We start from the raw sequence: 54,645 nt of genomic DNA on the forward strand, positions 1-54,645 counted from the left end.
GAATAATATTGGTTTGGGAGGTGAGGCAATGGACGATTACAAAATTACTTGGAGAGCCGCCAGAGTAAATGCAGGTTACACTTTAAAAGAAGTCTCCGAAATGACCAAAAAAAATATGGATCTCATTCGGAGGTATGAGAAAGATTCGACTGATATACCCTGGGCCTTAACAAATGAGTTACTAAAACTCTACAAAGTGCCAGCGGAAATAATTTTTTTTGGCAGGGAATCCGATTTAATCGGAAATATCAAAGTTTATGCGATTATATCGTAATTAGGAGGAGGTTAAATGAAAGAAGAACATGTTGCATCTGATTTTTTGGATGCTGTTGCTGAAAAAGTCGCATCCAAGATTTTACCAACTGTTTTAAAGAAAATTGAAGAGAGCATTCCCATAAGTGGGGATAAAATGGTTGAAGCTGAAAAAGCTGCTGAAATATTAGGCGTCTCTAAAGATTTGATTTATCGTCTCTGTAGTCAAAAACAAATCCCACATGTGAAATCAGGAGCGCCTGGTTCACGTAGACCAAAAATGATGTTCAGTATACGTTCTTTGGAAGAATGGATACGGCAACAAGAACGTTTAAATTGCCCAACATGGAATAGTCGAGCTTAAAAATCCTTAAAGATTGACTCAAAAAGGAGATATAAAACAATGAAAGAAGAAGAAAAACAAGACAAAGAAGTCACCGCGCAATCAGCGACTTCAAAGCCTTGTTCAAAATGTAATCACATACCAAATAAAGAGACCTATAAATTCTGCACAAGATGCGGGAATGAACTTGGTTCTTAATGATTCCGGGTTGTAGGTACTTCATGAACTGACGGCTTAGCTTGTTTCATCTTTACTCCACATTTAGTGCAAAATGAACCGGCGCAGTTGATCTTCTGTCCGCAATCCGGACATTCACCTATCAATTCGGTTCAACAATCACCGCAAAATCGGTCATAGCATCCGCAGTACTGAAATTGCAGTCTTGAACTGGACATATGCTTACATTTTCTTTTGACAAAACAATTCCTCCTCTATTGTTATAAATAGACTTGAGTAGATTTCCATTTTATCACAAAGGAAGAATTTTGTTGCGAAGGAGTATCCCTTTTGAATCAAGATTTACAAATTGCTTATGAAGCTAATTAAGAAAGGATGGCAAACTCAATGAAAGAAGAAGACAAACAGGAAGTACGAGGAATGATTGCAGAAGCGTTTCAGTTTACCCCTAAAGGCGATGTATTTATCAATGGAGCAACAGTAACAATTGCTACTCCAGTAGATGCAGAAGAATATTGGATTGAAAAAGCTGATTTAATTAAAAGGTTCGGGAGAGGAACAATCACCAAAACACCAATCGAAGATGAACTATACGAATTGAAGAAGAAGTTAACCTCGCTTGGAAATGAATTAGTTAAAGTGGTATCCAGCCTTGATTGCAAAGCAGTTGAACTTGGAGTTATTAATGACTCTGGAATAGGCCTTGAGTTAGACGAACTGGCGAGACTGACCAGCAAACTTTTTAATGTTCTAAATCAAAAAGAAACCACCGCAGGCACGGTGGTCACGAAGAGCAATCATGATAAAGATGTAACAAATGCAAAAATTTTAGCTAGATCGGAACAGATTATATCTGATCAGGATTTTGGTAGAAAAGCTTAACGAAACCACAATTCTGACAAATATGTGCTCTTACGGGGATGAAATCATGAACATCCAGAACCGGCTCTTCATTAATCTTCTCCCAATAAATTAGCGCAGTAGGCTTTTCTCTCATTTTAAAATCACTTGCGTTACATTCAGGACAGTTGCCAATAGACATTTTTACACCTCCGTTCTTAATATATTTGCTTTCAAAAATAACTTAGCATGGAAGGTTATGTGAGAAAGGAGAACACCGTCACATATGAATACTGATTTACAAATTGCTTATGAGGCTCTATCAAGAGTAACAGCAACTGCATTAGCTACTGGAGACAAAATCGCTTTGAGAGAAGCCGGACTTGCTCGGGCCAAAACACTGGAGTTAAAGACAATGCTTCAGCAGCGTGAGACTAAGCCCCAAAGAGTAACGCTTAACCGTGTTGAGAATTACTGCTTACCAAGTTTGTAAGGGAGGGATAACAGTGAAAGCAGAAGATGAAAAAGGCGTTCCGGAAGAGAATGAAACTCGTACCCCATGGAAAAGCCGCGTTTCAGTTAACGGAGCTCTTGAAAAAATACATCCAACTTATGCTGAAATAGTTGCTGATGTTTTGGGTTTTATCGGGAAAAAGGGCGTGACTTATGAAGCCGCGTTATACATTCTTGATCAATCAAAAGAAGCTCTGAGAAAATGCACCTTGTTACAAGACGAGTACACGCCTTAAATATCCTTTACCGGAAGGAGATTCGGATATGTCAAAACAAAATAAAGAAGCCACCACACAGGCGGCGACTTCAAAAACTTGTTCAAAATGCAAGCACAAATCCAAAGTAGATACTTATAAGTTTTGCACACGATGTGGGAATAAGCTTCATTCTTAAAGGTTGGGAATTGACTGTGATTCATAAACAGATGGTTTAGGCTGTTTCATTTTCACACCGCACTTCGTGCAGAAAGTACCAGAATAGTTAATGGCTTGTCCGCATTCAGGACATGAAGAGATTAATTCTGATCCGCAATCTCCACAGAATCGATCATACACATCTTCGGTTCCGAAATCGCAGTCAATGGATGGGCAAATACTAATGGTTTCTCTTGCCAAGTGTAGCACCTCCTTTCTTAGATGTTTTGGTGGATCTGGACAATCCCCATCTTATCACAGAGAGGAAATGATTTTAGGAAGGAGAATCACATTGAGCGGCATACCAATTGATAAACTTAGGCCGCACCCAAGTAATAATCTTTATTTCGATGATTTGAGCGGCGAGGACTGGACGGCGTTTCTAAACGATGTGAAAGAAAACGGAATCCGAGATCCACTACGGATCACGATTGATTTTCAAGTCATTTGTGGTCACCAGCGGTTGAGAGCTGCTAAAGAATTGGGATTACAGTCGGTGCCGGTTATCATTGAGGACATTCAGGAAGTTGCGGATATTGAACGACTGCTTGTGGAAGATAACTTGCATCGGAGGCATTTAACCTCTATTCAGAAAGCTAAGTTGGCAGCAACACTAAAAGAAAGATGGGGAATTAAGCAGGGGAAGCGAACAGACTTAGCTCAAAATGGACTAAGTTCTATCGCTGAGACGATCGGAGAGAGCATCAGCACAACTAAACGACTCATTAAACTAAATGATCTTATCCCAGAACTCAAAGGGCTGGTAGAGTCAAAAAAACTCGGAACGGTATTTGCCGAAAAACTTGCGGCGTTAACTCCTGAGGAACAGAAGATACTCCATCAAACTTTTGGAGAAGAGATTGGCAAGTCAGCAAAAGCAGAAGCCGAAAAAAACATACAGGAAATCATCGAATACGAAAAGGAAAAGATAGAAAAACGCTATAAAGATTCCATCCCTAAAGATGTAATTCCTGAAATGGAAGCTGCAATTGCTGAAAGGATCCAAGAGGAAGCAGATATTTTGCTCCTGCAAAAAGAACAAGAAAAGCTAATGTTACTAAAGAGGAAGGAGGATGAATGGAAACTGAAATTTAAGGAGGATAGAGAGAACGACAAGTTCACCATAACCAATCTCCGTCAAGGTATCCAAAAGAAAAACGAAGAGTTAGAAGCTTTAAAAATAAGCAATCCGGTTGATTTCGATGAACAACAAGCAGAATTGCAGAAGAAGAAACTCCAAAAGGAAGCAGACTATAACGCTTTGGATATTCGGATTCATACGAACAACTTCCTTGAGAAGGTAGCAATCGGAACGCTCATGCAATGGTCTCTAGCGGCTGCGGATCCGTCAGTAAAGAAAAAGTTATTTGAGACCATATCTTCACTCGAATCTTTTACAACTCAAATTAAAGCGGCCTTAAATGGTCGAATCATAGGAGGGATTAATGATGAGTGTTAATTTACCACAAGAAACTAATAACATGTTTTCTTTTCTCCAGCATTCATTGGAAAAGTCGAAAGAGCATGACAATGTTCTTCAGGTCTTGATTGATGAGTTTCGGGAAATGCATACAGAAGTTAAAGAAACGGCTTCCGAGGTTAAAATCCTCGCAAAAGAAATTCGGGATGAAAATCGTCTTCTTCCTGCCGAAATTGATGATTTATACAACGCTGTTGTTCATAAATCTATTCTTCTAGCCAAGGTAAACAATTCAGAGGATGACGATAATTTCACCAAGATTGTCGGGAAATACCGCCGTTTGATCTGGAGCAAGCTTAAAAAGAAGTTCGGTGTAAGTAAATACATCCATGTTAAACGGATTGATTTTAAACCGACTATGGAATTTATTCAAACATTTAACCCGGAGGATTACTTATGAGAACTGATCTTGAGCCTGTAGTATCATCGAACATTGCTGCTGTTGGTTACGACACAGAAAGTCAGATGCTTTTCGTTCGATTCAAAGGACGCGATACAGTATATGAGCATCCTGGTGTACCGCGTTTGACCTATGAAATCATGATGGCCGCTGAATCTATCGGAAGTTATTATGCACGAAACATCAAGAAGACTTATCTAGGAACTGCTGCTATAGGTGATCAACTATGACTATACAAGAGTTGGCTGAACGTTGGAAAAATAACAAACTTCAGTACGAAATCATTTTGAGGAATTTTCCTTCGGTGGTGAAAGATTATGATTAATGGCATACCAGCAATGACTATCAAGTTAGAATCTGAAGATGTCGTATTCGTAGAAAATGAGCTTCACGCTCTATTAGTCTACAAATTAGATGGAGAAGATCCTTCTCTAAAGGTAACTGGATTGAAGAATATACTAGCGATCCGTGATTTGTTAAATGATGCTTATCCAGTATCTACTTGCAAAGGGGGCTGCGCATGTGGAACATCATCTCAAGCACGCCATTCGCAAGCTTAAGAAAATGCAGGAAGAGACAACGAATGTCTCAATCGGGGCAGCGCTGGAACGGGCTGGCTGGTTTTTCGGACATGAATTCCAATCAGTTTTGGATGATCTGGATACCGCCTTAACGTTGGCGGAACAGAAAAATGACCCTGCTGGGGAGCAGAGCCATTTGGGGGGTTAAACCGTTAGGCGAAAACATCGTCATCGTAAACATGTTTTCGCCTCCATATTAACATGAATTGGAGGATTTGCAAATGCAAGAAATATCAATTAACTATCCCGAGCAATGGAAATCTGTGAATTCCCGCGCTGGAAACCTCTTTACCAGTGCGGAAAACACTGTAGGCGTTGTTCGCCTGACAAATGCCGATGGACACCTGATTCAATTCGATGATGGTGAATGGGGCATTAGTGCCGAGGGGTACCGTGCATGTAATTTGGTTGCAGGGATCTCCACAATTACACCTGATACAATCCACCTTGCCGATGGGCGCGAGGTGAGTAATCCATATATTGAATTTGATCCAGAGACCGGTACGGCAGATAAGTTCTGGTCACAAAAAATCACAGTAGGCATGTCTCCTTCTGGTAAGCCAATTGTTAGTTCCGCCACTGTCCTCTTTGATATCCGTGTTCGTTTTGTCAAGGAACTTATGCAGAAGATCGAAGAGAACCGGGATGCCGGCAAGCTTTGCATGGAAGGGACGTTAACTGAAGAAGAACTCAGATCCGGCATCTTCATGGCATTCCAAGGGAAGCTTGGCGTGTATGGGCGACATGACAACATTGATGTTATTCGAGTCATTCAAAACCTTATAAACAACAAGGAACACGGTGACAAGATCGTCCAGACGCTTGCGTGGAAGGCTTCTATTAAGCAGCAACCAAGTATGCCGCCAACAAAGTTAAAGGCTTATAACGGAGTGGCAGACGTTCTGGTGATCGGATACAAAGACACCTTTGACGAATCGAAACTTCATGAGATCGCAACTGAGTTTCAGCAGACCGGTTCAGTTGCTGGTGCTGATGTAATAGAAGAAACGATCAATGCTTCGGAAGGAGCTATCGAAACAGAGGATAACTTTCTTTCAACCAAAGGGGGTCCACGTTTCTAATGATTAAAACCATCCGAACAAGAAATATAAAAGGCAATACCTTCGATCAGGAGTTGACTGGTAAGGATGTCTTTGTCGGGCCTAATGGATCCGGCAAGTCAACACGACTCCAGGCGGTACAACTGGCGATGTTGGGGTACATTCCTGGAAAGAAGACCAATCCCGAGACCTTCAAGCTGAGTTCTGGGGATGAAATGACGGCGGGGCTACAGTTGGATACATTCTCGTTCGATCGTTCAATAGTTCGAACCGAGAAGTTGAAGGGTACTGGTGCCAAAGAGGTCAAGTACAGCGAATCAATCACCGTGTCACCTAGCAAAGGTGAGAAGAACACCACCCAAATGAATGCGCGGATCTCAGCTGAGACAGGAAACTTTCCGATGGTCTTTGACTTCCAGCAGTTCCTAGATATGTCTGATGCCAAACGGCGTGAATTTATTTATAGCTTGTCTCCCATATCGAGCGAGGAATGGGATAAGGAAAAGATTTCGGCTCATTTAGTGCAAAAGCTGCTGACCCAAGGGCTCAAGGAGACAAATCCTGATCTGTACGAAGCATCACAAGAATTGATTAATGATTGTTTGGATGAATGGCCTGCTAACTACGATCTTTCTTCCGGTCTTCAGGCAATGACATCTTGGATAGAATCTCAACAGAAGCACTGGAACAAAAAACAGAATGATGCTACCGGCGCGGTGCGCGAGCTGGCTGATATGAAGAATAAGCTTGAAGAGACTGACCGAGATATTACAACCAAGAAAGAAGAAATGAAAGACTTCCGACAGCAGCATACCGATGTTCATGGGCAGATTAAAGCGGGTCATGAAATTAAACGGCAATGGGAGCAGAAGCGCGGACGTTTAGAGGCCCTAAAAGGCGAGATTGAACAGCTGACATCAATTCTAGATGTTAAGTCTGATCGTGACTATGCGGCGGAAATTGCGGTGCTCCAGCAGTCAATTAAGCAAACAGATGTTAGTGGTGAAGCACAAACTATCCAAGATCAGATCGACGCGCTGGTTGTTTTGAGAGAATCCAAGACCGCAGAGGGCGTGGATGCTAGACAGAAGTCCGACAAACTTAGCCTTGAACTCAATACCATGAACGAGGTTCTGAAAAATATTGAGGAAAAGGGCGCTGGTGTCTGCGTAATCCACCATCAAATTGGATGTGATAAGGATTTTTCAAAATTCACTTCATTTGTTGGGCAGAAAGGCCCGTCCTTGAAAGAACAACTAAATTCTCTGGAACAACAACAAATAGACTTACGAAACGAAATTAAGGAGTTACGTGCTGAAGAAAGTTCTCTGGAACAATCGAAGCAGGCACTTTATAAATCTGCGAACGATGAAAACACTGCTAATGACCGCATCCGTTCACGGATTGAAATAATCCGTAAGGACGAACAAGATGAAATTCGCCGTCACCAGGATATACAGAACAAAATCATCAACTTGCAGCAGGAGCAAGAGCGCCTCCTGAACGATAAGCAGCCAACCTTTGCTCCACTCGAAATACTGGAGCCGCAGTTGTCGGCCCTGGCGCAGCAGATTGAAGAGCTTGAGCGCGTGATTGAGGAAAAGGAGAAAGCTAAAATAACGCTCTCTAACGCCCAGACAGCCATGATCTCAGCAAGCAAGGCACAGTATTACTTCACGGCTTGCAAGAGCTTAGCGGAGGCGCTGGGGGCTAAAGGGATTCAAGGGGAGTTAGTGAAAGGTGTACTTGGTCCTATCGAAGATTCTATTAATGAAAATCTGCAGCTGATGGGCATCCAACATCCAATGTTCTTCAGTACAGAATCTGAGACAGGTAAGGAAGTCTTTCAGTTTGGTTGGATTAAGAATGAGCGTAAGACGAACTTTGATGTTCTATCAACCGGAGAAAAGCTGATGTTCCTGTCTGCATTCCTAGTCACGCTGCTTGAAAGAGCGAATCCGCCTCTTAAAGTGTTGGCCTTGGACGATATCAACAACCTGGATAAGAAGAACCTGAACGGCGTCTTGAAAGGACTGAATGCACTGTCTCACAAGTTGGACAACATCTTGATTGCCGGCGTCGTAGAAATCTCTGAGGTCGAGGGCTGGACGATTTGGGATCTGACCCCAGAGGGGGCGGCTGCTCGTGGTTAATTTCACTGCTGGGCTGAATGAGGAACAGGCATCAGCTGTTTTATCTGAGTCGGACGAAATCCTAATGAGAGCTGGAGCAGGGACGGGTAAAACCCGTACCCTGACTCATCGGATCGCACATCTTAATCTAAATCATCGAGTGGGTGCATCAAGCATTGTGGCCATAACCTTCACCAGAGCTGCGGCAAAAGAAATGAAAGATCGACTGGTTCCATTGATTGGAGAACATGAATCCAAACGAATCACATGTTGCACGTTCCATGCACTTGCAGTTCGTATCCTCCAAGAATGGGGGCACCGTTTGAATCTTGATAGACAATTCACGATTTACTCCCAAGAGGATCGGGAAGAGGTCATGAAGGTAATTATCAAAACAATGGGTTACAGAACCAGCGTGAGTAAAGTCCTCAAGGCAGTAGATTTGAGAATCAATGGTCTTGAGGAACAGGCGGTTTGGGACGAATATGACTATCAATTGCGCCGATACAATGCCGTCGATCTGGATGCGCTGATTTCAAAGGTAAACACTCTGTTCAGTAATCATCCTGATGTCGCGGATTACTACCGCAAGCAGTGGAAATATTTGTTTGTCGATGAATTTCAGGACACGGACCAGCAACAAATGGAGTTCATCCGGCTTCTGAATCCAGACCACCTGTTTTGCATAGGTGATTGGAGACAATCTATCTATGGATGGCGCGGAGCGCGGGTTAGAAACATTCTTGAATTTACAGGTACTTATCCAAATACAGAAGTAATTGAGCTTAACCGCAATTACCGTTCAACAGTTTCGATAGTCGAAGCTGCCAATAACTTAATCTCTCATAGTGGAGTTGGAATTGGTGGAGGGCTAGTAGCTTACAAGGAAGGTACCAGCGTTGATGTAGTCTCTTTGGTTGACGATGATACTGAAATGGATTATGTAATCAGCCAGATCAAAGAGAGAGTGCAGAGCGCCGAGTATTCAGATTTTGCGATATTGGCACGGACGAATGCGCAAATTGATAACTTTTATCAAGCGTTGCGGCGGGAGAACATTCCATGTACTGTATTGAGCGCTTCGGATGACCCTCTTAAAAAGCCTGACGTAAAGTCGCTATTGAACTACCTTGCATGGATATTTAACCCGCAGGACGAAACGAATTTTAAAAGAGTCATTAAGTTTCCAGAACGGTCACTGACTGATATGCAACTTCAGATTGCAGAGCAGATAGCCATAGATAAGTCAATTCCATTGTGGGAGGCATTAGTAGATTCGAACGAAGAAAGGGTTGTCCAATATGCTGCCATCCTACAGGGCGTTGCTGAATCAGTCAGAGAGTGCGTATCTGCTTATGATGCATTAGATGTATTGTCACGTAGATTAAAACTGAGAGAACGCTATATAGAGCGGTATCTTAATAATCGTCTTGAGGATCTGGATCAAGCTCAGACCTACATCATGTATTGGGTTGAGCGGCAGTTGAAGGCTGCTGAAGACCATAGTCCTACTGCGTTCCTCAAATGGGTCAAAATCAGAGATATTCAAGAAAAACTAATGGAAGACCGAGACGCGGTGAAACTTATGACCATTCACGGTAGCAAGGGGCTTGAGTTTCCGACAGTTTTCCTTGTGGGCATGAACGAAGGGCTGTTTCCAAGCCAAAACACCAGAGATATTGAAGAAGAACGTAGATTGGCCTATGTAGCGGTAACCCGGGCAGAGAATGAACTTATTATTACTACTACTAAATCACATAGCAGTTGGGGCAATGTCATTCCATCTGAACCAAGCAGATTTATTGATGAGATGAAATTTCTAAATGGATGAGGTGCTATAAATGCTCAATAGAATTATTTTGATTGGTAGACTGACCCGTGATCCTGAACTTCGTTATACTCCCGCTGGGGTTGCCGTGACGCAGTTCACGCTTGCCGTAGACCGCAACTTTACCGGTCAGAACGGAGAGAAGGAAACGGACTTCATTCCAGTAGTTACCTGGCGGCAGTTGGCTGAGACATGCGCGAACTATTTGCGCAAAGGCCGGCTGACAGCGGTAGAGGGACGTATTCAGGTCCGCAACTACGAGAATAACGAAGGGAAGCGTATTTACATCACTGAGGTCATTGCGGATAATGTGCGATTCCTGGAGTCCAACAGAAGCAATGACCAGGGTGGTAGTCATTCATCAAGTAGCAATGGAACTGGTAGTAGCAGTCAAAATAGAAGCTCTAGCGAACAAAACGGAGGTTATGGTGATCCGTTCTCTGGAGATGGCAAACCCATAGACATAAGTGATGACGATCTTCCATTCTGAGAACGGAGTTGTAAGCATGGAGGAAGAAAACGAGTTTGAACTTGAGGCTTATATAGAACAAGTAGATTTAATGAAGAGACAGGCTAACACATTGCCTGAGAACAATCCAGCATCATTACAAGAAAAGATTGAGCTGCTAACACGGTGTCATGAACTGTCTGGAGAAATTTCGAGTGAATGCGACAGGCTGTATAAACGCATTCACGTCCAGCGTGACATGGACTATGCGGAAGCATATATTTCTGCTAAAGCACCTAAGAAGGAGCGTGCAGAGTTGGCTACAAGAGAAATTAGAGTGCTTGAAGCAGAATCCTATGGTCGCTCAATGAAATGGCGTAACGAGTTTAAAAGTCTTCAGGAGAACATTCACACCCTCAAGCTGAAAATGAAAGTTAATTTTGCTGATGGGACGATGTACAGCAATAGTTATCAGAGGTGAGGTGATTGGCGAATCCACAACCAGAGAATGGCTTTGTAAAGCTTGCCAACGAGATATGGAATGAAATCATACGTCGTGATTTTTCCAAGCGTCAGAAAGACATCATTCTCTTCATATGGCGGTTGTCGTATGGGTGTCAGAAGAAAACAGCATCGATACCTTTGCTCAAATACTTCGAGTTATGTGGCGTTGGATACCAAAATATTCGAAAGGAACTTGATCATCTATCCAATTGTCGAGTGATAGTTTGGAATAAAAATAACAATATTTTTGCGGTGAACAAAGATTATGAGCAGTGGCAGATTAGTCCGGTAAAGGGATGGAATGAAGAAATATTCAAGGATTTAGTTAGTAAAAACATCAACTTTAAAAGTGGCGGAACTTCTCAAAACAAGAAACCCGAGAAATCGAAGGTACATGGAATTATCATCATGGCTTCTCAAAACAAGAAGTTGTTACTTCTCAAAACAAGAAGCTCGGGCTTCTCAAAACGAGAAGTTGAAGGTGCCTCAAACCCTTGCGGCTGTAAGGCGAAACGCGTCTCTAAAAACATTATTAAAAACATTATTAAAAACAATAGTAGTTGTTGTTTAGAGGAGGACACTGAAATGGACAAAGGACTTTCAAACAAAATCAATACAGATAGCCAGGATGCCGTTCCTGCCGGGGATGCCGACTCCAACCGGAAAGCTGATGAATTTGATTATCGTAAACAAGTCACAGACCTTTATCTCAAACGCAGAGCAAAGGGACTTGATCTTACGGTTAATGACGAGTTGTTTTTAGATCAACTCATTGCAGACGGAGTTCCGATCTCCGTTGCCATTGACGGCATCAATCAATCTTTTGACAAATTTAAACCTAAACATAAACGAGACGAGATCAAAAGCATCAAGTACTGCGAAGGACGCATTTATAATTTATTATCCGAGCAAGACGGAAAAATAGACGAACAGAAGATTAGTACTGTCATAGATTCTGAAACTAAGGATGAACCGGATTATGATCAAGAAGAATATCAAAAAAAGCTTGAGCGGTTGAAAGCCAAGCGTGAGGCTGTGGTGTGATTGGGAAACTTAGGTGATGAACTGAAAAAACTGATCCCAAAGGGATTTGCCGAGCGAAAAGCAGCAGTAATAACACGGCTAGAAGAACACCCTGAAACGAAAAGAATCAAGGAAACTTTTCCTGATCGAGTGGACAATTTGACGCATCCGACAAATTACGGTTCGTTATCACGACACCTTGTTAGTTTTGATAACTGTAGAGGCTGCAAAGAATTAGTTGGTTGTCAGAACGACCACAAAGGTCACTGTAGCGTTGTAGAGGAAAATCCGGATGACGATAAGGGATTGATTTATAGGCTCCAAAAATGCCCTTTGCTCCTTTCTCACGAGAAACAGCAAAGGGTAATGGGAAAGATTAAAAGTCATTTTATTCCTGATCACATTGTGAATGCGACTTTTGAGAGCATTGATCTTGACCCCCATAGATCTGCTGCAATCATAAAGGCTATGGACCTATGTGAGAACTTCGAAGTTGGAAAGAGCAAAAAAGGGCTTTATTTATACGGTCAAATGGGTGTAGGCAAAAGCTTGATCTCCGGTGCGATTGCTCAGGAGTTAGCTTCTCAAGGAGTAGACGTTGCAATGGTCTATGTCCCAGACTTTATGTCTGAGGCGAAGGATGCTATTGGATCTAAGACAGAAACGGTTTTGTCTAAACTAGAGGCCTTACAGAACGTTACAGTGCTCATCTTAGATGATATCGGAGCTGAGTACCTGACTACATGGACGCGGGATGAAATACTGGGACCCATTCTACAACGCCGAATGGAGCGATTAGTCACAATTTACACGTCGAACCTAACGATCAAGGAATTGCGGCAACACTTGATAAACGTCAAAGATGCCGCCAAAACTATGGATCAGCGCCAGCATGAAAAGAAGGCTGAGAGAATCTTAGAAAGGATAGAGCCATTTGCTGAAGTACTACATGTAGGTGGGCGGAATCGACGTAGGGATAATTCTCGTAACACAGGAGGAAAGCTATGAAAATATCAATTGATAAACACATTCTTATCAAGCCGTTAGAACAAGCGGCTAAGTTCCTACCATCAAAAAATGTTATTCCGATATTGGCTGAACTGCTTTTCGAAGCGAAACATGATGGATTGTATATCACCGGTGGAAACGGAACTCAATTCCTACAATCAAAGATTGAACCTGACGATTATCAGTTGATCAAGCCAGGTTCAGCAACTATTCCAGGTAAACGGATCGCTGAGATTGTGAAAGTTATGAAGGGTGTTATCGACATTGAGACAGTCGGATTCGAGACTGAAATTAAGAGTGGAAGAAAGAAATATGACCTTCCTGGCTTAGATCCAGAAGAATATCCTCAATTCATCGAAGATCCCGAAGGTGCTTCTGTAGAACTAGAGGGACGAGCGTTAAAAGTTTTAGTCAAAGAGACGGCCTATGCAGCATCAGAGAGCGAGGCGACACCGATTTTAACTGGACTTCGCGTTAGGTTTCAAGACAACATGATTAATGTCACCAGTACAGACCGGCATAGATTGTCATCTTCGGTACAAGTGGCAGATAACTTGATCGAAATGCAGATCATCGTGGGAGCCAAGACAATGTCCGATCTTATGAATCTGATCGGACCGGAGGAGAAGTTAGTCATTAAATTGGTTCAATCGAAACTTGTAGTCGCGACAAAGAATTTCATATTTTGTTCTCGGGTCTTAGAGGGGACATATCCAGACGTAGACCGAATGGTACCAATAAACTATCAATCGACACTTCGGGTAAATCGGGAATTATTGATCGATGCCCTCCAGAGTGTGAAGATTATCATCAAAGACCAAAAGTCCAAAATTACCCGTATGCACGTAGGAGAGGTAATTGAACTCAAAGCTGCTGCTGAAGGCGTAGGAAAAGTAAATGAATTTGTAGATATCATCTCACTTCAAGGAGAAGGATTTAAAGTTGCATTTAACGGAGAGTACTTCCTTGAGGCTGCTGATTCCATTAATTCCAAGGAACTTATCATAGGGTACTCGGGGATGACGAATCCCATTTTGATCAAAGACGCTGATGACGAGCGAAATTATAGGATTGTTCTTCCATTTCGAACAACGGAGGTATAAATAATGACTCTTACTCTTGAAGAAATGTACAACATGCAAAAAGAACTAGACGCAAAAATCGTTGCAGAAAAAGGACTTGAAGGTCAGGATCTGCTTTACAAGCGAACACTGGCTCTCCAAGTCGAGTTGGCAGAGTGTGCAAATGAGTACAGGGGATTTAAGTTTTGGAGTGATCGCAGCGAACCAAAGCATGGATACGATGCCCTGATTGAATGTCCGAAATGCAGCGGAAAGGGATTTTGGTTTAGTGGAGAACGCGTTATCTGTGGTCGTTGTGATGAAAAAGGGAAGATTACCAATCCCCTTCTGGAAGAATTCGTTGATTGCGTTCATTTCTTCCTGAGTATCGCAGGTCAATACGGCTGGCTGGACGCTCTTTATATTTCAGAAGATGCAATTGAAGAAACAAGGGACGAAGGTTTAGATGGAGAAGTAACAGGTGCATTCTTGGAATCGATGTACTGGCTCATGAAATTTCATATGGAAAGAGACCGCGATGAGAAGATTGAGGAAAAACTCGGAAGGACAAAGCGTGAGATATGTTTCAGGAATGCTTGGTATGTATTTTTAGCTATCGGTCTTGTTGGATTCAATTTTACATTCGAGCAGATATCCGATGCTTACGCAGCCAAGAACAAAGTCAATCATGAGCGTCAGGTGAATGGATATTGAACAAATACAATGCCAAGAAGGTCATAGTTACCTCAGACGGAACAATGTTCGAGGAAGCACAACTGAAGAAATACAATATCAAAATCACCGGGAACAGATTCGACAGCATGATGGAAGGCGAGTATTATCGGCATCTACTGCAGTTGAAGAAGATTGGACTCATAAAGGAATTCACTCTTCAGCCCAAATATATACTTCAAGAGAATCCTAAGATCACGTATATCGCTGATTTCCTAATCACCAATATAGACGGATCAGAACGGGTAGTGGACATAAAAGGTGCTGAAACGGCAGTATTCCGTACGAAGTTGAAGCTCTTCCAAACAAAATATCCAACTATACGCATTGAAATACTGACTAAAAAGCGTGGTGAGTTTGTTCCATTGGATCAAGTAAAGAAAGAGAAAGCAGCCCAGAAACGGGCTGCTAACAAATTAATTAAGAAGGCAGAAGGGAAGATGAAATATGAGCGCATCGGCTACCCAAAAGGACGTAGTACTCGAAAGCCAAGATATTGATAGATACCTAGATGAAAATGATAAAAGTGAACTGTCTCGGATCATTTGGAAAATAGAAAAGCTAAAGTCTGCTGAGAACGATCCGAATCAATTAACGGCTACTCTCTCGGAAAACTCACTTTTCATAGTTGCCGAGTAAATCTATGGATAAGGTCATTGAGAAAATAAAACTGAGAGGTGGGCAACAAAAATGACAGCTGAAGAAATTATTAGGATGAATCCAGGTAAGGAACTGGATGATCTGGTTATAACGGAAGGCTTAAAGGACGGTTTCTCTCCTTCAACAAATATGAATGATGCTTGGATATTAAGAGGTCATTTCATAGACCAATTTGGCGGAGGATTTGAACTCGTTAGATATTGTGACGAATTTCCTGAGCATTGTTCTTGGGATAATGATGGAAAGAAAGTACTTGTATGGGCTAAAACTGGGGCTGAGGCGATCACGAAAGTAGTAGCATTGGCTGTACGTGACCTTTACGGAGACTTTCATCCTTGGGTATTGTTCCCGGAAATGCAAGGTAAGTTCATAGAGGATCTGAAGAGAAACACAACACTGTTCAATTAAAACAAAGGAGCATAGAGGATTTATTCCTCTTGCTCCACCTTCAACTCTATCAATTCTTTTATGTCCTTCAATTCAAGAACCTCAGCTATTTTCTCAAGATGTTCACGGTTAATTGAGGTTCGCATGTTATTGCATATTTCACTTATAGCGGCTCTACGAATACCTGTCTTCTCAGCCAGTTGCTTTTGAGTCCAACCTCGATCATCAATGAGCGTTTGAACATTAAGAATTATTGAAACCATGCGTTCTTCCACCTCCAATGAGTAGATTCTATCATAAGAAACAAAATTCCGCAATTTCGTAATTATTATGTTGACGATACGAAATAACGGAATTATAATAAATATATAAATACGACATAACGAAATTTAGTAACTAATTATAGCCGAAGGGCTTTAACTTTGGAGGATATGATGGAACAATGGAATACATTTATGATCTACCGCGGAATTGAAATCCAGATTAAAGGATCTCAATACCGCATAAACGACCCTAGATTTAATCCTGGGACAAGAAGATTTGAACCAATCATGGCGTTAGATGCTATTGATGCGGTGATTAAACAATCATGAAGTGAAGTCGTGCCAGCGACAATAAACAGGCCATTAGGCTGGTAGCGTTCCGGTGACTCTGCCGGAGGTTGGTAACACAACATCAATGCATCAGGAAAAATTTCCTGATGAAGAGAAAGGAGAATCTTATGAATAAAAAAACAATTAACCTTGCCGAACTGGACGATGCGCCACAGGAGATTAAGGAAGCAATCGCTTTTTATGCAGCGCATACCATTCTACCACTTCATTTCACGGCATCTGAGCGTGAGCGTCATTATAGAACACTTGAACAAGCTGGTTATTTAGAGCAAATCACATAATATCCGTAGCGTTAACGCATTAACCAAGAACTAAAATCGAGACATAGGAGGTGAGAATGAGCAATGAGTGAACACAAAACATTCTGGAAACCTGAAAAGCAAGTAAAGGAGAAAAAGGCATACAACAGCTTGAGTCAACGAAAATCTAAAGCTAAGAAGGAAGTACCTGAATGGAAGAAAGGACTCCTTGCTCACCACCAACCAGGACAAAGCTCAAAAGATCGCTGTGACTTTGATAAAGATGTACTAGCTGAAATAATTGCTGAGCAAGACGAAGCATGCCCATGCTGTAAGGTTGCACCAGCAAACACGACACATCATGTCTGGCCTAGAGGTCGTAAGGGTCGAGGTGTCAAGACCAACGCCTTGCGGGTATGCTGGCCTTGCCACGACAAAATCCAAACTAATGACGAGCTTCTTCAATACTGGATTTCTGTATACCGTGAAAAATACGGAGATTACTTCTGGTTTGACGAACAAGATTGGGAAGAACACAATCGAAAAGTGGCTATTCAGCAGGAAAAAGAACGTCAAAGAGAAGAAAAACAGAATCAAATAAAACCAGTCGTTGACCTACTTAGTTCAGCAGCTGGACGGAGTCTTAAGGCAAAGGAACTTCATTTGCTGCAATCGCTTGAGGTCAAGGACATGGCAGTATTCGCCACGCTTATGGCTGACGTGTTCGGTAGACCTTTGGAGGAACCAAGAGTTTACAGCTATGGTGAACGCTTTGAAGATTAGGAGGATAAAGATGGGTAGAAAATCCATGGATATATCTCGCATAAGAGACAGTCACCCGTCTCTAGGAACTAAAGAACAATGTGTAAAGGAACACCGAAAATTAGTTTTGAAGATAGCGAATCATTACGAATCTAGAACGTTCGGCGCAGTGGATATTGAAGACCTAATTAGCGAAGGAAATTATGCATTGTTATTGGCTTACGATAGGTTTGATGAGAACTCAAGCAATAAATTCTCAACATTTGCTTATCCGTACATTCAAGGATTCATCGTTAGGTATCTGGAAAGCAAGGTTAACACTATAAAAACACCATTTCACAGTAAAGTCCCACCAAAGTTAGTGATGTCACTGGATAGTAAAATAAATCATTCAGACAATGAGGATTTGGAATTTTCGAATATCATACCTGTAAATCAAGATCTAAGTCTCATAGAAATTGAGGAATTTATCAACACCTTGAAAGAATCAGAAAGAGCTATAGTTAATATGACTATGGAAGGATACAGCAATGGCGAAACAGCCGCAGCACTAAAAATTTGCAGAAATACTGTCACAAACATAAAGTGTAGGATTCGGAAAAAGTATCTCATGTATGTATCGTGATAATTCTTATAACAACGTGAGGTAATTAGTTAAATGACTGAAACAGAACAGCGCAGACACTTCCAACGGATTAAATCCCTGAGTAACGATAAGTTTTGGAGATACATGAATGTACTGCATACCCGAGCTTATACCAAGGCAGAAAACCATTATCAAGAGGCTATGGATATCGTATTAACACCAAAGCAGAAAGCAGCAGTAATTGCTAAGGCTAATGAGATTCGAGAGTTATGGGATGGCATGCCATCAATCACGTTAGATGCTACAGAGGATGCAGAAATGCGAGAGTTGGGAGTTTAAAAGATAGCAAAAAAAATATATGCAGAAGATGCAACTGCACAACAAATAATTCAATTAAAGGGAGCGAAATATATGTCATTGGAAAAAAGCATTAAGGACGTTATTTCTAAAAAGCTAGAGGATGGCACGATCGAGAAATTGATTGCAGAACAATTAGAAAACGGAATTAAAAATGCTCTTAAAGATCTACTTGGCTCTTATGGAGACGTAACAAAGGTTATAGAAAAGCAAGTTAAATCTGTAATGGTTCCTTATTTGGAAAATTACGATTATAGCGAATACATCACTAAGCTGGATTCTGTTTTAGTGGATGTGCTGAAAAGTTCGGCGCTAGAGAACAAAAAGATGTTGGAAAACTTTAAGAATTTAATGATTCCAGATGAAATGAAAACCATTAAGGTAACTGAATTGTTTGAACGCTGGAAGAAATATGTAGAAGAAAACGTTGAAACAGATGGTCTTGAGGTTTGCTACGATGATGAGCCCAGCTACGAATATGTGGATGTACGTTTTGAAGTTGAATACAACGAAGAGCGGTCTTGGAGCAGCATGAAGCATGCAGTTTTGGTATTTGAATGTGAGCATGACGAGAAAATGAATTACGAAATCCGAATTCACACATGGCCTAAATACGATAAAGGCGAATGGACGATTGAACGCAATTCTATTCAAGATATAAATTCACTAAGACACTTGGACGAGTTTTCTATATTCCTAATGAAACTCAATCAAAATGGGACAAAGCTTATTCTTGATACTGATTCTGATGGAGATGAAGTTAAACCAGATAAAGAACCAGAAGCGACTTTCTCTTAATAATTGATTCTGTTGATATAAGGTGGGGCGTAAATCGCCCCCTATAAAGGAGACGATTGGCAATGGAAAATACGTTAACTCTTGAACAAATGTTTGAAATGCAAAAAGTACTGGATGCTCGAATCATCAAAGAAAAGGGGCTTGAAGGCGTTGATCTGCTGCCTAATACAATATTAGCTCTTCAGGTAGAAATCGGAGAACTGGCGAATGAATGGCGCGGATTCAAGCATTGGAGCAAGAATCAGAAACCACGTACTCGTGCCGTGCGGAGCTTGGGCGTAGATGATATTGGTGTCGAGCGCGGAGAAGCTTACAATCCTCTACTAGAAGAATACGTAGACTGTCTACACTTCTTCCTGAGCATCGCGCGGCAGCTTAACCTTCCTGCGGATGACCTATACATCCCGGACGATGTAGCGGAATTGAAGACGGTTGTTCTTTTTACGGAGATTTTGCACAATGTCGGAATGATCATCGGGGGCGAATTTTTGGTAGGAGGATACGAAAGATTCAAAGATGAGCAACGACACTTTTTCCGGGGAGCACTGGCTTGCTTTTACTCGCTTGGTGAGCAACGCCTTGGCTTCTCATTTGAACAGATCACTGAAGCCTATGCAGCCAAGAACAAAGTAAACCATGATCGTCAATCCAATGGATATTAAGAGAGGGTGACATTATGACTGAACTTAAGAAATGCCCCGAATGTGGTCGGACACTTTGTCAACTCTGTGAGGAAAAACATTCTGAATTGGTCATGAAAAATAAGTTCAATGGCAACGAACTCGAAGTGTGCAAATCCTGCCATAAGGAGGTATGGGGCGAATGAAAGATTCAGGAAAAGTTTCCTTACCGACACCAGAACGGATAGAAGAGATCAAACAAACTGCTGATGATAGTTGGTTTGCTGCTGACAATTCTAGAGGAGCAGAAGCGCACTTGAGAGGTGAAGTGTTTGCCTTATGTGAAGGCACGAACGAGTTGCTGGCTGCTCTAGAAGAGGCAGAACATAAGCTTGGCGATACAGGTAATGCACTTGAAATAAAACGCATGCTTTTGGAAAAGGCAAATTACGAAGCTGGACGTCAACGAGTATTCAAGGAATCGGCAGAGAGGAAGCTGGCAGAGGCACAGCAGACCATAGCCCGGCACGAGACAGCTTTAAACGAAATAATTGCTTATAGCACAGATGAAAATGCTGTAGATGTTGCAAGTGTTTCGATGGGATATGTGGAAGGGGAGAAGACAGATGAACAGATATAAACACGAACTTGGATCAAAGGTAACGGCGAAGCAAGATATCCCCTATACCTCAAAGACATTTGAGGGCGAAGAAACAGAAGGTGTAATTACGTCTGGTAGCGTTGGTGAAATCAATTCCAGTGGTTGGGACTCGCGTTATGGATACGTGGATATGTACGATGTCTTGTTCATTTTTGATGAAGGTGAAGAAGAAGTTACTTTTTTCTTAGCGGACTTGGAGAGAACTTGTGACATACATCCACCTGAGGAAGGGAGCGACAAGGCATGAATGATTTAGGACAGGGACCTATAAAACTCGTTGATGGTCAATTGCGTGACGACCTCTCTCGTCTCTGGTGTGCATGCGGACAGCCGGCAGTACACCAAGCGCTGCACGAACTACCTCAGTATCAATTTCAGTGTGTGAAATGTAGTGCAGGTTGGGAGGGCGAATCATGACACAGATAAAGGATAAGACCGATCAGCAGCTTAACCGGGCGCTGGCGGAGTTGATGGGGTACACAATCTACCACTATGACAAGGATGTTGCAGAGAGATGCTATTTTGAATTAACAGATCCTGATGGATATCCGGAGATTGTATTCGGTGGAGAACGTAATACGGAGCTTGAAGCATGGGCTGACGTTCCTAACTACTGCAATGACCCTGCTGCCAGCCTAGAGGTACAGACAGCAGCGTGCAAAGAGCGCTTCTACTGGTACATTCAGGCGCTATCTAAGGTTGTAGGCGCTGACGGATATTGGGATAGTGGGGCATTAGATTATGAAGGGATAACTCTATTGCTCACCGCCAGCCCCCGAGAGTGGGCAGAGGCGGCATATATCACGCTAAGTAGTGCGAAGTAGACGCATACAGCGAAAGAAGGTGAACCAGTATTGATTAAATTACTATCACTTTTCGGCGGCATAGGGGCTGACATTAAGGCTCTGAAGAATTTAGGTGAAAAGGTTAAAACCATTGACTACGTGGAATGGAAAGAAAACCGTGTGAAAGCCTACAACGCCATGAATCCTTTTCGTTATCACGCGCAAGACGTAAGGGTGTGGGATCTAAAGCCTGACATCCTGGTGCATGGCAGCCCTTGTCAAGATAACTCAGTGGCCAACTTAAACGATGACAAAGGACGCTCAAAATTAATGCTTGAAACACTTCGTATCATTCGTGAAATGGGTGAGTGGCGTCCTGCAGTTGTAATTTGGGAAAACGTCAAGGGAGCAACATACCAGAGTAAAATGCCTATTTTAAATGAGTATTTGCTTGAAATGGAGAGGATGGGCTACAGGAATTCATCAGAAGTGCTGCAAGCAATGGATTTTGGTATACCACAAAGCCGTGAACGACTATTCTGTATTTCTATTTTGGGGGGCAAAGCTTTCGATTTCTCGAAATTAACAAAACGCCCCCTGCTACCTATAGAAGATTTTCTACAGGATGAGAGTGAAATTGATCTTGAAAAATATATCGTTAGCATCCCGTCTATGTTAAACAGGCTGGCCGACTTGGCAACACCGGAAGAGATCGAGGCTAATAAATCTAAGTTTAGATACGTAGAAACCGTAGAATCCCACTTCTGGACATTAACTGAGCGACCAGACAGATGTCCAAGCCCAGGAGTAATCAAGTTGAGTGATGGACGATACCGGTATCCGACAGAGCGTGAGTACTGGCGTTTGATGGGATTTGATGATATGGACTTCGATCTCATGCTAAAAGAGTTTCCGGTCAAACCAAACTACCGAAGTCGAACATTGTACGCTTTAGCTGGTAACAGCATTGTTGTACAAATGCTGGAAGCAATATTCGAAGTGATAATAAGTAAGGACTACGGAATGGATTTAACGGCAACTGCAGATGGGCAATTACAATTTATTTGCTGATGCGCTAGGCCGTTAGGCCATCGTCCGACAGCATAAACCCAGCAACGCGGGGGCCGAACCAGATCATTAAGGGAGTAGGAGTATCCCTCCTCTCCCACAAGGAGGATATAAGAGATGCCAATATTAACGAACAGTGAAGGAATGAAGACGGTAGAGTTTGGGGCAGGAGATATTTTGCTTCACCATGTATGTACTGGAACAAATAGTTCAAACGGCTTGTCTTTCAAACAGCATGAGCCGCGAGTGATCGGAGAACGCACGGAAGAGTACGCTGGATTGGAAATGGAAGAGCATAACCCAGAAGTTCATTTTACTTTCAAGAGCATTGATTCAGTTGACGTGTTAATCGAAATGCTTCATGAAGTTCGGGATTGCATGGTGGCTGAGGAGGTAAATTCCCAATGACACAAAGGGACTGGCAAAAGGATATGGAGATGGCACATACAGCCAGATACGAGCATACCATCATCCACCTTAACAATGTGCTTGATTCACTGTTCTACTGGCTGGGTGCATATGGCGGCTTAGAATCAGCATATGAAAAACAAATAGCTGAGTCTGGAAAATATTCGGAGCGTGCAGACGCAGCAGAGGCTCGAGTAAAAGAATTAGAGAATAGCGCACGTTTCGAATTAATACGTCATATCCGCACTGAAGCAGATAGAAAAGAATATCTTCTTGCTGAGGAAATAATTCGGCTGGAGGAACGGGAAAAGCAACTAAAAGAGGAATCGTCCGAGGCTATAGAGGGGTTATACCAAATCATTCAGCGCGGTGACTTAACAAGTCTCGACTTGGACCAAGCAGAGGAAGTTTATAAGCGATTCAGGTCCACCCTTTACCCAGATACCCCAGCACCCACAAACGAGGAGGACCTGAAATGAACGAATGGGACGTAATCACACACATGGGCAGGCTGCCAGATAAAATCATTCTCAACGGCGGCGGAATGAAATCGAAATCGTGGAAGTGTTCAAAGTGCGAGACTGTACACGAATCTGAGGTTAAAATTAGACCTCCGTCACCTTGCAAATGCGGAAGTATATTTTTTGAGAAACTGTCTACCCCAGCACCAAAGGAGGACAACGATGAAGCTAGTGAAATTAAAAGACGTGATTGAGACCTTGGATGATCTCAAGGATAGCTATAATGATTTGCGCTTGTTGATTGCCGACCAAGTAAGAGACAAGCAAATTGCTGAAGCAAAAGATAACTTCGAGAAGTTGGAGAGCTTAGGAAAAGCAATAGAGCAAATGGAAAACCTGAATGTCCAAGTTTAGAAAAATTTGAGGTTGAGGAAGGAGATAACCAATGAGTACATGGAACGAACTAACGAGAGTCAATAAGACGCGCAAGGATCACAAATGTGCTGCGACAGGACGTACAATCCCATCTGGTTCAAGTTGCTGGAATTACAGGGGTGAGTATGAAGGAGAGTTTCAAAATTGGTACATGTGCGATGAAGCTAAAGAATTTATGGATGCCAACCCCACACTTTTCAACGATCCAGACGGATATGAATGTTCCTATATCGGTGAAATGTTGGATGAAGCAAAACGGAAATCAAAGGAGGCTAACCAATGACACTCACAAGGGAAGAGATACTGGCGATGGACCCGATTGAACTTGGTCCAGTGGTTGCAGAGCATGTATTCAAAGCCAAAGTTATCGGTAAGGAAAACTTTCCTGAGCTTAGCCTGCTGATCGGTTGGTTTGGATATGAAGCATGGAAGCCAATGAAGGGCACATGGCACAATGCAGAATGGAGAAATTCAGAGGAAAAGGCGTGGCTTGACTGCCCGCGGTTCGGTGAAGACATATCCGAGGCATGGGAAGTGGAAGAGCGTATAAAGGTACTTAGATTACACACTGGATATGTCTCATGTATAAAACAGGTTTTAGTTGGTACTGGTGAGTATGTAGGGATGTTTGATTACATTCATGCAACGGCTGAACAAAGGTGTAAGGCTGCATTACTGGCTGTACTGAACTTATAAGGGGGCTGAGACAATGTGGCAAATAAGAATTTACGACAGGGAGCATTTTTGGGACGATAATTTTCAACTCATGGAACTTGTGAAAGAAGTGGAAGCCGAACCCGAATTCGGAGAAACATTTGAGATCAATGGCAAGACATATCGTAGCTGTGCTAAAAGCCCTAAGAAAAAGGTTCTCGGTGTGGAAGAGATCACTCTTGATCACGAGCATGATGAAGAGTATGGAGATGAATTGAAGTGTCCTTACTGTGGTCATGAATATGGTGATGCGTGGGAAATGAAAGAAGATAGTGACACGATTGATTGCAGTACCTGCGGGTCACAAATTGAATATGAACGAGAGTATTCAGTCTCGTATACTGTCAAACCAGTAAAAATTGTTGAAGTAGTGAAATTGTAATTTAGGGGGCTGATACCCCAATCAAAGGAGACGATACACGATGGGCAGCGGACTGAAATATAAGTTCTGGGATAAAGAAGAGAAGGTCATGATCGATCCGAGGCATATTGGCGATAGATATTCCCTTAATTACTATCAAGGTCTTTGGATGTCAGATACTAAGAGAATAGATGAGGATGGTTATGATTATGAAATGGACGTTGAATTCCTGAGATTCGCTGATATTGAAGATAAGAACGGAGTGGAAGTCCACCAAAGTCACATTCTTAAAATTCCTGATCTATACGAAACGCCGGAAAATACAGAAACCACATATCACAATGAAGTGGTCACCTATGAGGAAGGTACTTTCAAGGTCGGCGGACAACCTTTGCTAGATGATGATCGGGATTACTTAAGTCGAGAAGCAGAAGTGGTCGGAAATATATATGAAAATCCTGAATTACTAGAGAAGGCAGAGGTATAAGGGGGAGAAGAGGATATGCCGTTACTTGTTTTAATATTCGCTCACTTGTTGGCTGACTACCCATTACAAGGTGATTTCTTAGCAAAGACGAAAGGTAGCAACGTAATATCATTGATCTCGCATGCAGGGATATGGACAGGAACAATTTTAGTTGCAGTTCATCTGCTGGGTTACCAAGTTAATTTTTATGACGTTGTATTTCTTTTCGTGGTCCATGCGATTGCAGACTATTGCAAGGCGAAGCCAATAGGAATCTACACACGACTGGACAATTTAAAGGGTGGATTGCTCTTAGATCAGGGCGTTCACTTGATGCAGATACTTGTGCTCATGGCGGCGAAAGGAATGTTTTAGGCCGAAGGGCAACGATTCGACCGAAATACTCAGGCGGAGCCGGTAGCCGTATAAGGTTATCTGCTCCCCATAAAGAGAGGAACAAGACACTATGAGTGAAGAAAGATTTGAGGTTAAGCCCTACGGAGTTCGTTACAGATGTGAATGCGGCGGAGAAATGAAACCATCAAGTCATATACTTATGAGCATTCCTCCACAGTATCCACACGAATGCAATAAATGCAAAGCTGTAGTCAATTTGACAAAGCGTTACCCTACAGTCGAATGGGAGGAAACAGACAATGCCTAAACTGATAGACGCAGAAAAGTTGTTGGAAGGTATGAAACAACATCTCAAAAAGCTAGATGCTCAACTGCCTATCAACGATGAAATTCGCTTTCAGCGCAATGATGCACAGCAGGACATTTTAGAACTATACATCAGGAAGTTGGAGAAAGGCGAATTCGATCTTACAACTGAACCAAGACCAAATTACAAGGTTACTTATAATAGATGCCGAAACCATATCGTTCCAATTTATGTTGAAGAGTACATTGTACGTCCGTCAGAAAATGAAATGGAACATACAAAGCAATTACTTATGGCAGAAGAATATGTACTTGAGGAGTTGAACTAACTTGAAGACAGCACTTGAGATACATGATTACAATCTAATGGATGAAGATTATGAAGAATTTCTACGACGAGGATTCGAATCCTACGGCATACCAGAAGGACGAGAATCCGTAGTAAACATGGATGAAATTCACTCTATACTAATCGTAAATATGTAAGACAACCGCAAGGAGGTTATGTCCATGATTGAGATAATTCCAGTACCGCATAAAGATTTTACTCCTAAGAATGATCTCGCAGATATAACAAGAGCTTATCAGGTCCAGTTCTTCACCAACGCTGACCAGGAGGATATCAGGAAAGCCCTGTGGTTGCTAAACAATTATCGGACCATCAAGGGGCTGGTGGACAGTTATGAATTCGTCCTCAAGCAGCCGCAGGAACACGGACTTAATGATTTCGATATGGCGGGAGCAGAAGGAGCAGTCAAACGCCTCAGCACAAGCGACCACGTCTCCAATTTGCCAGCCAACGTACTCATTGCTAAAGAGACACGCCATCTTAATTACATGCTGTATAAACGAGTTACAGAGGCTGTGATGCACGCGGCAAATAACATCATTGATCCACATGAGTACAAGATCGTAGAATTACTGTTCACTGGTGAAAGGAAGTTCAGATACAAAGACGCAGTAGAGTACATGAGACATGAAAGGAAAAAAGGAATCTACAGCATAGAGGCTACTACGTTTGCCGAGAAGCGCCGGAGGGTCATCGCATCCCTTGCTAACACGTTATTGTTTAATGGGACGCTGGATCATGTGACGATAGATTATGGGCGTGGACGAAACAAAGAAGGCGAAATCGGATTAAGACAACTCAACCGCGAAGGGTAGATACCTGGAGCGGTATTTTTTTGCCCATTCACATAATAAGGCGTAATTTCCGTAGCGTAGCAGCACAATACCCCAAATATAATAAAGATACCGAGGCGAGAGCTTCCGTACTACTCTATATCTGGTTGCGGCAATCTGTGACGGGACATCACACCGCAGCTCATACCCGAACACCTCCTGGGCAACCGTGATCTCAGCGGCTAAAGATATGGATCGAGAATGTGAACCGGATACGTAAATAAATAACCGGGTCGAACTACTAATTGGAGACAGTGCACAGAGGGGAATACCCCGAAGCATTAAAGGTGCACATTGTTGCCCAAGCCGGGGCATGGCGGATTAGCGGTATCCGCATATTATAAATTACCGCCCAACAATAAACCGTTTGTGCTCACGGATAAATGGGCGCACCATAAAAACAGTCGATGACCCGCCTAGGGGGTATGTGTGAAGGGGATGGCCTGAGAAGCCGGAGGTCTGAACACCATCGGCTGTTTTTATGTTTTGAATATGGTATATTATGTATGAGGTCGAATCGTTAGCGGTTCAGCTTTTCAGCGTAACTGCTGGGCTCAGTAAAGAGCGCAAATCACCGTATACGTCTCACGGTTTGTATGAGCGTTATTTAGTGGCAATTGATGGCCTTTTTAAGGGTAAACGCTAAGGGAAGCTCTGGAACATGGGCTTGTAGATATGCGCCATCGGTTGCTTTTTCATATTACCAAGCGTTTGGCAATTTGGAGGTAATATCTATGAAGTTCGCAGAGGCGATTAGGCTTTCAAAGAAGTATGCTGAGTGCCCAAAGTGTGGGAATGGAAATATTGGAGCAGGTGAAGGAACAATCAACATTGATGAAAACTCATTTGAACGCACCTGTAAGTGTGGCTGGAGCAAAACGGTGAAGGATGAACAGAATTCATAGTGCTTTACATTTTGCGTGTAAAGCACTTTGCCTAAAACGTGCTGATCTTAAAGTGATATTCCTGTATATGGGATATTGGTTGTTAAATACCTGGTAATTCGGGGAAATGGTTGTACTGCTCGCAAAGCAGGAAAAGTTTCCTTGCCAAAAAAGGGAAATGCTTTCTCACGCCGAACTTTCATATTAGAACGGGGGTGAGAAAGTGAATGAAAGACAGGCGGAAGAGATGCTTCAGTATTTATCCGAAATAAACAGCAGACTGAAAAACATTGAAAATAACTCTGATAATCTTCACGCTTTTAAAAAATCGCTAGAAAACATTGAGTATGACGTTGAAAAGATTAAAAAAAATATATTGGATAGATAAATGCATCTTAGGGTGCTTTTTTTATTGATGTGGTGACGGAATAGGTAGACGCAATGTAGCGGTGTAGCTAATAGCTCTCGGTAAAAGAGCGCTGAAGCTCCAGCAATATCGGGCATACACGAGATACCGCGAAATTTACCATGCAAGGTGCAAACCCTTGCCTACATCAAAACAAACGAGCGGTATACTGACAATGTACTGGAGGCATTGGATGGGATACCGCTCTTTAATGTACCTAGGAATAAATTACCAAGAGGATTAATCCTACTTTGCATAGAAAACCTCTGAAACATCAGTGGAGGATACATTATGAAATCAGATCCAGTATTAAAGGTTTTGAAAGGATGGATTAAAAAGCAAGAACAGATATTTGCTATTCCCACTGGGAGTGATCAAATCATAACCATCAACGGAAAAGATATTAATAAGGTGATGCGAGGAGCAAGTGACACGATTTTAGCTGTTACAGCTAATGGAAATTACCGCATACTAAACGAAGATTGTGTAGCTGCAATGCTAATGCCTAAAGAATTGGAGAAGGCAGATATGCAACGCATATCCAATAAACTACATATCAATCTACGACGAGTGCAAGAAGTTGATCGTAAGAAACGAAATATTATGGTTGAGGGCCGAATACACAGGGTTGAACGGGAATATTGGAAAAGATTCATTCAGGCTTACGATAATCAATAGGACAAGAGATAAGTTTCATTTCGTAGACTTTTAACGTAGTAAATCCGAATTAAATCCATGTTACATTGTACATACAACCAATATATCTTTATCTAGGGGCGCCTCATAGGGCGCTTTTTTCATTTCTATGAAACAAAATTATACTTAAGGGGGAGATAACAATGATACTAAATGGATTGCGATTAGAGCTAACTATTCATGCACACGAGCAATTCACTGAAAGGGTAGGACCGGCGACATTTGAAGAGATTCGGAATGCCGGACGTGAACAATTGGCAGCAGGGGACTACAGAAGAGATGGAGATTTCATCAATATCTATGATGTCTGGTGGATATTCACCGTCCGCGAAGGAAAGGTTGTGCTGATCACATGCTATGGTAACAGTCACTTTGATGTACCGAGGGCATTAGCTTGGGCAAGGAAACATGATGATCGGATTACACTGGATAACTTCCAGATTAACAAAGGTCAGCAAATCATATAGGTAACAACCGATAGCGCCGATGAAGGGCGTTTTTTATTTGCTCAGGAAAATTTTCCTTAACCGATTGTTTGCTTGTAAGCCTTCTGTAACGTTACAAGAATTACAAGTTAAACCCTTATAGAATAAGGCTCTTCATTATATGCATTCAAACCTTGTAACGCTTCAAACGTTACAAAATGCCATTACAAGCGTTACAAGACGTTACAAACGTTACAAGAATAGAAAGGGGTATGAGAAGTGGCAAAACCATCAAAGATTGAAACATTAGGGTGTCAGGAAATTGTGTGGGCTGGTGTGAGGAACGGAAAGACTGTACGAGCAATCGCTGAAGAATGTTCTGAATGGGCAAATGAGCAAGTCTCACATACGGCAGTAGCGAAGTATGTCAAAGAGAAGGGGACGGCAGAACAAGCCAAGAAGAAAGATGCAATTGTGGCTGACCGCAGGCGTGTGATTAAGACAGTTCATCAGGAGATAGATATTATTCAAACCAACCTTGATGCAACCAAACGCCTCATTGATCGATTTGAACTGGTGGACGATCTACCGAAGTTGTTCAGAGAAGAGATGGATGAACTCATAAATAAACTCATGGAAGACGGTGAGGAGTTCAACTACGTTAGCTTTATTGAAGGGTGGCAGAATTCATTTGAAGTGGAGTTGCGTCGTAAGGTAGTTGAAATTGTATCGCTTAACCGTGAGGTACGCGAGAACATGAAGTTCCTTGTTGCATTAAGAGAGAAGGCGTTCCAATTTGAGTTGGTTCAAGAGTACATCAACATTTTCATGGAGATATTTCAGGAGGAGTCCACAGACGGAGCGTATGACCGTTCGATCATCCGTATATCCGCCAACCCACGTATGAAGCAACTGATTGATCAGCAGAAGCTCTATACAGGCGGCGGTGAATAAATGTGCTGGCTAAACTGCATGAACAGATACGTAAAGCAGCTGAATCAATTGGAGGGGCAAAAGGTCCGAAGCTAAAGTTCGTTGATCTGGCTGGAGAAATAAACAGAAAGATCGAAAGTGAATATAGAGATAATCCAATAGGCCTTAAAGAACTCAAGGGAAACCTTGACGACTTTGAGGCCTTTTGTTTTGAATTCCTGCGGATCAAGACAAAAACCGGGGATATTGTACCACTCACGCTGAATAAGGCTCAGAAGAAACTTGCCAAGACGGTGTTCGAGCAAATCAAGTCAGGCAAGCCGGTGCGAATAATCATCCTGAAGGCACGGCAGATGGGATTCTCCACGACAACAGAGGCCATCATTTACTATCTGTCCTCGCTACAGGAAGCCAAGAATGCATTCATCGTAGCTCAGGACTCCAGTGCATCAGAAAACCTTTACGACATGTTCCGTCTTTACTACGACTACATCCCCGAGCATATCAAGCCTATGCGCAAGCGGAACAATAGCCGCCGTCTGACGTTTGAAAGCCCAGCGATGAAGGATGTTGATCGCAAGAAGGAGCCGGGGCTTAAATCCAAGATCACAGTCCAATCCGCAGAGAACCGTGTCCTTGCACGTTCAGAGACCATTCATTACCTCCACATATCAGAGTTGGCGTTCTGGCCAGAGAACCGTAAGAAGAAACATTTAGCTTCCCTGTTCGCCGCACTATCCAAGGAACCGCGTACAGTCGGTATTATTGAATCAACTGCAAACGGAATTGAGATATACAAAGAAATGTGGGATAACGCTGTAGCTGGTAAGAATGACTATATACCGTTGTTCTTCCCGTGGTTCGATATGCCTGATTACCGCATGAAGGTTCCGGCTGACTTTGAACTCACAAAAGATGAGATCGAGTTAAAAGAAAAGTTCAATTTATCTGATGAGCAATTAGAATGGCGACGCTATACAATCAGGAATGACTTTGAAGGTGATGAAAAGCTATTCCGGCAGGAGTATCCTTCAACACCAGAAGAGGCGTTCTTGGTTACAGGTCGCACAGTATTTAACCAAGACAAACTGGATACGATGACCAAGCATACCAGAAAAGGAATCAAATACTCTGTTGTTATTCCTCCAGCAATTGAAGGCACAGGTTACGATTGGACAGCAGTCAAATTCATTGAGGATGAGCGTGGGGAGTTTGAAATCTTCGGTGAATACGATCCAGATAAGGAATACTGCATCGGAGCTGACGTCGCCGAAGGACTTGAAGGTGGAGATGCTTCAGCAGCTTATATCATTGATGCAGATACCGGCGAGGACGTTGCAGCAGTTTACGGACAAATGGATCTGGATATCTACGCCAAGCAACTGGACTATGTAGGGCGTTTGTATGGCGATGCGCTGTTAGGCGTAGAAACGAACAATGTGGGGCACAGTGTCATTAACACGCTGTTGAACGTGACATTCTATCCGAACCTTTATCATCATGATTCCTATAACGCTGAAGCTGGAACGAATGAGAATAGACCCGGATGGCCTACAACAACTGTCACGCGTCCGATACTCGTAGACGCGCTTATAGAAGGCATTCGAGAGGGAGTATGGCGTATCAATGATGCTAACCTAATCAGCGAAATGAAGACATTTGTCCGCAATAGAGCGGGTAAGCCGCAAGCTATGGGCAAGGGAACACTAGGCGGATGCAAGGATGATAGAGTCTTAGGTTACGGCATAGCCCACCAAATGAGATTACGCCGTCCACCAAGCAATAAACATGTGATGATCCCGAGCATAGGAGCCATAACTTTAAAAAGGACATAACACATAGTGGGAAAACTTACTATTTGGTATAATCCTAAAATCACTAATAAAGGAGAATTATATGCAAACTTACGAGGACTTCTTTAAAGAACAAGCAGTTGACATTGAAACAGGCAACAGCAAGGTATTATATGATGCTGACGCAGAACAATTAATGGTTGTTGTAAAACAAAAACGTACTTTTTTCGAGGAATTTAGAAGTAGCATACGAGAAAGTGATTCTTTAGGTTCAATGGCGTTTCATGTCGAAGGGAAACATAATATTATTGGTGTCGAATTGCGAGGTTTAACTCAAGACAAGATACTTAATATACTAATTCCTTTAGGGGAAGTCACTATTCCAGCATTTAAAGCCATAGCCAGTACTTCTAAGTTCTTGCATGTAGCTATTGTTACTGATGATTTACAGGAAGTCTATGGACTTGGAGTTTTTAAAGATCAAATGGCAAAAATGGCTCTTAGTAAAAAGTTAGATGATATCCTCAGCATATAGGGCTCGTGAGGAGACGCGAAGAAGACTAAAAAACAAAAAGGACAGAAGGTGATTTTTATATTCACTTTCTGTTTTTGTATCCAAAAACTAAATCCGGAATCTGATGCTTCCTAGTATTGGAGGTGTTACAATAAAGAGGTAACTGCTGATTGCATCCCTCATCAGCAGTTACCTCTTGTTGATTTACTTAATTCCTTTTTCTTTGAGAGCCTTGGAAATACGTTCTATTGCGTTTTTAAACATTTCTTCACCATATTTTTCATGTGTTCCGTTATACCCTTTCAAAGGGTCCGCTAAGTTGTATATTGAGGCTTTGGAGAAAATAACGAAACTTCCTTTGAAATACCGAAGAACTACACGAGCATCTTCTGGTAACGGTTTACCATTATATTCACCTGCATCGTAATAACCTCTACTTATATATTCATTCGGGTATAATTCTGTTAGCTCTTCATAATAGTCGTCATCATTTTCATATACTCCACTAGGGGGGAGTTTATCAACAATTAAATTGAAATAAGACCATTCTAAAGGTACGTCAGGGAAAGACTGGAATATGAGTTTTTTTGGTTTTACGATATGGGTAATTCCATCAAAATCTAATTCTAAACAACCAGATTCCTCTGATTTAGTACAACCAGTAAGGTCCATGCCTCCACTATCAGGCATAAAAGTATGGTTACTAGCATCACTTTTTGCGATTTTCTTAAGAGTCTTTTTGATCTCTTTGATATCTGTGATAACTTCGTTTTCAGGTGTTGGTGATCCGAAAAGGTAGTTTATTAACTTTTCCCATTCAGGTAATTGTGAATCTCTAAATTCTTTGTTTTGTTCAAAAAAAGTAGCCATTGATTAACCTCCCTTTTTATGTAAACACGTAGATCGTATCATGAGGACTTCAAATGGTCAAAGGAAGAAGCTGTGTCTATGACGCAGGAAATCCGTAGTAACACCGAATAAAACCAATGATATTATTAATCCATAGAAGTATGAACGAATACAGAAGGTCAGGAAACTTTTCCTGCCTTCTATTTTTATGTCTGGAGGAGGTGAAAACTTGAAATGGTATCATAAACTCATTTATTCGGCTGCTAATGCAATCCTACCGGCATCCGTAAAGCGCCAGATGATGGGCGTAGGTAGATCAACAGTAACTAGTAACTCAAATAATTGGGGCATATTTAACTGGTTACCGAAGAAATATCAGAGCGCTCACAATATTGATTTGACTAAACTCCAAAGTTACACAGCAGAAGAACTACTGGAATTGCTCATATCCGTTCATCCGGACATTTCTCATGCATTATACACATACCTCAGAATGGGAGATACCGAGTTAACCTTCACAGCTAAGAAAAAGACAGGTAGTGATGACAAGTCCGGACAACGAGAACTGGACGTAATTAAGGAAATGCTTGAATCACCCTTGCCTTCACCAGGTTATCAACATGGACGGTCATTGGATAAGCTGGATACGATCCAACGTATGATGATCATGGTTCGCGGGGCTTGTGCTGGTGAAGTGGTCTTAAATGAGCGTTGTGATGATGTGATTGATATAGTGCCGGTTGATCCCTCATTGATCTGGTTCCGCAGGGAGCCGAATACCAATCGTCTTGTTCCGTGGCAGTACGTCAAGAATCCACGGCCTAAAGCTGGTGAAGACTGGTTCGGTCAATATAAAAAGATCGACACGCCGACTTTTATTTATGAAGAGTTTGACCCGATGGTCGATGATCCATATGGCCGAACTCCATTCCTGCCAGTACTCCAAGTTGTATTTTTCCACCTTCAGGTGCTTCAGGACTTGAAAGCAGTTGTTCATAACCAAGGTTATCCACGCTTGGACATTTCAATGCTTGAGGAAATCATGTTGAAGAATATTCCTTCAAGTATCAAGAACGACCCAAAAGCGCAACAGGCGTGGCTTAAGGAACGAATGGACGAGATGCTTACCCATTTCAACTCACTCAATCCAGATGACGCCCTAGTCCACTGGGATAGTGTAAAGGTTGAATACCTCAAGGGTGGTAACTCAGGTCCAATGATCGACATCAAGAAATTGATCGATATCATTGATACTCAAATGGCTACGGGTCTGAAGACGTTGCTTACCTTGTTATCCCGGCATCAAGGTTCCACGGAGACATACAGCTCAGTGGATACCCAAATATATATCAAGTCTGTAGAGTCCGCCCGGAGCGTAACCAAACGTTTTTGGAAGCGGGCTTTTTCTATGGCTGTGAGAGTGCGTGGAGTACAAACACAGGTTGAAGCTGATTATGCGCCGATTGATTTGCGTTCTGATATGGAGCGTGAGCGTGATCTGAGAGCGAAGCTTAATAACTACGTGCTGGCTGAAAAAGAGCGTTACATTACCACCATAGAGGCTGCAACAGAAGCACGTTGGATAATGGGGCTTAATCCTAAAATTCCACCAGAACTTCTGGCAGAGCTTGAAAAAAAGTATAAAACCGATCCAAACGAAAAGATTCCACCGAATGGAGGTGAGTAGTCAATATGCTACCAACAGTAGGTCGTATGGTTCATTACTATAGTTATGGTACTCCTGGCGGTGAATACAAAAGCGAACCGAGAGCTGCAATCATCACTCAGGTTCACAATGCTACATGCGTTGATTTATGTGTGCTTAATCCAACTGGCATGTTCTTCAATCAAAACGTTGTTCAAGGTCAAGACGGAGGTAAATGGGACTGGCCACAAAGATTGTAATTCTGATGCGCTAATGAGCGCGGAGGTGATCGAATATCTAATTGTTCATTACGAGAGGGAGGTGAGAATTAGTAAATGGCTAAACCAACAACTGAGCAATTAGCATTAATCAATCAACTTGCCCGTGTTCCACTCACGGAAGATGAAACTTACGTGTTTCCTGCAAAGCTAGTGGGTGATCAAATGATCCCTAATCGTTTTTATCGCCTTACTCCTAATTTTTTGCGGAAAATGGCAGTCCAAGCTAAAGCAGGCGTATCACTATTGTTGGATCACTCATGGGCTAACCTTGGTATTCTAACAGTTCCAATAGGAAGAACCTTTGAAAGTCGATTGCAGATGGATGGGGATGAACTGGCGCTGTACGCAGATCATTACATGAAACTCGGCCAAGAAGTCGGAGATATCAAGATTGACCAAATAGCAGATGGTATTGATGCCGGAACTATCTTTGATACTTCAATTGGATTCACGGTAAGCAGCCAGACGTGTTCGATCTGTGGTCAGGAGTATTTCGGTGGGAATTGTCCTCACATTCGTGGTAGAGAGTATGATACTAAACTTTGTACCGTTGATATCAATGACGGAGATCTCATGGAGAATTCACTCGTCTTTGACGGAGCTTATCCTGGTGCTGGGGTAGTAGGGATGAGTAATACCTCAGAAACTCAATCAAGTGTCAAATGGGAATCTTTATCTGAAGATGCGAAGTCACTACCAAGTGGCGGACGCGTCTTTTATTCTTTTAGCGGAAAATCTGGGCTTGATGGATTTGTAATCAAGCAAGAAAAAAACAATGAGCCTGAAACACAGGCCAAAGGAGATGACACTGTGACAGAGGAACAAAAAGCTGCTTTAGCAGCATCACAAACACAAGCAACTGCACTAGCGGCTGCAAATGGTGTACTTGGACAAGTCCGAGCAGCATTGGGTGTAGAAAATGACACTGATATCCCGGCGAAACTGACGGCTTTGAGTGCTCAAGCTGCTGATGGCGCGGCGTACAAAGTTAAAGTAACAGAACAAGCCTGTGGAGCTGGTGTCCGGGCGCTGGGTGAAGCATTTAACGTTGAAGCGATGAAGACGGTGCTTTCTAACCTACCGGTAACAGAAATTGAAAAGATTGGTGCTAGCTATGAAGCGCAAGCTCAAGCGGCTCTTGGCGGCGGTGGTCGCCACACAGAAGGTGATAACCCTGATCTTCCTGCCGGTGCAGCCAATGGAACATCACCTGCCAATGTGCAAGCAGCGGCTCAAAAGACACCGGAGCAACTTCAGGCGGCCGAAAAAGAAGCGGCTAAAACAGCTGCGATTGCGGCCCTCAAAAACACTGGCAGAGGCAATCTGCTGAAGGAGGACAAGTAATATGAATCCAGCACAATATAATGGTGCTCCGGGTCCAGGTGCTATCTACACTCAGGAGTTCACAGAAGTTCTTGCTATCAGCGAATGGCAATTGAAACTTCCTGGAGGTGTATTGCTAGCTCAGGGTAACGGGATTGTTAAAAAAGGGACAGTTCTTGGTAAAGTAACTGCTTCAAGTAAGTTCATCCCTTACGATTCAGACGCTACTGATGGATCTCAAGTGGCTGTATGTATCCTTGATAATGATCAAGATACAACACTCACTGATATTGGCGCCTCTGCTTGGATTGGGGCAGTATTCACAGAATCAAAATTGACAGGCTTAGATGCAGCGGCTAAAACAGCGCTGAAACTTTGCTACTTTGTATAAGGGGGAACAACACTAATGGCAAACGTACTTGATCCATACTTCCTAACCGAAGTCGTTCAAAACATCCGTACTGATATCAATAGTTTCCGGGGAGCACAGATCCTGACCAATGGCGTTGATTTCAAGCCGGAACTTGGTTTGACAATCGAATATGATATCACGTATGACGACACTGGCATGACACCACCAACCGGGCTCAACGATCCATCACCTATTCACGCGGCACCTGTTGTGAAACATATGAGCTTTACTAACCAGGAATGGCGCGAAAAAGCTATTATCGATCGTGAAAAAATTGCGATTCTCCGTAAGCCAGGGACAAGCTTGGAACAAACGTGGGGCGAAGATTATATGGTTGAACGAATGGTCAATCTTAATCAACGTCTTGAAACACGTTTCGAATGGATGCGGTGGCAGTCGCTCACTGGGAGCCTTGTAGTGCCAGCGACGGCAACAATGCCAGCACGAACTATCAATTATGGAGTACCGTCCAACAACAAGCCGACTGCAGCTGTGCTCTGGAGCAATGTGGCCACAGCTGATCCACTTGCTGACATTGATCTTTGGGTTCTCAAGTTCCGTGGCAGTGGGGCGCGGCCAGTAAAGATCGTGGTCAACAAACAAATCGATATTTATCTGAAGGCAAATGCTAAAATTCGTGAGTTGATCAAGTTCACTTATGGTAAAGAAGTAGTGACAGCAGGATTGCTGTCAGATATTATCGGCCAACAATTGAACGGCCTTCAATACGAAGTCTACGATGGCGGTTATATTGACGAATCAGGTAGTTTTTATCCATTCATCCCGGACAATGCTTGCATTATCATCGGACAAGGCATGACGGGTTCCATGATGGATCTTGTAACCAGCCCTAATAACTATGAAGACATCTTCACTGGACATCCTGGTAAGTTTGCACTGGCAAAACTGATTAAGGGTGACCCTGACCAGTGGCAAGTGATCAACGGCGCAACGGTTCTACCGCGTCTGAAATACGTCAACTGGCATATCTTTGCTACAGTGGCGTAAGGGAGGGGCATACCATGACAATCGTAAAAGTGTTGGTTGATGCTGTAGGGGAATATAATGCTGGGGACATCGTAACAGATGCCCCCGAAGGTCTTGTTGATATTGTAAAGAGACAAGTTCGGAACGCAGCAACGGGTGAATTGCTGGCTATTTTCGTAAATAGCAATGACATTGTCAGTGATAATCCTTCCGAACGCGAACTAGAACTCCAAGTTCAACTTGAAGAATCTAAAGCACGAGAAGCAGAGCTACAAGAACAAATTGCAATGATCCAAGCAGATGGAGAGTTCAAAGAACTTAAAGCTGCTGCTAAGGAATTGAAGATTCCTGGTTACACCAAAATGGATGCTGATGAGCTGAAAGAGGCTATCAGCGCTGCTGGTGGTGACGGTGATGGCAAATAAGATCCTCACCACGGAAACGTATCATGAGGAAATAAGAGGGCGTCTAGGTGTCGGTGAGGATGTATTATCCGATGCTGACATAGACGCTCTTTCTGTTTTACCCATTGCGGAAGCAAAGGTTATTGCTGCTGTTCCAGATTACGCCGAACTGGTTGACGATGATAGGAACTATGTATATGCAGCGGCTGTAAGCATGGTCGCTGCCATACTGGCTCCATCTATGACTGCAAGAATTGCAAAGTCCAAGAAAGACTTCGATTACTCCATTGAAAATCAAGTTGTGGATTGGCGTGCATTTGGAATTCAATTAATCGACGATGCATATGCGCTAATTGATTTGATATCCACTGTGACACCAGGAACAGATGCCCCGATATTTGGCGTTGCTGGACCAACACGATACAAGGAAAGGCGGCGTTACTGATGTTCAAACAATTCGCTCACCGCCACTCTCCGTGTTCTGTAAACGGCGATCCGGATGTAGTTATACTTTCTAGGGATACCCGAGCAACAACGATTGTCGGCAAAGAATACATGTACAATGGTTTATTTGCTCCAACATCGCTTGTGAAACCGGGAGACTTAATCGAAAACGGTGATACTTTCTTTGTTCAAACCTTGCGTCCAACCACTGAGAAGGATAAATACTGTTCATTGATCAAAACCAATGCAACAATAACAGTCGAACGTTACTCGCAAAAGTATGACGAAAATGATAATGCTATCGGTGACGAAGAGTACAAGCCAGTTGCAGAGAATGTTATCGCTTTTGCTCAATACGTCACTGCGCGACTACGCCAAGACGATCCTGGGTTACTACCCTCCACAACTTACACGTTGCAATTACAAACAACGGTTAATATAAAAGACCCACAAGACGCCATCCATCCAGATCAGGTTATTCTCCACGGCAAGGCTTATCAGGTGGATGCCGTTGATGTAGTCAAATACCCAAATTTACTGCATGTGCAGTTATCGGACAGTGTGCGATGATTACCGGATATGATGCTGCAAGGGCATCTAAGGATTTAGAACACAAGCTGTCTCTCCAAATTACCGGGTTAACAAAGATCGTCCTACTGACTGCCAAAGGTGGCATTCGCTACTATCCAGCAGTACGAGATAAACTTCAAATGGAAATGTTCGTACTCGCTAATCAAATGATTTCAGGAGATATTACAGCAGATTACTGGCAGGCATGGCTTGAACAGTTTGGTAAGGGATCTTTAATGGCGGACGCCTCACAAAACCCCGGTTTAGTTATTTACATGAATTCTGATGCGTGGAATCGACTAAGATCACGCAGCAGTAAGGTGGTTGTAGGGCGTGGACAGGGGAATTACAAAAGCATTGATGGTACGATGCGTTTCTCAGGCGGTGGCTATGCTGGAGTGGATCTGGAGGAGCTAGCAGAACGCGGAGATATTGACCCGAAGTTCAAGCCAACACCACCGACCTATTTTCTACGTATCGCAATCCAGTCCAATCGTAATCGAATCCTACAAGGGATTGCGGAGGTAATTGAAAACTTTCCATACCACAAGTACTTTTTGGAGGATAAGACATGAGCCTTCATCTGATTGATGCTATACAGAACACACATAAGGATGACACGGCGTTTATGGCTATGCTGAAGCTTACGCCAACTGCAAATGGCGAACAGATGGCAACTCGCTTCACAAAAGGTGTAGAGCCTGAAATAGTAGTGACAAAGGAAACCTTACCGCATATCTGCCAGTACATTATGCCGGGGCAATACGGACGAAACCCACTCGTATTTCAAGGTAAGTTTTGTATCGACTTTTACGGTAAGACTGGCTATGAGGCGAAGCTATTATTCGAGCGGTCATTTGAACTTTTGCATGATAGGCGGATTGTTCAACCTAAGTTTCATTCATTTTTGTGCGTATTGGCCTACGATGGTGACTTTGCAACAGGAATAAGTGGAGTAAAGGGCTATAAGGGTATATACGATATCGATTATATCCGTATGAATTAAGCAGGATTAAGGTATCAATGCCATTATAAAGTATAAGTGAGAAAGTCTAGAAATAAGAGAATGGGGTGAAACGATGATGCCGGAGAAACCCGAACTTAAGAAAGAGCCGACAGAGCTTGAAGAGCTCGTGAAAGAGAAAGTTAAACTAGCTAAAAAGCTCGGCTTGATGGACCAAGGTACGCAGCCAAGCGAAGCCTACGAAGAAACGAATGATTATAAACGGATTAAAGAAATTGATTTAAAACTATGGGAACTGATCAAATAAACTGATCAGTTCCTTTTTTATTACCCAAGGAGGGATACACGAATGCAGGAACCATTAGTATTTGATGGAGTCGGGAAGATATGGATGAGAGATTACGATGGGACTCTAAGATACATTGATGAAAAAATCAACAGTGTTATGTTCGCACCGCAGTTCTCTTGGACGAAGGTATTTGGTGGACAGTCCGGCTATGCATTTCACTTGACCGCACAAGATTTGCAAGATGTGCTTACAATTGAGCTGCCGCGTTATTCTGCTGTAATTGCTGAGATTTCTCAAGGGGCAGAGACAAAAACAGGTTCTGTTGAAATCGATGAGAACGAAGAGGGCATTCTCGGTGCTGCTGGTTATGCCATCGAAGGAATTGAAGCTTTTGGTGGTACGTTTGTTAAGGATAGCGACGAGGTCTATCTTAAAGCGGTAGATGGAACGCTAAGCAAGCTTGAAAGAGTTGCTTCAACACCAACCATTGAGCAATATGCAATTTCGGCTGACGGTGTTATTACATCTGCAACAGGAAATTTGAACAAAAATGTGATTGTGACCTATAAATGGTCCAAACAAGGAACATCCAGCAACTTCAAAGGAACACGGCGTCCTAAACCATTTAAGTTTGTTCACCGTTTTGAATTGATAAATGACCGAACAGGTCAACCGGTGCAGGTGCAGTTGACGGTATACAAAGCTGTGGGTGGCGGTACGCTGAATGTTGGTGCTGCACGTAAGAATCCTAGCACAAGCACTCTTAATCTGGAGGTTTTGGAACCAGATGTCACTCCAGATAATCCAGAAGGTATTGCAGCAACGATTATCTTCGTAGACTAGAAGCATTAATTAACAATGACGGTCCCTCGCTGTTATAGCGGGGGATTATCTATTTTGAGGAGGAATAACAGTGCAAAAGCAAATCGATGAAACATTAAATATAGGTTCAGAAGTCAGACTGGCTGAAGGACTTGTTAAGAATGTGAAAATCGGAACTATTGGAACTATACGACAGGTTCGAAAAATCATGAAGGAGATACCTTATCAATTCTCTGTATCTATCGGCCGGGAACCATGGGTCGAAAACGATCTAGGAAAAGCTGTGGACTGGCCTAAGATAGAAGCTGCCTATCGCGAATCTTTCAATCTTATTCTTGAAGGCGGTCTGCAAGATGAAGAATATGATCAGGTCGATTTCGAAGGTATCGAGGAGTTGGAAAAACTCATTACCCGATTTCTATGAGGAATCGTTCCCTCCTGATCCGGACGCTGAGGAAGAAAGCGAGAGCGAAGGGACGGAAGAGGGAAGAGAACAAACACTACTAGATGCATGGGCCTTATGTGTAACTCTAGGCATTCCAGATAGCGAATGGGAAAACATGACTTTCCCAAAGATATACGCTCTCAAAAGAATTAGAAAGAGGAATCAAGAGTTTCAAATTGCTCTTCACGGTGGAGAAATCACCAAAAAGCCGAAGAAAGCAAAGTATCTATCTGATTTAGGTATCTTTCCAAAATAAAAAGAGGTCTCCGCATGATGCCGGGGACCTCTTTTTCTGTATGTAGACGTGTCAGTAGCAAAGGAAAATTTTCCTTAACAATCAAGGGGTGATGGCAATGGCAGACAACAAAGATGTAGTTGGTGCTCGAATAAGTTTAGATACATCTAAAATGATCCCAGCATTTAAGGCGATTGACCAAGGCGTAAAAGGGAACGCAGAAACCTTTAAAGTGCTAAATCAGGAAATTACGGTAACCACTAAAAACTATACAGCGTTAGCAACGGCTTCTAATAAACTTGCCCTCACTTCTGAAGAGCGGCGAAAGAAGATCATGGCTGAGTCGGAAGCTCTTGTTAAACAACGAACAGCTCAAACCGAGCTGATACAGACAAAGAAGAGCCAGATGGAACAAGCTAATAAATTAGTTGATGCTAAAATGGCTGCACAAGAAGCTATCATTAGAAAAAGATATGATGCTATTGAGCAACAAGAGCGAGAACATCAAAAACGGATGGAAACATTACAGAATAAAGCCACCGCTAGTGCTCTCAAATTAACAACAGGAAGTTCGTCATCTACAGGAACAGATAGCACACGAGAACGTGTATTAATGCAGGAACAAGCGATCCGACAAAAAATAGCGCAATTAGCTGAGAGAGAAAGTCAACAATCTCAGAAATATGCAGCCAACTACGAGAAGTTTTGGTTGAATGCATTGCAGGCTAGAGAACGTAAAGAAACACAGGTTCGCGAAAAAGCATTACAAGAAGAACAGCGTATTCGCCGTTCGTTGACTCAGACACAGACTCAGATCAACGGAATTACGGGTACAGCCGCACAGTTTGCTATGACGGGAACTTTGTACTATGCCTTTACAAGAGGAGCCACTGAGGCAATCAGTCTCCTTAAAGACTTTGAATATGAACTAGTAAACGTGCAGCGGGTCATGGGCGAATCCGCGGACGTTGGGTATGTCAAAGATTCAATGATATCCAGCGCCAAGGAATATGGGTATGCACTTCGAGAAGTCGCGAGTGTTTATACGCTCATCGCTCAGAACGGTTTTGACGAGAAGCAAACTGAACAACTGGCCAGAACAGCACTGATGGCTAAAAACGTTGAACAATCCTTTCAAAGTGCTTCCCAGGCTCAAGAATTAATGACAGGAGCAATTCTCAACTACGGGATGGCTGCTGAAGACTCTGAAAAGTTGCTTGATAAACTCAATGAAGTTTCCAACAACTTTCCAACAACATCTAAGAAGCTCTTAGAAGGTATAAACCGAGTGGGTGCTACAGCTAAAAACGCTGGAGTGGACATTGACGAACTTATCGGATATTTGACTACACTGAATCAAGCTGGTTTTTCTGGTTCTGTAGCTGGTAATGCTATAAAATCCTTTATTAGCTTCTCCAGTAGACCTATAGCAGTAGACAAGCTAGAAAAGTATGTTGGAGTGATGAGACAAGCTAATGGCGATATGATGAAGTTCCCAGAATTACTTAGTAAGATTGCAGCTCAGTGGGATAACCTCTCAGATGTTGAACGTAGCGAGATTACACAAGCCATCGCTCGGGGGGATCAAGCGTCTAGATTTATCGCTCTGATGAATAACTATAGCAAGGTTATGGATGTAGCTAAAGTATCAGAGGAATCATTTGGATCAGCACAAAGAGAAAACAACCTCACAATGACTACACTGACAAAGCAATCTGAGCAATTACGCGCTTCTTGGGATGAGTTGATTATATCTATTGGTGATAGCGGGTTACTTGGAGGATTAAAGTTAATTGTAGGCCAAGCCACTATCTTACTAGATGGGTTTAACCATCTACCAGGGCCCATCAAAAATACTGTCACATCGATTCTTTTGTTAGGTGGAGCAATTACGGTTTTAAACACGGGAGCCAGGATTCTGACTGGACAAACTCTGGTTTCTTTGGTTACAGGAGTCGCTGCCGCGGCTAAAGGGATGCTTGGGATGAAGGTTGCAACCGATGCAGCTAACGTATCACAAAAGGCTTTTATTGCCACGCCAATAGGTGCTGCTTTAGCAGGACTTGCAGTTGTCATAGGTGCTGCTACAACAGCATGGGCTTATTATAAAGGTACACAAAGTCAAGTGAGTGATGAGACTCTGCAACAGAATCGAAAAACAGCTGAACTAGTTGCTAGATACGACGAACTGAAATCTATCGTTGACGATAACACTAAATCGGACAAAGAAGTTTCTGCTGCGAAATCAGAACTGGCGAATGTAATGGATCGACTCAGTGCCACGATGCCTGGTCTTGTATCACAATGGGATGAACTTGGTAATGCGAAAGAGCTGGATATTCAAAAAATTGAAGAATGGAAGACGCGATATTCTGAGAGTATCAAAATCGTCGAACAAGCGAATCTGGATGCTGCCACGAAGCGAAAAGCAGAGTTAGAGCAGGAGATTGCCTATACTGACCTCGCTATTAAAAACGCTTCAGAGAGCGACCTGAGTTTAGTTGATAAGGTATTAGGAAAAACAGTTCAAACCCTACGGGAAATGTGGGGCAATGAAATGATTTCTTTGGGAACAGAACTGTCCCAAGAAGAGCAAAAAATCCTTGCAAGTAAATCAGCCATTGATGCCCTTAATGGTGTCACAGAGGCAAGTGTAGCGGCGAATAGTAGATTGGCCACAGCTGCAGCAGATTCAGCGGATTCAATGGAGAGTTACTCAGATTCAACGGACTCCGCCTCCACATCAACAGAAGAACTATCTGATGAAGTTAAAGCCCTCATAAAAGCGCAAGAAGAATGGGCATCAACAGTCAAAGGAAATAGTCAAACGGTTTCGGAACTAAACGGAGTACTAGATGAACTGGCAAAAGGTCAGTCCTTAAATGCTTCAAACGCTACGGATCTAATTAACAAATATCCTGAACTTGCATCAGCGATTTATAAAACTGCAGATGGATGGGCGTTTGAGACGGATGCGGTTAACAATCTACGGAAAATGAAAATCCAGAAAGCTATTGATGACTTAAATTCAGAGAAATCGTCAGCATTTAATACAAAAGTAGCTACCGACGAAAGATTATCTGCCTATCAAATTGAAGCAGATGCTATTAAGAGCTTGGCACAGCTAAAGGCTCAGTTAAATGGTAGTAAGGCTATCACAGGAGATAACGTTACTCAAACCGGAGACGATCTCAAATACTTTAAATCACAGTTTAGAGAAGCGGGTATTGCTCAAGCAGCAGCAGAAGCGGAAATTCAGAGCATTATTGATGATTACGATACAGCAGCTAAAGTTTACGATGATAAGATAGCTGCACTTAGCAGTATGTATCAAGATCCATCATTTGGTGTATCTTCTAGTAAAAATTCTAAAGATAAAAGTGGCAGTAAGGATAAATCAAAATCATCAAATGCAGAAAAGGCAGCAAAAGAAGCGGCTGCTGCACGCAAGGAAGCATATGATGAGGAAATGGATAACTTCCAGTATGTAGCAGAACGGCAAGGTTGGTCCATAGAACAACAGATTTCTGGTTACGAGCGGCTTAAGAATCGTCATAAGCAATACCTTGCCGAAGATAAAGATGCTTTAAAAGAATGGACTAGAGACATTCAGGCACTTAATGATAGTAGGTACAACGAAGATGTTTCGATTCTTGAGAAAAAAATCGAAAAAATGAGACAGGCAAATCTCCAAGAAGTAGAAATGGTGAAGACATCACTTAATTTTTATAATAAAGAGTTGTCGAAGTCTTATTTAACTACAGAACAGAAAGCGGAAGCTCAAAAACAAGTATTTGATCTAACGGTGAAATACAATGAGCTTCGTTACCAAAATTCCCAGACATGGATAGATAAAGAAGCCACTAAGATGGAGATGGCTGGAAAAAGTAAGATTAATATCATCACCATGGAACTACAAGCCTATGAACGAATGGCAAAAGATAAAAATCGAACTGCCGAGCAGAGCTTTGCGCTAGAAAAGCTGATTTACGAGCAAAAGAAAAGCTTGCTTGAGCAACAATATTCTGACTTTCAAAAGGATTTGAACCATAGAAAGGCTATGGGTCAGACTACTACCGAAAGTGAATTGCAGGATTGGTTAAAAATTCAGGCTATTTATCGTGTTGGTACAGATCAACGGATGGAAGCGGACGAACAAGTCTATGCACTACGTCAGAAGCTGATTGAAGACGAAACTAAGGCCGTTGAGACGTTGGCGAAAAATTATAAAACGAGCATCGAAGCCTCTAAAAACGCAGCTATTAAAGCAATAGAGGAAGAACGGGATGCTTATGCTGCTGCGAAGGATGCTGAGATCCAAGCTATTGATGATTTACTTAGTAAGCAACAGGAATTAAATGAAGACCAAGACTACGAGAGTGCACTAGCAGAAAAGCAAGCTAGATTAGCTTTGCTTGCCTCAGCCGTAGGACCGGATGGAATCGCGGAACGGAAACAGGTTCAAAAAGACATTGAAAAGTTGCAACTCGATCATGAGCGCACCTTAGCTAAGAGAAGCCTGGAAGAACAGAAGCAAGCCCTTCAAGATGAAAAGGACGCTAAGAAGGAAGCCTATGACAAGGACATCGAAGCTACTAAAACACATTACGATGAGTTGCTCCAAGCACTTGAGGACTTTTCTTCCGATACTGCCAATCGCGCGGAATTGATGAAAAACATCCAAGTACTGAAGGAATCCGAGAAGAATGCCGAGATATTAGCTCAGTTGGATCAGTTTATTGCTGACTATCAATCAAAGATGAGCTCTATTACTGCACTAACACCTACTGTGACCGGATCCACAGCCTCTTTATCAGTAGTGGGTACATCTAAGAAGGATTTAGATTTAGTTGAGTACAACGCCAATAAGGACGCTTACGATGCTGCATTATCAAATGGTAACAGAACAGAAATGGCAAGACTTAAAGCTAGAAATGATGAATTGAGGAAGCTTTATGGTGTGGGAAAAGATACCGGAGAGAAGTTGCAGACCTTTTCTGAAGGTGGAAGAGTGCGAGGAGAAAGGATTGGTGCACCAAAAATAATTGAAGCGCATGTAGGAGAAGCAGTGTTGAATGATAGTCAAGAAGATGACCTCATTGATTTCATCAATTTTAAATTACCTCAATTAAAATTCTCCATGCCAAGTTTTTCAATGCCCTCAATATCATCTGGATCTGGAACCAGTTCGAATTTCCGCAGCGACGTTGCAGTAAATATGGGAGATATTTATATTACGGACGATTCTACAGCAAAGGTGTTTTGGACTGAAAAGGACAACTTTGTACGGAGGGCACAATCTAGAACGGGGGCGAAATATAATTGATTGTTGCAACAGCAGATGGTGTTTCCTTTGCAAGTATAGGCTTAGGGCTTAAATCTCATAACATCCCGGTATTACCGCCTACAAAAGATAACACACTAGAACTCGCAGATCGAGATGGAGCTAAAGATTTTGGTAGCACTTACGGACCACGAACATTTAACCTTGAATGCATTGTTATGGCTGATGATTCAACAATAGACTATCACAACAGAGTCGCCCAAGTGGCGGCTCTTTTTAATATCCGAAAAGGAGATATTGTATTTACTTTTTCGGATAGACCGGGGAAGCGATATATCGGACGATATGCCGGAACAATGGATATTCAGAAGATTATCTTTGATGGGGAATTAACGATTCCTATTACCATGTCTGAGAACCCTTTTCCAGAATCAGATGAAAAAGTTTATGAGACAAACATTACACAGTCTCCGCAGACACTAAAAATTGCTTCTGATGGTGACGAAAGGGCCACACCATTGATCGTTCTGACCAATACCGGATTAAATACTATTCAGGGTTTTAAAATCATTAACGAATACGAACTATAGGAGCTGAGAAAAATGGCAATGCAAATATCTAACTGGCTATCAGCGGCACTTTTAAATGCTGCTTTTCGAAATGTGGCTTTTTCCCAACCATCAACAGTCTATCTAGCTTTATATACTTCTGATCCTACACAGGCTGACACAGGGACAGAAGTATCTGGTGGATCATATGCGCGAAAAGCTATCACCTTTGCTGTAGCCTCATTGGAGAATGGGAAAATGACGGTTAGGTCATCTGCTGATGTGGAATTTCCAATAGCTACGGCGGATTGGGGATTGGTGACACATGTCGGATTGAGAACGGCTTTAACAGGAGGAAATTTATTATGCTCTCAAGCCATCACACCGCGGTCTGCTTTGATAGGAGATAAACCTAGGTTTTATGCAGGTTCAACTCTTATTCGTTTCGCACAATAGCTAAGGGCAATAAGGAAGGAGGATAATTAATGGCACAACAGCAAATGTATTCTGCGATAGCCAATTCGCCGGGCACGGAATTATCCGCGGCAATAACGGCAGCAGTTACGACTATACCCGTTGTAACCGGGAGTGTTTTACCAGAAGGTCCTAATATCATTACGATTGGTGTAGATGAAACGTCAGAGACCGTTCTCTATACGTCTAAAAACGGAAATAGTCTAATCGGTTGTACACGCGGATTTGGAGGAACAACAGCAAAAGGATGGGCGGTAGCTTCACGCGTTGCCCGTTACTACACCGCCTACGATCACGAAGCATTTCGCAAAAATTTAACGGACCTTTCCGGAGTAACTTCGGAATCTACAACTGATGTCATCCTATCAGCTGGTCAGCAAATCTTAAACGCAACAAAGAACGCTAGACTACAAGGATTAAAGGTACAGGGTAGGACGTTAATAGATTTACTTGGTGGGGCTGGGAGTGGAGAGAGTTTAACGGGATGGTCGCTTGCTGGCGGGGTGGTTCCAACGCTTTCTACGGCGCAAAAACGTAGTGGGAATTCTTCTTTTAAGTTTGTTCCTGCGGGCAGTAACGGTAGTTATATGGCAAGAGACTATGAAGCATCACTTGACCCCACCAAGGCGTATGTGCTCGGAGCTTGGATTTATTTTGAGTCTTTCACTGCCGGTTCAGTTTCCTTTGGACTGAGGCAAAAGGGCACCAACACGCAAGTGGTCGACGGATTAGTTGGGGACACCTCAAAACTTGGAGTGTGGCAATATATAACCACTAAGATTCCAGTAGGAACAACCTTCCCAAGCGCTGGTTACCGCATATTACTAGGTCCTGCGACATCAGCATCCAATATGACCGTATACATCGACGAGATCCGCCTATACGCTGTATCCGCAGCAGATTACGCCGCCATAGGAACCACAATCACAGGTGAAGCTATTGATCGCCTCTTACCTTATGTACCTCCAGGTATTAATGGAGTAGATGGGTTATATGTACGGAGATATGGACGTAATCTGTTGCCACCATTTACAGATAAGGCATGGTCGTTTAACCCGAACGCTAAGGCAAACGGACCATATCAGAGCGTGTTAACAGCTACTGCTGAGTGGCAAGCAATCAGTTGTGCTGTTCCTGTAATGCCTGGGAAAACGTACTATTTAAGTATTGAGGGTATAACGGCTAATAGTGGGGCAGTAGGAAGTTATTTGGATAGTAACAAAAAGAATGACTTAGCTGTTCTTAGTGGTGGATGGATTCAAAATCAGCCACTTACTGTACCAGAGGGTTATTACTATATATTAATAAATTTGGCAAGTAACCAGATAGGGACATACAACTTCAACAATCCACAACTCGAACTAGGCAGTGTCGCTACACCATTCCAGCCTCGTGAAGACAGCCTTATCGCCCTTGGTGGAGTAGAGTTACACGCTAACCCAAATGACGGCAGCGATCCGGATATACTGTGTGAGGTTAACGGACGGTATGAGGTAACGAGGTTATGGCGTAAATCCAATCTTGTGGGTGACTGGTCGTGGTTATTCGATACGAATTACACAGGTTTCAAACGTGTACGCGTTATTTTACCAACTTCTAGTGGCATAAACGCATCAGAACGAGTGACTAAGTATAACGGATACCCTTTATATCCTTCAGCGGGTGTTTATTCAGCTGCTGATCAATCAACGCTTTACAATGGCGTATTATACATTACTATTGCCAACACAGACTCCGGTTGGGGAGACTCCTACACTCCTACACCTGACGAAATTAAGGCTTATTTTAATGGCTGGCGGATGTACAACGGCGCTAGTGGAGTGGCTACAAATCCATATAACGGTACGGCCGGACAAACAAAAGGATGGGTCGAGATTTTGAGTGCTGGCAATCCGGTAGGAGTATTACCAACAACAATACCTTCGGGCTGGACACCGTATCAACTTCTATACCGTCTAGCAACACCGACCACGGAGACGGTACAAGAGGATGGCGCTCTTTCTCTGCTCGAAGGCGATAACTTTATCGAGGTAGGCAGTGGTTATATATCGAGGGAGCCTGCGAGACCAAAGAAAAATGCTCTATCAGACGTATACTACATTGGACTCAATGACGCGGGTAATGGAGGAGATTCGAACCTTAAAAAACGTGCCTCCGAAATTAAACAAGTATTTAAAAATGGTCTGCCTGATTTTTGGAATATTGATAAGTTAGCAGACGGTACATGTTATGCATGGACGGATAATTACGATACAGCTGCTACCTACAGCGTCTCTTACATCAAACTGGATAAATCACCAGTACCTTCGGTATCAGGAGCGTACGCCGCCACTGAGAAGATGCAAATTCATGATTTAACAGATGCAGTGACAGAGATAAGCTCAACCGTTAGTGTGTTAGCTGCCAAGAAAGCGGAGAAGGATGCAGGGCCTTGGATTACACCGTCCGCAGTGCTAAGCGGATTTACTGCCTTCGATTTAGCTTATCGCGTGAATAAAGGATTTATTGAATTTCGTGGGTACGTATATTACAACATTACTGACGTACCAGCGGGTACAAAGATTTTTAATTTGCCGACGCAGTTTCGACCTGTGCGAATCACTAGAATGCTTACATCCTCATGGACATCAAAAGTAGATCCAACGTCGAGCGCAGTGTCAGTAGGTGTAAATGGAGATATAACAACAGAGGTCAACGTAAAGCAAAATATTATATTTGATGGTCTACGGTTTCCGTTAGATTAAAGGAGGCGATATCATGAGAAAAGCAGTATCGAAAGTAGACCTAAACGGACTGTATATAGAAGATGTAGAACCGGACGACTCTTTAATAGGGGTCGTCCCTATTTATGCCCAGCCAGTGCAGGAAGAAGCTCCTGAGCTGCCGGAAGACGAAGAGATCGAAGATGAACCGGACGCGCTAGAAGAACCAGAACAGCCAAGAGAGATCATCGGTTATCTCGTAGGCATTCCGTTGCCGACCGGGTTGTATCATCCGCGTTTCGATCTGTTAACATGGGATGCATATCAGGACGCTGTACTAGAGGCACAAAGCGATTATGCCGACGAGCTGCATGATTGGCGGGAGCAATGGGCGGAGGGCGAGAAACAAGGTCCTGAGCCAGTTTATGCACCTCCTGCACAGCCTGATAACCTTTGGGTCGAAGGCTTAACACCAGAAGAGATTGCGGAGTTGACGAAGCCCGGGGAACAGACGGAAGTTGAAAAGCTGAAGCTTGAAAATGAAGCATTAAAAAAACTGATCGAAGATAAAGACCGGGAGAACAAAAATGCGCTTTTTGAAATTTATTCTATTTTATTAGGCGGTGAATGACGGTGAACGTCATCAGCCGCCTTTTATTATGGCTACTGTTGAAGTCCGGGAAAGGGGGTGGAATACAAATGATTATCGTTATGGCATCGCTCATTATCTATGGAGATATTACAATTGCTCAAGTCCCAACTGGCTCCAAGGTTGCTGTAAAGATGCGGCTTGCGACTCTTGGATATGACGAGAATGGCACGCCGTTAAAAATAGAAGTATAAATATTGTTAGTCACCACAAGCCCTCGAAGTTTTCGGGGGCATTTTTTTACGTATGGAAAATTTTCCTGACCAGAAAGGAGAGGAGTTATGTTCGGGGGTGCGTTTAATCGATTACCTTTTGATAGACCATTTCAACAGGAACTTTCTTTCTCAGTTAATTTCGACATCATCACTGAAGTTGAATCTAAGCTTAATCTAGATATGGCTATTCCTGTAGTAGTTGAATTTATCACAGAATTCAATTCTGAAATGATACGTGAACAATCATTTGGAGCAGAGTTTGAGACTATGCTTAATTTTGAAACAACTATGGTTAGAGAACAGTCCTATAATGCTTTATTCGAACTTGCGCTTGAGGTTCAGGCAACAGTGAAATATACACATACCGATGAAATCATTTTTACGGGTGGGTTCGCACCAGGTGAGCGAATAGTTATTGATACCAAAAAAATGAAAATAACCAAGAATGGGAAAAACGCACTTCACTTGATGGATGGTGACTTTTTCGATCTCGTATTTGGAGAAAACAAGATCACATATACCGATCAAGAAATAACTAGATCTGTACTTGCGCGCGTTACTCATCGAGATAAATACCTATATTAAAGGAGGTACACATTTGGATTACCTTCAGTCTTATGATAAGAACATGAAGCGTGTGGGGATTTTAAATGATTCATACGATATCCAACGGAAGAGACGGATCAATTCGGATTACGAGATATCTTTCTTGGTGCCCATGAATTCAGAGGATTACCAAGAAAAATTATTAATTAAGGGTCACGTTAAGGACGAACGGGGTCAATTCTACGTTATCAATAGCAGATCCAGAGTAAGAGAAGAGCGTAAGCTAACAGCCTCTATCATGTGTACACATGTGATGTTTAAACTAACAGATTTCAAGTTTCCATATTCCTTATATATTAATGAGGCTTATGGTGTACCTATTTCTCGACTGACCAATCTAATTACTGAGGCAACTGGTGGAAGATTTACCTTTTCAATCGATGATACTTTCGATCTTCATGACGTAAAAGATTTTGGACAAGGAAATTGCCTTCAAGCACTAAATAAGATCGTGGAGATGTATGGATGCGAAGTCGAGCCAGATAACTTTGTCATTCATCTGAAAAAGAAAATCGGAATTGATGATGGACATCAGTATCGAATTAAGAAAAACATAGTATCAGATCAGTTCAAAGACGATGCGAAATCACTTGTAACACGATTGTACGCCCAAATGAAGGATGGGACGACTTGGATTGGTCAACCGTCCTCAATTTTAACAAACGAGGAGAAAACGCTGTTAGAGACTGTTCCGGGTGCAATAGTTGGCGGTATACTACAAGTCAATTATCTTATATCTCCTTACGCCTCAACTTGGGCTAGTGATTCCGTACCATATTTTGACGATGAAATTATTGAGCAGGACATTGATCCAAGCATTGATTTAAATACTGCTGTTAATGAGCTTCTTAGAGTAGCAAGACAGACACTAAGGGAAAGGGAAATCCCTACGTTTGAGGTTTCAGTTGACGGAGCTGATCTACACAAGATCGATAGAGAAGAGACAAAACCAAACCTTGGTGATGTAGTCTATTGTTACGATCCAGACATGGAAATGGTCAAACTTAAAGCTAGGATAACTGAACTCACAGAATATCCCTTCACTAAAGAAAAACACGCTCAAGCAACAATAGCTAATGTGATGTTGAGAGACTATGACGATATCATAGCTGACCTAGACAAAAGCAAAAAGTTAGTTGATAACCTATATTCAAACGGACGTATCCGAACAGAGCTTTTTGAAGCTGTAGCCAAGCAAGTAATTACAGATATTAACAACTCGAAAACTGAACTTATCTATCCAGAAGATGGCGGGATATTGGCAAGGGAAAAAACAAATCAATTACGTCAAGTTCGCCTTACATCGGCGGGATTGGGCATCTCAACGGATGGATGGCAGACTGTGCGTTCTGCTGTAACGGCAGGCGGTGTCTTAGCTGAAACTGTAATTGGACAGTTTGGTAGCTTTGTATCGATGTTGATTGGAAGCGGAAATGCCGTCACTCAAATTAATACTAATGGTATAGCAGCAGGACACGCAAACTTCAATGAAGCGCCCTTTCGAGTAGATATGGCTGGTAACTTGGTAGCTAATAAATTGACAGCAAACTATGCCTCAATAGCGAATTCTAACTTTTCTGGCGGGGCTATTGTGGGATCATCCATCAATGTAGGTAATGGCAAATTTGTAGTTAATTCCTCTGGTAGTGTGTATGCAGCTGATGGAACATTCCAAGGAACCATAAATGCTAAAGGTGGAAGTTTTGAAGGGATAATTTATGCTGGTGGGGAAATCGTTGGGGGGATTATTACAGGTGCTCTTCTAAGAACGAGTGCGATCGGAGAAAGAGTAGAGATGAGTTCAGGAGGATTAAGATCTTATG

The 54,645-nt window shown here is 42.5% G+C and carries 77 protein-coding genes (1 of these 77 only partly in view); 74 read left to right on the forward strand and 3 right to left on the reverse strand.

The features are described 5' to 3' along the window. The first annotated feature begins 28 nt into the window (after positions 1-28). The 6 genes from NYE58_RS16065 to NYE58_RS16090 all read left to right on the forward strand — a co-directional run bounded on the left by NYE58_RS16065 (position 29) and on the right by NYE58_RS16090 (position 2,361). The gene (locus NYE58_RS16065; protein ID WP_256717155.1) at positions 29-274 is read left to right on the forward strand and encodes a helix-turn-helix domain-containing protein; all 246 of its coding nucleotides are present in this window, start codon (positions 29-31) and stop codon (positions 272-274) included. Between the two features lie 15 nt (positions 275-289). After that, positions 290-616 (forward strand): helix-turn-helix domain-containing protein, encoded by a 327-nt coding sequence (locus tag NYE58_RS16070; RefSeq protein WP_341002319.1) that lies wholly within the window; start codon positions 290-292, stop codon positions 614-616. Positions 617-655: 39 nt separating this feature from the next. Beyond that, positions 656-793, forward strand: coding sequence for a hypothetical protein (locus tag NYE58_RS16075; RefSeq protein ID WP_341002320.1), 138 nt, complete (start codon positions 656-658; stop codon positions 791-793). Positions 794-1,159: 366 nt separating this feature from the next. Further along, positions 1,160-1,654, forward strand: coding sequence for a hypothetical protein (locus NYE58_RS16080; RefSeq protein ID WP_076275522.1), 495 nt, complete (start codon positions 1,160-1,162; stop codon positions 1,652-1,654). 244 nt (positions 1,655-1,898) lie between these two features. Further along, positions 1,899-2,105, forward strand: coding sequence for a hypothetical protein (locus tag NYE58_RS16085; protein ID WP_341002321.1), 207 nt, complete (start codon positions 1,899-1,901; stop codon positions 2,103-2,105). A 13-nt stretch (positions 2,106-2,118) separates the two neighbouring features. Then, the gene (locus tag NYE58_RS16090) at positions 2,119-2,361 is read left to right on the forward strand and encodes a hypothetical protein (RefSeq protein ID WP_341002322.1); all 243 of its coding nucleotides are present in this window, start codon (positions 2,119-2,121) and stop codon (positions 2,359-2,361) included. A gap of 153 nt (positions 2,362-2,514) precedes the next feature. Here the strand turns inward: NYE58_RS16090 and NYE58_RS16095 are convergent, their stop codons facing one another. Next, positions 2,515-2,739 carry a double zinc ribbon domain-containing protein gene (locus NYE58_RS16095; RefSeq protein ID WP_341002323.1) on the reverse strand — a complete coding sequence of 75 codons (225 nt, stop codon included), beginning with the start codon at positions 2,737-2,739 and terminating at the stop codon, positions 2,515-2,517. A gap of 91 nt (positions 2,740-2,830) precedes the next feature. On the opposite strand from NYE58_RS16095, the gene NYE58_RS16100 reads away from it, so the two are divergent. From NYE58_RS16100 to NYE58_RS16175, 16 genes are all read left to right on the forward strand, one after another. Further along, on the forward strand, positions 2,831-3,997 hold the full coding sequence (locus NYE58_RS16100) for a ParB/RepB/Spo0J family partition protein (protein ID WP_341002324.1): 1,167 nt from the start codon (positions 2,831-2,833) through the stop codon (positions 3,995-3,997). Beyond that, positions 3,987-4,418, forward strand: coding sequence for an ORF6C domain-containing protein (locus tag NYE58_RS16105; RefSeq protein ID WP_341002325.1), 432 nt, complete (start codon positions 3,987-3,989; stop codon positions 4,416-4,418). The genes NYE58_RS16100 and NYE58_RS16105 overlap by 11 nt, the downstream gene beginning before the upstream one ends. Next, positions 4,415-4,648 carry a KTSC domain-containing protein gene (locus NYE58_RS16110; RefSeq protein ID WP_341002326.1) on the forward strand — a complete coding sequence of 78 codons (234 nt, stop codon included), beginning with the start codon at positions 4,415-4,417 and terminating at the stop codon, positions 4,646-4,648. The genes NYE58_RS16105 and NYE58_RS16110 overlap by 4 nt, the downstream gene beginning before the upstream one ends. A 108-nt stretch (positions 4,649-4,756) precedes the next feature. Beyond that, positions 4,757-4,978: a hypothetical protein gene (locus NYE58_RS16115; RefSeq protein ID WP_341002327.1), complete on the forward strand. Its 222-nt coding sequence runs from the start codon at positions 4,757-4,759 to the stop codon at positions 4,976-4,978. Then, the gene (locus tag NYE58_RS16120) at positions 4,941-5,147 is read left to right on the forward strand and encodes a hypothetical protein (protein ID WP_341002328.1); all 207 of its coding nucleotides are present in this window, start codon (positions 4,941-4,943) and stop codon (positions 5,145-5,147) included. Before NYE58_RS16115 ends, NYE58_RS16120 begins: the two co-directional genes overlap by 38 nt. 73 nt (positions 5,148-5,220) lie before the next feature. Further along, positions 5,221-6,081: a hypothetical protein gene (locus NYE58_RS16125; protein ID WP_341002330.1), complete on the forward strand. Its 861-nt coding sequence runs from the start codon at positions 5,221-5,223 to the stop codon at positions 6,079-6,081. Beyond that, on the forward strand, positions 6,081-8,213 hold the full coding sequence (locus tag NYE58_RS16130) for an AAA family ATPase (protein ID WP_076275516.1): 2,133 nt from the start codon (positions 6,081-6,083) through the stop codon (positions 8,211-8,213). Before NYE58_RS16125 ends, NYE58_RS16130 begins: the two co-directional genes overlap by 1 nt. Next, a complete protein-coding gene (locus tag NYE58_RS16135) occupies positions 8,206-10,023 on the forward strand; it encodes an ATP-dependent helicase (protein ID WP_076275515.1) in 1,818 nt (605 codons plus the stop codon). The genes NYE58_RS16130 and NYE58_RS16135 overlap by 8 nt, the downstream gene beginning before the upstream one ends. A 10-nt stretch (positions 10,024-10,033) precedes the next feature. Then, positions 10,034-10,510 carry a single-stranded DNA-binding protein gene (gene ssb / locus NYE58_RS16140; protein WP_341002332.1) on the forward strand — a complete coding sequence of 159 codons (477 nt, stop codon included), beginning with the start codon at positions 10,034-10,036 and terminating at the stop codon, positions 10,508-10,510. 16 nt (positions 10,511-10,526) lie between these two features. After that, positions 10,527-10,949, forward strand: a complete 423-nt coding sequence (locus NYE58_RS16145; protein WP_076202801.1) for a hypothetical protein — start codon at positions 10,527-10,529, stop codon at positions 10,947-10,949. 5 nt (positions 10,950-10,954) lie between these two features. Further along, a complete protein-coding gene (locus NYE58_RS16150) occupies positions 10,955-12,016 on the forward strand; it encodes a replication protein (RefSeq protein ID WP_341002333.1) in 1,062 nt (353 codons plus the stop codon). A gap of 129 nt (positions 12,017-12,145) precedes the next feature. Continuing rightward, positions 12,146-13,003 (forward strand): ATP-binding protein, encoded by an 858-nt coding sequence (locus tag NYE58_RS16155; RefSeq protein WP_341004272.1) that lies wholly within the window; start codon positions 12,146-12,148, stop codon positions 13,001-13,003. Continuing rightward, on the forward strand, positions 13,000-14,106 hold the full coding sequence (dnaN, locus tag NYE58_RS16160; RefSeq protein WP_341002336.1) for a DNA polymerase III subunit beta: 1,107 nt from the start codon (positions 13,000-13,002) through the stop codon (positions 14,104-14,106). The genes NYE58_RS16155 and dnaN overlap by 4 nt, the downstream gene beginning before the upstream one ends. 3 nt (positions 14,107-14,109) lie before the next feature. After that, the gene (locus NYE58_RS16165; RefSeq protein WP_341002338.1) at positions 14,110-14,778 is read left to right on the forward strand and encodes a dUTP diphosphatase; all 669 of its coding nucleotides are present in this window, start codon (positions 14,110-14,112) and stop codon (positions 14,776-14,778) included. Beyond that, positions 14,775-15,296 carry a DUF1064 domain-containing protein gene (locus NYE58_RS16170; protein ID WP_341002339.1) on the forward strand — a complete coding sequence of 174 codons (522 nt, stop codon included), beginning with the start codon at positions 14,775-14,777 and terminating at the stop codon, positions 15,294-15,296. The genes NYE58_RS16165 and NYE58_RS16170 overlap by 4 nt, the downstream gene beginning before the upstream one ends. A gap of 190 nt (positions 15,297-15,486) precedes the next feature. Continuing rightward, complete coding sequence (locus tag NYE58_RS16175) at positions 15,487-15,864, forward strand: hypothetical protein (RefSeq protein WP_341002340.1); 378 nt, start codon at positions 15,487-15,489, stop codon at positions 15,862-15,864. A gap of 20 nt (positions 15,865-15,884) precedes the next feature. Here the strand turns inward: NYE58_RS16175 and NYE58_RS16180 are convergent, their stop codons facing one another. Beyond that, complete coding sequence (locus tag NYE58_RS16180) at positions 15,885-16,106, reverse strand: helix-turn-helix domain-containing protein (protein ID WP_076189966.1); 222 nt, start codon at positions 16,104-16,106, stop codon at positions 15,885-15,887. A gap of 171 nt (positions 16,107-16,277) precedes the next feature. Here NYE58_RS16180 and NYE58_RS16185 point away from each other — a divergent pair, with 171 nt between their 5' ends. From NYE58_RS16185 to NYE58_RS16330, 30 genes are all read left to right on the forward strand, one after another. Continuing rightward, positions 16,278-16,436: a hypothetical protein gene (locus tag NYE58_RS16185; protein ID WP_341002341.1), complete on the forward strand. Its 159-nt coding sequence runs from the start codon at positions 16,278-16,280 to the stop codon at positions 16,434-16,436. Between the two features lie 128 nt (positions 16,437-16,564). Then, positions 16,565-16,738 (forward strand): hypothetical protein, encoded by a 174-nt coding sequence (locus NYE58_RS16190; RefSeq protein ID WP_341002343.1) that lies wholly within the window; start codon positions 16,565-16,567, stop codon positions 16,736-16,738. 63 nt (positions 16,739-16,801) lie between these two features. Next, positions 16,802-17,479 (forward strand): HNH endonuclease, encoded by a 678-nt coding sequence (locus NYE58_RS16195; protein ID WP_341002345.1) that lies wholly within the window; start codon positions 16,802-16,804, stop codon positions 17,477-17,479. Between the two features lie 10 nt (positions 17,480-17,489). After that, positions 17,490-18,083, forward strand: a complete 594-nt coding sequence (locus tag NYE58_RS16200; protein ID WP_341002346.1) for a sigma-70 family RNA polymerase sigma factor — start codon at positions 17,490-17,492, stop codon at positions 18,081-18,083. 33 nt (positions 18,084-18,116) lie between these two features. After that, complete coding sequence (locus tag NYE58_RS16205) at positions 18,117-18,383, forward strand: hypothetical protein (protein ID WP_036684298.1); 267 nt, start codon at positions 18,117-18,119, stop codon at positions 18,381-18,383. Positions 18,384-18,455: 72 nt separating this feature from the next. Next, positions 18,456-19,199 carry a hypothetical protein gene (locus NYE58_RS16210; protein WP_341002348.1) on the forward strand — a complete coding sequence of 248 codons (744 nt, stop codon included), beginning with the start codon at positions 18,456-18,458 and terminating at the stop codon, positions 19,197-19,199. Between the two features lie 62 nt (positions 19,200-19,261). Beyond that, a complete protein-coding gene (locus NYE58_RS16215) occupies positions 19,262-19,861 on the forward strand; it encodes a dUTP diphosphatase (RefSeq protein WP_341002349.1) in 600 nt (199 codons plus the stop codon). Between the two features lie 160 nt (positions 19,862-20,021). Then, positions 20,022-20,459: a hypothetical protein gene (locus NYE58_RS16220; RefSeq protein ID WP_341002350.1), complete on the forward strand. Its 438-nt coding sequence runs from the start codon at positions 20,022-20,024 to the stop codon at positions 20,457-20,459. Further along, positions 20,446-20,727, forward strand: a complete 282-nt coding sequence (locus NYE58_RS16225; protein WP_340939610.1) for a hypothetical protein — start codon at positions 20,446-20,448, stop codon at positions 20,725-20,727. Before NYE58_RS16220 ends, NYE58_RS16225 begins: the two co-directional genes overlap by 14 nt. A gap of 166 nt (positions 20,728-20,893) precedes the next feature. Beyond that, entirely contained in the window at positions 20,894-21,304 is a 411-nt protein-coding gene (locus NYE58_RS16230) for a hypothetical protein (RefSeq protein WP_341002351.1), read from the forward strand. Between the two features lie 30 nt (positions 21,305-21,334). After that, entirely contained in the window at positions 21,335-22,336 is a 1,002-nt protein-coding gene (locus NYE58_RS16235) for a DNA cytosine methyltransferase (RefSeq protein WP_341002352.1), read from the forward strand. Positions 22,337-22,450: 114 nt separating this feature from the next. Beyond that, entirely contained in the window at positions 22,451-22,741 is a 291-nt protein-coding gene (locus NYE58_RS16240; RefSeq protein WP_341002353.1) for a hypothetical protein, read from the forward strand. Then, positions 22,738-23,220, forward strand: coding sequence for a hypothetical protein (locus tag NYE58_RS16245; RefSeq protein ID WP_341002356.1), 483 nt, complete (start codon positions 22,738-22,740; stop codon positions 23,218-23,220). The genes NYE58_RS16240 and NYE58_RS16245 overlap by 4 nt, the downstream gene beginning before the upstream one ends. Then, on the forward strand, positions 23,217-23,456 hold the full coding sequence (locus NYE58_RS16250) for a hypothetical protein (RefSeq protein WP_341002359.1): 240 nt from the start codon (positions 23,217-23,219) through the stop codon (positions 23,454-23,456). The genes NYE58_RS16245 and NYE58_RS16250 overlap by 4 nt, the downstream gene beginning before the upstream one ends. Next, entirely contained in the window at positions 23,425-23,616 is a 192-nt protein-coding gene (locus tag NYE58_RS16255; protein ID WP_341002361.1) for a hypothetical protein, read from the forward strand. Before NYE58_RS16250 ends, NYE58_RS16255 begins: the two co-directional genes overlap by 32 nt. Positions 23,617-23,647: 31 nt before the next feature. Beyond that, positions 23,648-23,920, forward strand: a complete 273-nt coding sequence (locus NYE58_RS16260; protein WP_076218586.1) for a hypothetical protein — start codon at positions 23,648-23,650, stop codon at positions 23,918-23,920. Continuing rightward, the gene (locus NYE58_RS16265) at positions 23,917-24,333 is read left to right on the forward strand and encodes a BC1872 family protein (RefSeq protein ID WP_341002363.1); all 417 of its coding nucleotides are present in this window, start codon (positions 23,917-23,919) and stop codon (positions 24,331-24,333) included. The genes NYE58_RS16260 and NYE58_RS16265 overlap by 4 nt, the downstream gene beginning before the upstream one ends. Positions 24,334-24,346: 13 nt before the next feature. Further along, the gene (locus NYE58_RS16270) at positions 24,347-24,733 is read left to right on the forward strand and encodes a hypothetical protein (RefSeq protein ID WP_341002365.1); all 387 of its coding nucleotides are present in this window, start codon (positions 24,347-24,349) and stop codon (positions 24,731-24,733) included. Positions 24,734-24,773: 40 nt separating this feature from the next. Continuing rightward, positions 24,774-25,199, forward strand: a complete 426-nt coding sequence (locus NYE58_RS16275; protein WP_341002366.1) for a YopX family protein — start codon at positions 24,774-24,776, stop codon at positions 25,197-25,199. Positions 25,200-25,214: 15 nt separating this feature from the next. Then, positions 25,215-25,553 (forward strand): DUF3307 domain-containing protein, encoded by a 339-nt coding sequence (locus NYE58_RS16280; protein WP_341002368.1) that lies wholly within the window; start codon positions 25,215-25,217, stop codon positions 25,551-25,553. Positions 25,554-25,834: 281 nt separating this feature from the next. Beyond that, complete coding sequence (locus NYE58_RS16285) at positions 25,835-26,170, forward strand: hypothetical protein (RefSeq protein ID WP_340890636.1); 336 nt, start codon at positions 25,835-25,837, stop codon at positions 26,168-26,170. Position 26,171: 1 nt separating this feature from the next. Next, a complete protein-coding gene (locus NYE58_RS16290) occupies positions 26,172-26,327 on the forward strand; it encodes a hypothetical protein (protein WP_179088972.1) in 156 nt (51 codons plus the stop codon). A 24-nt stretch (positions 26,328-26,351) separates the two neighbouring features. After that, a complete protein-coding gene (locus NYE58_RS16295; protein WP_076138817.1) occupies positions 26,352-27,005 on the forward strand; it encodes a hypothetical protein in 654 nt (217 codons plus the stop codon). A gap of 752 nt (positions 27,006-27,757) precedes the next feature. Continuing rightward, positions 27,758-27,928: a DUF3797 domain-containing protein gene (locus NYE58_RS16300; RefSeq protein ID WP_076138816.1), complete on the forward strand. Its 171-nt coding sequence runs from the start codon at positions 27,758-27,760 to the stop codon at positions 27,926-27,928. A 202-nt stretch (positions 27,929-28,130) separates the two neighbouring features. Continuing rightward, positions 28,131-28,295, forward strand: a complete 165-nt coding sequence (locus NYE58_RS16305) for a hypothetical protein (RefSeq protein WP_179088971.1) — start codon at positions 28,131-28,133, stop codon at positions 28,293-28,295. Between the two features lie 309 nt (positions 28,296-28,604). Then, a complete protein-coding gene (locus NYE58_RS16310) occupies positions 28,605-28,991 on the forward strand; it encodes a hypothetical protein (RefSeq protein ID WP_341002369.1) in 387 nt (128 codons plus the stop codon). Positions 28,992-29,152: 161 nt separating this feature from the next. Next, positions 29,153-29,476, forward strand: a complete 324-nt coding sequence (locus NYE58_RS16315; RefSeq protein ID WP_341002372.1) for a hypothetical protein — start codon at positions 29,153-29,155, stop codon at positions 29,474-29,476. 237 nt (positions 29,477-29,713) lie between these two features. Next, positions 29,714-30,388: a hypothetical protein gene (locus NYE58_RS16320; RefSeq protein WP_341002373.1), complete on the forward strand. Its 675-nt coding sequence runs from the start codon at positions 29,714-29,716 to the stop codon at positions 30,386-30,388. 2 nt (positions 30,389-30,390) lie between these two features. After that, positions 30,391-32,202, forward strand: a complete 1,812-nt coding sequence (locus NYE58_RS16325; RefSeq protein ID WP_341002374.1) for a terminase large subunit domain-containing protein — start codon at positions 30,391-30,393, stop codon at positions 32,200-32,202. 61 nt (positions 32,203-32,263) lie between these two features. Then, the gene (locus NYE58_RS16330; RefSeq protein ID WP_076275295.1) at positions 32,264-32,695 is read left to right on the forward strand and encodes a hypothetical protein; all 432 of its coding nucleotides are present in this window, start codon (positions 32,264-32,266) and stop codon (positions 32,693-32,695) included. A 183-nt stretch (positions 32,696-32,878) separates the two neighbouring features. On the opposite strand, the gene NYE58_RS16335 is transcribed toward NYE58_RS16330, so the two are convergent. Then, a complete protein-coding gene (locus tag NYE58_RS16335) occupies positions 32,879-33,544 on the reverse strand; it encodes a serine/threonine protein kinase (protein WP_340890647.1) in 666 nt (221 codons plus the stop codon). Between the two features lie 208 nt (positions 33,545-33,752). Between NYE58_RS16335 and NYE58_RS16340 the strand changes: the two genes are divergently transcribed. The 22 genes from NYE58_RS16340 to NYE58_RS16445 form a co-directional block, all read left to right on the forward strand. Beyond that, positions 33,753-35,210, forward strand: coding sequence for a hypothetical protein (locus tag NYE58_RS16340; protein WP_341002375.1), 1,458 nt, complete (start codon positions 33,753-33,755; stop codon positions 35,208-35,210). Positions 35,211-35,215: 5 nt separating this feature from the next. After that, positions 35,216-35,428 carry a hypothetical protein gene (locus NYE58_RS16345; RefSeq protein ID WP_076138808.1) on the forward strand — a complete coding sequence of 71 codons (213 nt, stop codon included), beginning with the start codon at positions 35,216-35,218 and terminating at the stop codon, positions 35,426-35,428. Positions 35,429-35,503: 75 nt separating this feature from the next. Then, entirely contained in the window at positions 35,504-36,793 is a 1,290-nt protein-coding gene (locus tag NYE58_RS16350; RefSeq protein WP_341002376.1) for a hypothetical protein, read from the forward strand. A 1-nt stretch (position 36,794) separates the two neighbouring features. Next, a complete protein-coding gene (locus tag NYE58_RS16355) occupies positions 36,795-37,163 on the forward strand; it encodes a head decoration protein (protein ID WP_076275299.1) in 369 nt (122 codons plus the stop codon). A 15-nt stretch (positions 37,164-37,178) separates the two neighbouring features. Continuing rightward, positions 37,179-38,192 (forward strand): major capsid protein, encoded by a 1,014-nt coding sequence (locus tag NYE58_RS16360; RefSeq protein ID WP_341002377.1) that lies wholly within the window; start codon positions 37,179-37,181, stop codon positions 38,190-38,192. Between the two features lie 14 nt (positions 38,193-38,206). Then, positions 38,207-38,596 carry a hypothetical protein gene (locus tag NYE58_RS16365; protein ID WP_076275301.1) on the forward strand — a complete coding sequence of 130 codons (390 nt, stop codon included), beginning with the start codon at positions 38,207-38,209 and terminating at the stop codon, positions 38,594-38,596. Then, positions 38,586-39,020, forward strand: a complete 435-nt coding sequence (locus tag NYE58_RS16370; RefSeq protein WP_076275302.1) for a hypothetical protein — start codon at positions 38,586-38,588, stop codon at positions 39,018-39,020. The genes NYE58_RS16365 and NYE58_RS16370 overlap by 11 nt, the downstream gene beginning before the upstream one ends. Further along, positions 39,020-39,589 (forward strand): hypothetical protein, encoded by a 570-nt coding sequence (locus tag NYE58_RS16375; RefSeq protein ID WP_076138802.1) that lies wholly within the window; start codon positions 39,020-39,022, stop codon positions 39,587-39,589. The genes NYE58_RS16370 and NYE58_RS16375 overlap by 1 nt, the downstream gene beginning before the upstream one ends. After that, a complete protein-coding gene (locus tag NYE58_RS16380) occupies positions 39,586-40,164 on the forward strand; it encodes a hypothetical protein (RefSeq protein ID WP_076275303.1) in 579 nt (192 codons plus the stop codon). Before NYE58_RS16375 ends, NYE58_RS16380 begins: the two co-directional genes overlap by 4 nt. Then, a complete protein-coding gene (locus NYE58_RS16385) occupies positions 40,161-40,595 on the forward strand; it encodes a hypothetical protein (RefSeq protein ID WP_076275304.1) in 435 nt (144 codons plus the stop codon). The genes NYE58_RS16380 and NYE58_RS16385 overlap by 4 nt, the downstream gene beginning before the upstream one ends. Positions 40,596-40,668: 73 nt before the next feature. Beyond that, a complete protein-coding gene (locus NYE58_RS16390) occupies positions 40,669-40,860 on the forward strand; it encodes a hypothetical protein (protein ID WP_076275305.1) in 192 nt (63 codons plus the stop codon). 42 nt (positions 40,861-40,902) lie between these two features. Continuing rightward, complete coding sequence (locus NYE58_RS16395) at positions 40,903-41,685, forward strand: hypothetical protein (protein WP_076275306.1); 783 nt, start codon at positions 40,903-40,905, stop codon at positions 41,683-41,685. 70 nt (positions 41,686-41,755) lie between these two features. Continuing rightward, positions 41,756-42,088, forward strand: coding sequence for a hypothetical protein (locus NYE58_RS16400; RefSeq protein ID WP_341002378.1), 333 nt, complete (start codon positions 41,756-41,758; stop codon positions 42,086-42,088). Then, positions 42,018-42,365, forward strand: coding sequence for a hypothetical protein (locus NYE58_RS16405; RefSeq protein ID WP_144024624.1), 348 nt, complete (start codon positions 42,018-42,020; stop codon positions 42,363-42,365). Before NYE58_RS16400 ends, NYE58_RS16405 begins: the two co-directional genes overlap by 71 nt. Before the next feature lie 97 nt (positions 42,366-42,462). Beyond that, entirely contained in the window at positions 42,463-47,670 is a 5,208-nt protein-coding gene (locus tag NYE58_RS16410; RefSeq protein ID WP_341002380.1) for a phage tail tape measure protein, read from the forward strand. After that, entirely contained in the window at positions 47,667-48,218 is a 552-nt protein-coding gene (locus tag NYE58_RS16415) for a phage tail domain-containing protein (RefSeq protein WP_341002382.1), read from the forward strand. Before NYE58_RS16410 ends, NYE58_RS16415 begins: the two co-directional genes overlap by 4 nt. A gap of 18 nt (positions 48,219-48,236) precedes the next feature. Continuing rightward, complete coding sequence (locus NYE58_RS16420) at positions 48,237-48,632, forward strand: phage tail fiber protein (RefSeq protein WP_445252432.1); 396 nt, start codon at positions 48,237-48,239, stop codon at positions 48,630-48,632. Between the two features lie 29 nt (positions 48,633-48,661). Next, entirely contained in the window at positions 48,662-51,394 is a 2,733-nt protein-coding gene (locus NYE58_RS16425) for a hypothetical protein (RefSeq protein WP_341002384.1), read from the forward strand. A 13-nt stretch (positions 51,395-51,407) separates the two neighbouring features. Then, positions 51,408-51,983 (forward strand): hypothetical protein, encoded by a 576-nt coding sequence (locus NYE58_RS16430; protein WP_341002385.1) that lies wholly within the window; start codon positions 51,408-51,410, stop codon positions 51,981-51,983. Between the two features lie 68 nt (positions 51,984-52,051). Further along, the gene (locus NYE58_RS16435; protein ID WP_341002387.1) at positions 52,052-52,195 is read left to right on the forward strand and encodes a hypothetical protein; all 144 of its coding nucleotides are present in this window, start codon (positions 52,052-52,054) and stop codon (positions 52,193-52,195) included. 87 nt (positions 52,196-52,282) lie between these two features. Continuing rightward, the gene (locus tag NYE58_RS16440) at positions 52,283-52,801 is read left to right on the forward strand and encodes a phage distal tail protein (RefSeq protein ID WP_076316629.1); all 519 of its coding nucleotides are present in this window, start codon (positions 52,283-52,285) and stop codon (positions 52,799-52,801) included. Positions 52,802-52,814: 13 nt separating this feature from the next. Then, positions 52,815-54,645, forward strand: partial view of a phage tail protein gene (locus NYE58_RS16445; RefSeq protein ID WP_341002388.1) — the 5' portion only. The gene runs 377 nt beyond the window's last position; the window shows 1,831 of its 2,208 coding nt (coding positions 1-1,831); the start codon lies at positions 52,815-52,817; its stop codon lies off the right edge, out of view.

The sequence above is a fragment of the Paenibacillus sp. FSL L8-0708 genome (genome assembly GCF_038009325.1).
Classification (GTDB): domain Bacteria; phylum Bacillota; class Bacilli; order Paenibacillales; family Paenibacillaceae; genus Paenibacillus_AQ; species Paenibacillus_AQ odorifer.

What these genes read in the sequence shown, in the direction of transcription:
- NYE58_RS16125 (WP_341002330.1), top strand. Translation starts at nt 5,221, where the DNA reads ATGCAAGAAATATCAATTAACTATCCCGAGCAATGGAAATCTGTGAAT.
- NYE58_RS16250 (WP_341002359.1), top strand. Translation starts at nt 23,217, where the DNA reads ATGAACGAATGGGACGTAATCACACACATGGGCAGGCTGCCAGATAAA.
- NYE58_RS16430 (WP_341002385.1), top strand. Translation starts at nt 51,408, where the DNA reads ATGAGAAAAGCAGTATCGAAAGTAGACCTAAACGGACTGTATATAGAA.
- NYE58_RS16065 (WP_256717155.1), top strand. Translation starts at nt 29, where the DNA reads ATGGACGATTACAAAATTACTTGGAGAGCCGCCAGAGTAAATGCAGGT.
- NYE58_RS16185 (WP_341002341.1), top strand. Translation starts at nt 16,278, where the DNA reads ATGGAACAATGGAATACATTTATGATCTACCGCGGAATTGAAATCCAG.
- NYE58_RS16215 (WP_341002349.1), top strand. Translation starts at nt 19,262, where the DNA reads ATGGAAAATACGTTAACTCTTGAACAAATGTTTGAAATGCAAAAAGTA.
- NYE58_RS16375 (WP_076138802.1), top strand. Translation starts at nt 39,020, where the DNA reads ATGTTCAAACAATTCGCTCACCGCCACTCTCCGTGTTCTGTAAACGGC.
- NYE58_RS16410 (WP_341002380.1), top strand. Translation starts at nt 42,463, where the DNA reads ATGGCAGACAACAAAGATGTAGTTGGTGCTCGAATAAGTTTAGATACA.
- NYE58_RS16275 (WP_341002366.1), top strand. Translation starts at nt 24,774, where the DNA reads ATGGGCAGCGGACTGAAATATAAGTTCTGGGATAAAGAAGAGAAGGTC.
- NYE58_RS16115 (WP_341002327.1), top strand. Translation starts at nt 4,757, where the DNA reads ATGACTATCAAGTTAGAATCTGAAGATGTCGTATTCGTAGAAAATGAG.
- NYE58_RS16300 (WP_076138816.1), top strand. Translation starts at nt 27,758, where the DNA reads ATGAAGTTCGCAGAGGCGATTAGGCTTTCAAAGAAGTATGCTGAGTGC.
- NYE58_RS16385 (WP_076275304.1), top strand. Translation starts at nt 40,161, where the DNA reads ATGAGCCTTCATCTGATTGATGCTATACAGAACACACATAAGGATGAC.
- NYE58_RS16260 (WP_076218586.1), top strand. Translation starts at nt 23,648, where the DNA reads ATGAGTACATGGAACGAACTAACGAGAGTCAATAAGACGCGCAAGGAT.
- NYE58_RS16200 (WP_341002346.1), top strand. Translation starts at nt 17,490, where the DNA reads ATGGGTAGAAAATCCATGGATATATCTCGCATAAGAGACAGTCACCCG.
- NYE58_RS16390 (WP_076275305.1), top strand. Translation starts at nt 40,669, where the DNA reads ATGATGCCGGAGAAACCCGAACTTAAGAAAGAGCCGACAGAGCTTGAA.
- NYE58_RS16245 (WP_341002356.1), top strand. Translation starts at nt 22,738, where the DNA reads ATGACACAAAGGGACTGGCAAAAGGATATGGAGATGGCACATACAGCC.
- NYE58_RS16110 (WP_341002326.1), top strand. Translation starts at nt 4,415, where the DNA reads ATGAGAACTGATCTTGAGCCTGTAGTATCATCGAACATTGCTGCTGTT.
- NYE58_RS16380 (WP_076275303.1), top strand. Translation starts at nt 39,586, where the DNA reads ATGATTACCGGATATGATGCTGCAAGGGCATCTAAGGATTTAGAACAC.
- NYE58_RS16265 (WP_341002363.1), top strand. Translation starts at nt 23,917, where the DNA reads ATGACACTCACAAGGGAAGAGATACTGGCGATGGACCCGATTGAACTT.
- NYE58_RS16440 (WP_076316629.1), top strand. Translation starts at nt 52,283, where the DNA reads ATGTTCGGGGGTGCGTTTAATCGATTACCTTTTGATAGACCATTTCAA.
- NYE58_RS16270 (WP_341002365.1), top strand. Translation starts at nt 24,347, where the DNA reads ATGTGGCAAATAAGAATTTACGACAGGGAGCATTTTTGGGACGATAAT.
- NYE58_RS16425 (WP_341002384.1), top strand. Translation starts at nt 48,662, where the DNA reads ATGGCACAACAGCAAATGTATTCTGCGATAGCCAATTCGCCGGGCACG.
- NYE58_RS16405 (WP_144024624.1), top strand. Translation starts at nt 42,018, where the DNA reads ATGAAGAATATGATCAGGTCGATTTCGAAGGTATCGAGGAGTTGGAAA.
- NYE58_RS16130 (WP_076275516.1), top strand. Translation starts at nt 6,081, where the DNA reads ATGATTAAAACCATCCGAACAAGAAATATAAAAGGCAATACCTTCGAT.
- NYE58_RS16080 (WP_076275522.1), top strand. Translation starts at nt 1,160, where the DNA reads ATGAAAGAAGAAGACAAACAGGAAGTACGAGGAATGATTGCAGAAGCG.
- NYE58_RS16165 (WP_341002338.1), top strand. Translation starts at nt 14,110, where the DNA reads ATGACTCTTACTCTTGAAGAAATGTACAACATGCAAAAAGAACTAGAC.
- NYE58_RS16350 (WP_341002376.1), top strand. Translation starts at nt 35,504, where the DNA reads ATGGCTAAACCAACAACTGAGCAATTAGCATTAATCAATCAACTTGCC.
- NYE58_RS16190 (WP_341002343.1), top strand. Translation starts at nt 16,565, where the DNA reads ATGAATAAAAAAACAATTAACCTTGCCGAACTGGACGATGCGCCACAG.
- NYE58_RS16295 (WP_076138817.1), top strand. Translation starts at nt 26,352, where the DNA reads ATGATTGAGATAATTCCAGTACCGCATAAAGATTTTACTCCTAAGAAT.
- NYE58_RS16175 (WP_341002340.1), top strand. Translation starts at nt 15,487, where the DNA reads ATGACAGCTGAAGAAATTATTAGGATGAATCCAGGTAAGGAACTGGAT.
- NYE58_RS16310 (WP_341002369.1), top strand. Translation starts at nt 28,605, where the DNA reads ATGAAATCAGATCCAGTATTAAAGGTTTTGAAAGGATGGATTAAAAAG.
- NYE58_RS16070 (WP_341002319.1), top strand. Translation starts at nt 290, where the DNA reads ATGAAAGAAGAACATGTTGCATCTGATTTTTTGGATGCTGTTGCTGAA.
- NYE58_RS16365 (WP_076275301.1), top strand. Translation starts at nt 38,207, where the DNA reads ATGACAATCGTAAAAGTGTTGGTTGATGCTGTAGGGGAATATAATGCT.
- NYE58_RS16335 (WP_340890647.1), bottom strand. Translation starts at nt 33,544, where the DNA reads ATGGCTACTTTTTTTGAACAAAACAAAGAATTTAGAGATTCACAATTA.
- NYE58_RS16085 (WP_341002321.1), top strand. Translation starts at nt 1,899, where the DNA reads ATGAATACTGATTTACAAATTGCTTATGAGGCTCTATCAAGAGTAACA.
- NYE58_RS16345 (WP_076138808.1), top strand. Translation starts at nt 35,216, where the DNA reads ATGCTACCAACAGTAGGTCGTATGGTTCATTACTATAGTTATGGTACT.
- NYE58_RS16255 (WP_341002361.1), top strand. Translation starts at nt 23,425, where the DNA reads ATGAAGCTAGTGAAATTAAAAGACGTGATTGAGACCTTGGATGATCTC.
- NYE58_RS16225 (WP_340939610.1), top strand. Translation starts at nt 20,446, where the DNA reads ATGAACAGATATAAACACGAACTTGGATCAAAGGTAACGGCGAAGCAA.
- NYE58_RS16210 (WP_341002348.1), top strand. Translation starts at nt 18,456, where the DNA reads ATGTCATTGGAAAAAAGCATTAAGGACGTTATTTCTAAAAAGCTAGAG.
- dnaN (WP_341002336.1), top strand. Translation starts at nt 13,000, where the DNA reads ATGAAAATATCAATTGATAAACACATTCTTATCAAGCCGTTAGAACAA.
- NYE58_RS16230 (WP_341002351.1), top strand. Translation starts at nt 20,894, where the DNA reads ATGACACAGATAAAGGATAAGACCGATCAGCAGCTTAACCGGGCGCTG.
- NYE58_RS16330 (WP_076275295.1), top strand. Translation starts at nt 32,264, where the DNA reads ATGCAAACTTACGAGGACTTCTTTAAAGAACAAGCAGTTGACATTGAA.
- NYE58_RS16315 (WP_341002372.1), top strand. Translation starts at nt 29,153, where the DNA reads ATGATACTAAATGGATTGCGATTAGAGCTAACTATTCATGCACACGAG.
- NYE58_RS16105 (WP_341002325.1), top strand. Translation starts at nt 3,987, where the DNA reads ATGAGTGTTAATTTACCACAAGAAACTAATAACATGTTTTCTTTTCTC.
- NYE58_RS16205 (WP_036684298.1), top strand. Translation starts at nt 18,117, where the DNA reads ATGACTGAAACAGAACAGCGCAGACACTTCCAACGGATTAAATCCCTG.
- NYE58_RS16360 (WP_341002377.1), top strand. Translation starts at nt 37,179, where the DNA reads ATGGCAAACGTACTTGATCCATACTTCCTAACCGAAGTCGTTCAAAAC.
- NYE58_RS16285 (WP_340890636.1), top strand. Translation starts at nt 25,835, where the DNA reads ATGCCTAAACTGATAGACGCAGAAAAGTTGTTGGAAGGTATGAAACAA.
- NYE58_RS16220 (WP_341002350.1), top strand. Translation starts at nt 20,022, where the DNA reads ATGAAAGATTCAGGAAAAGTTTCCTTACCGACACCAGAACGGATAGAA.
- ssb (WP_341002332.1), top strand. Translation starts at nt 10,034, where the DNA reads ATGCTCAATAGAATTATTTTGATTGGTAGACTGACCCGTGATCCTGAA.
- NYE58_RS16435 (WP_341002387.1), top strand. Translation starts at nt 52,052, where the DNA reads ATGATTATCGTTATGGCATCGCTCATTATCTATGGAGATATTACAATT.
- NYE58_RS16355 (WP_076275299.1), top strand. Translation starts at nt 36,795, where the DNA reads ATGAATCCAGCACAATATAATGGTGCTCCGGGTCCAGGTGCTATCTAC.
- NYE58_RS16180 (WP_076189966.1), bottom strand. Translation starts at nt 16,106, where the DNA reads ATGGTTTCAATAATTCTTAATGTTCAAACGCTCATTGATGATCGAGGT.
- NYE58_RS16420 (WP_445252432.1), top strand. Translation starts at nt 48,237, where the DNA reads ATGCAAATATCTAACTGGCTATCAGCGGCACTTTTAAATGCTGCTTTT.
- NYE58_RS16195 (WP_341002345.1), top strand. Translation starts at nt 16,802, where the DNA reads ATGAGTGAACACAAAACATTCTGGAAACCTGAAAAGCAAGTAAAGGAG.
- NYE58_RS16145 (WP_076202801.1), top strand. Translation starts at nt 10,527, where the DNA reads ATGGAGGAAGAAAACGAGTTTGAACTTGAGGCTTATATAGAACAAGTA.
- NYE58_RS16075 (WP_341002320.1), top strand. Translation starts at nt 656, where the DNA reads ATGAAAGAAGAAGAAAAACAAGACAAAGAAGTCACCGCGCAATCAGCG.
- NYE58_RS16280 (WP_341002368.1), top strand. Translation starts at nt 25,215, where the DNA reads ATGCCGTTACTTGTTTTAATATTCGCTCACTTGTTGGCTGACTACCCA.
- NYE58_RS16240 (WP_341002353.1), top strand. Translation starts at nt 22,451, where the DNA reads ATGCCAATATTAACGAACAGTGAAGGAATGAAGACGGTAGAGTTTGGG.
- NYE58_RS16370 (WP_076275302.1), top strand. Translation starts at nt 38,586, where the DNA reads ATGGCAAATAAGATCCTCACCACGGAAACGTATCATGAGGAAATAAGA.
- NYE58_RS16395 (WP_076275306.1), top strand. Translation starts at nt 40,903, where the DNA reads ATGCAGGAACCATTAGTATTTGATGGAGTCGGGAAGATATGGATGAGA.